General features: G+C 67.0%; 64 protein-coding genes (2 of these 64 running past the window's edge). 28 read left to right on the top strand and 36 right to left on the bottom strand.

From position 1 onward, the window contains the following. From IB268_RS07665 to IB268_RS07635, 7 genes are all read right to left on the bottom strand, one after another. Positions 1-804: the 5' portion of an acetolactate synthase large subunit gene (locus IB268_RS07665; protein ID WP_054451445.1), read on the bottom strand. It extends 753 nt beyond the left edge of the window; the window shows 804 of its 1,557 coding nt (coding positions 1-804); it begins with the start codon at positions 802-804; its stop codon lies beyond the left edge, outside the window. Between the two features lie 159 nt (positions 805-963). Next, complete coding sequence (locus IB268_RS07660) at positions 964-1,716, bottom strand: amino acid ABC transporter ATP-binding protein (protein WP_054451448.1); 753 nt, start codon at positions 1,714-1,716, stop codon at positions 964-966. Positions 1,717-1,720: 4 nt separating this feature from the next. Beyond that, complete coding sequence (locus IB268_RS07655) at positions 1,721-2,413, bottom strand: amino acid ABC transporter permease (RefSeq protein ID WP_054451450.1); 693 nt, start codon at positions 2,411-2,413, stop codon at positions 1,721-1,723. 30 nt (positions 2,414-2,443) lie between these two features. After that, positions 2,444-3,232: an ABC transporter substrate-binding protein gene (locus IB268_RS07650; protein WP_054451452.1), complete on the bottom strand. Its 789-nt coding sequence runs from the start codon at positions 3,230-3,232 to the stop codon at positions 2,444-2,446. A 42-nt stretch (positions 3,233-3,274) separates the two neighbouring features. Next, positions 3,275-4,183 (bottom strand): arginase family protein, encoded by a 909-nt coding sequence (locus tag IB268_RS07645; protein ID WP_054452208.1) that lies wholly within the window; start codon positions 4,181-4,183, stop codon positions 3,275-3,277. A 269-nt stretch (positions 4,184-4,452) separates the two neighbouring features. Then, positions 4,453-5,319 carry an IclR family transcriptional regulator gene (locus tag IB268_RS07640; RefSeq protein ID WP_175181927.1) on the bottom strand — a complete coding sequence of 289 codons (867 nt, stop codon included), beginning with the start codon at positions 5,317-5,319 and terminating at the stop codon, positions 4,453-4,455. A gap of 119 nt (positions 5,320-5,438) precedes the next feature. Continuing rightward, the gene (locus IB268_RS07635) at positions 5,439-6,461 is read right to left on the bottom strand and encodes an amino acid ABC transporter substrate-binding protein (protein ID WP_054451454.1); all 1,023 of its coding nucleotides are present in this window, start codon (positions 6,459-6,461) and stop codon (positions 5,439-5,441) included. 337 nt (positions 6,462-6,798) lie between these two features. Here IB268_RS07635 and IB268_RS07630 point away from each other — a divergent pair, with 337 nt between their 5' ends. Genes IB268_RS07630 through IB268_RS07615 form a run of 4 tightly spaced genes read left to right on the top strand, consistent with a single transcriptional unit; the run spans position 6,799 to position 9,994 of the window. Continuing rightward, a complete protein-coding gene (locus tag IB268_RS07630) occupies positions 6,799-7,800 on the top strand; it encodes a tripartite tricarboxylate transporter substrate binding protein (RefSeq protein ID WP_054451456.1) in 1,002 nt (333 codons plus the stop codon). A gap of 17 nt (positions 7,801-7,817) precedes the next feature. Next, positions 7,818-8,498, top strand: a complete 681-nt coding sequence (locus tag IB268_RS07625; protein WP_175181926.1) for a 3-oxoacid CoA-transferase subunit A — start codon at positions 7,818-7,820, stop codon at positions 8,496-8,498. A gap of 27 nt (positions 8,499-8,525) precedes the next feature. Further along, a complete protein-coding gene (locus IB268_RS07620; RefSeq protein ID WP_054451459.1) occupies positions 8,526-9,167 on the top strand; it encodes a 3-oxoacid CoA-transferase subunit B in 642 nt (213 codons plus the stop codon). Next, positions 9,167-9,994 carry an IclR family transcriptional regulator C-terminal domain-containing protein gene (locus tag IB268_RS07615; RefSeq protein ID WP_054451462.1) on the top strand — a complete coding sequence of 276 codons (828 nt, stop codon included), beginning with the start codon at positions 9,167-9,169 and terminating at the stop codon, positions 9,992-9,994. Before IB268_RS07620 ends, IB268_RS07615 begins: the two co-directional genes overlap by 1 nt. A gap of 10 nt (positions 9,995-10,004) precedes the next feature. Here IB268_RS07615 and IB268_RS07610 read toward each other — a convergent pair whose 3' ends face one another. From IB268_RS07610 to IB268_RS07585, 6 genes are all read right to left on the bottom strand, one after another. Then, positions 10,005-11,057, bottom strand: coding sequence for an L-threonylcarbamoyladenylate synthase (locus IB268_RS07610; RefSeq protein WP_192354039.1), 1,053 nt, complete (start codon positions 11,055-11,057; stop codon positions 10,005-10,007). Between the two features lie 12 nt (positions 11,058-11,069). After that, positions 11,070-12,260 (bottom strand): 5-(carboxyamino)imidazole ribonucleotide synthase, encoded by a 1,191-nt coding sequence (locus IB268_RS07605; protein ID WP_054451466.1) that lies wholly within the window; start codon positions 12,258-12,260, stop codon positions 11,070-11,072. A 5-nt stretch (positions 12,261-12,265) separates the two neighbouring features. Then, positions 12,266-12,787, bottom strand: a complete 522-nt coding sequence (gene purE / locus IB268_RS07600) for a 5-(carboxyamino)imidazole ribonucleotide mutase (RefSeq protein WP_054451468.1) — start codon at positions 12,785-12,787, stop codon at positions 12,266-12,268. A gap of 103 nt (positions 12,788-12,890) precedes the next feature. Then, entirely contained in the window at positions 12,891-13,463 is a 573-nt protein-coding gene (locus IB268_RS07595) for a disulfide bond formation protein B (RefSeq protein WP_192354038.1), read from the bottom strand. A 10-nt stretch (positions 13,464-13,473) separates the two neighbouring features. Continuing rightward, on the bottom strand, positions 13,474-13,632 hold the full coding sequence (locus IB268_RS07590; protein WP_013395673.1) for a DUF5993 family protein: 159 nt from the start codon (positions 13,630-13,632) through the stop codon (positions 13,474-13,476). A gap of 803 nt (positions 13,633-14,435) precedes the next feature. Continuing rightward, entirely contained in the window at positions 14,436-15,317 is an 882-nt protein-coding gene (locus tag IB268_RS07585; RefSeq protein WP_049075485.1) for a phosphoribosylaminoimidazolesuccinocarboxamide synthase, read from the bottom strand. Positions 15,318-15,580: 263 nt separating this feature from the next. Here IB268_RS07585 and IB268_RS07580 point away from each other — a divergent pair, with 263 nt between their 5' ends. Beyond that, a complete protein-coding gene (locus IB268_RS07580) occupies positions 15,581-16,036 on the top strand; it encodes a GFA family protein (protein WP_054451472.1) in 456 nt (151 codons plus the stop codon). Positions 16,037-16,139: 103 nt separating this feature from the next. Here the strand turns inward: IB268_RS07580 and fba are convergent, their stop codons facing one another. Beyond that, positions 16,140-17,204, bottom strand: coding sequence for a class II fructose-bisphosphate aldolase (fba, locus tag IB268_RS07575; RefSeq protein WP_013395676.1), 1,065 nt, complete (start codon positions 17,202-17,204; stop codon positions 16,140-16,142). Positions 17,205-17,406: 202 nt separating this feature from the next. Next, positions 17,407-18,306 carry an SMP-30/gluconolactonase/LRE family protein gene (locus IB268_RS07570; RefSeq protein WP_175181922.1) on the bottom strand — a complete coding sequence of 300 codons (900 nt, stop codon included), beginning with the start codon at positions 18,304-18,306 and terminating at the stop codon, positions 17,407-17,409. Between the two features lie 356 nt (positions 18,307-18,662). Between IB268_RS07570 and IB268_RS07565 the strand changes: the two genes are divergently transcribed. Further along, entirely contained in the window at positions 18,663-19,961 is a 1,299-nt protein-coding gene (locus tag IB268_RS07565; protein WP_225591305.1) for a dicarboxylate/amino acid:cation symporter, read from the top strand. Between the two features lie 149 nt (positions 19,962-20,110). Beyond that, on the top strand, positions 20,111-20,491 hold the full coding sequence (locus IB268_RS07560; RefSeq protein ID WP_125470418.1) for a hypothetical protein: 381 nt from the start codon (positions 20,111-20,113) through the stop codon (positions 20,489-20,491). A gap of 12 nt (positions 20,492-20,503) precedes the next feature. On the opposite strand, the gene IB268_RS07555 is transcribed toward IB268_RS07560, so the two are convergent. From IB268_RS07555 to phnG, 9 genes are all read right to left on the bottom strand, one after another. After that, positions 20,504-20,938 carry a hypothetical protein gene (locus IB268_RS07555; RefSeq protein WP_054451475.1) on the bottom strand — a complete coding sequence of 145 codons (435 nt, stop codon included), beginning with the start codon at positions 20,936-20,938 and terminating at the stop codon, positions 20,504-20,506. Positions 20,939-21,075: 137 nt separating this feature from the next. Beyond that, complete coding sequence (locus IB268_RS07550; RefSeq protein WP_175213128.1) at positions 21,076-21,618, bottom strand: MOSC domain-containing protein; 543 nt, start codon at positions 21,616-21,618, stop codon at positions 21,076-21,078. A gap of 23 nt (positions 21,619-21,641) precedes the next feature. Further along, positions 21,642-22,841 carry an alpha-D-ribose 1-methylphosphonate 5-triphosphate diphosphatase gene (locus IB268_RS07545; protein ID WP_192354037.1) on the bottom strand — a complete coding sequence of 400 codons (1,200 nt, stop codon included), beginning with the start codon at positions 22,839-22,841 and terminating at the stop codon, positions 21,642-21,644. Further along, entirely contained in the window at positions 22,841-23,563 is a 723-nt protein-coding gene (gene phnL / locus IB268_RS07540; protein ID WP_054451479.1) for a phosphonate C-P lyase system protein PhnL, read from the bottom strand. Before phnL ends, IB268_RS07545 begins: the two co-directional genes overlap by 1 nt. Positions 23,564-23,565: 2 nt before the next feature. Continuing rightward, positions 23,566-24,342, bottom strand: a complete 777-nt coding sequence (phnK, locus tag IB268_RS07535) for a phosphonate C-P lyase system protein PhnK (protein ID WP_192354036.1) — start codon at positions 24,340-24,342, stop codon at positions 23,566-23,568. Then, on the bottom strand, positions 24,339-25,223 hold the full coding sequence (locus IB268_RS07530; protein ID WP_175181919.1) for an alpha-D-ribose 1-methylphosphonate 5-phosphate C-P-lyase PhnJ: 885 nt from the start codon (positions 25,221-25,223) through the stop codon (positions 24,339-24,341). Before IB268_RS07530 ends, phnK begins: the two co-directional genes overlap by 4 nt. Continuing rightward, the gene (locus tag IB268_RS07525) at positions 25,220-26,335 is read right to left on the bottom strand and encodes a carbon-phosphorus lyase complex subunit PhnI (protein WP_119451064.1); all 1,116 of its coding nucleotides are present in this window, start codon (positions 26,333-26,335) and stop codon (positions 25,220-25,222) included. Before IB268_RS07525 ends, IB268_RS07530 begins: the two co-directional genes overlap by 4 nt. Position 26,336: 1 nt before the next feature. Further along, positions 26,337-26,954, bottom strand: a complete 618-nt coding sequence (gene phnH / locus IB268_RS07520; protein WP_192354035.1) for a phosphonate C-P lyase system protein PhnH — start codon at positions 26,952-26,954, stop codon at positions 26,337-26,339. A 1-nt stretch (position 26,955) separates the two neighbouring features. Further along, the gene (gene phnG / locus IB268_RS07515; protein WP_125470414.1) at positions 26,956-27,426 is read right to left on the bottom strand and encodes a phosphonate C-P lyase system protein PhnG; all 471 of its coding nucleotides are present in this window, start codon (positions 27,424-27,426) and stop codon (positions 26,956-26,958) included. A 185-nt stretch (positions 27,427-27,611) separates the two neighbouring features. On the opposite strand from phnG, the gene phnF reads away from it, so the two are divergent. The 4 genes from phnF (at position 27,612) to phnN (ending at position 30,958) form a co-directional block, all read left to right on the top strand. After that, a complete protein-coding gene (phnF, locus tag IB268_RS07510) occupies positions 27,612-28,334 on the top strand; it encodes a phosphonate metabolism transcriptional regulator PhnF (RefSeq protein ID WP_054451488.1) in 723 nt (240 codons plus the stop codon). Positions 28,335-28,437: 103 nt separating this feature from the next. Beyond that, positions 28,438-29,637, top strand: coding sequence for an alpha-D-ribose 1-methylphosphonate 5-triphosphate diphosphatase (locus IB268_RS07505; RefSeq protein WP_192354034.1), 1,200 nt, complete (start codon positions 28,438-28,440; stop codon positions 29,635-29,637). 2 nt (positions 29,638-29,639) lie between these two features. After that, positions 29,640-30,383, top strand: a complete 744-nt coding sequence (locus IB268_RS07500) for a DUF1045 domain-containing protein (RefSeq protein ID WP_192329103.1) — start codon at positions 29,640-29,642, stop codon at positions 30,381-30,383. Next, a complete protein-coding gene (gene phnN, locus IB268_RS07495) occupies positions 30,380-30,958 on the top strand; it encodes a phosphonate metabolism protein/1,5-bisphosphokinase (PRPP-forming) PhnN (RefSeq protein ID WP_192329104.1) in 579 nt (192 codons plus the stop codon). Before IB268_RS07500 ends, phnN begins: the two co-directional genes overlap by 4 nt. 9 nt (positions 30,959-30,967) lie before the next feature. Here the strand turns inward: phnN and IB268_RS07490 are convergent, their stop codons facing one another. Continuing rightward, a complete protein-coding gene (locus IB268_RS07490) occupies positions 30,968-31,933 on the bottom strand; it encodes a LysR family transcriptional regulator (protein ID WP_175181917.1) in 966 nt (321 codons plus the stop codon). Between the two features lie 105 nt (positions 31,934-32,038). Between IB268_RS07490 and IB268_RS07485 the strand changes: the two genes are divergently transcribed. The 3 genes from IB268_RS07485 to IB268_RS07475 are packed head-to-tail and all read left to right on the top strand — an operon-like array spanning position 32,039 to position 35,413. Continuing rightward, complete coding sequence (locus IB268_RS07485; RefSeq protein WP_192354033.1) at positions 32,039-33,874, top strand: gamma-glutamyltransferase family protein; 1,836 nt, start codon at positions 32,039-32,041, stop codon at positions 33,872-33,874. Positions 33,875-33,929: 55 nt separating this feature from the next. Further along, positions 33,930-34,904, top strand: a complete 975-nt coding sequence (locus tag IB268_RS07480; RefSeq protein WP_054451502.1) for a tripartite tricarboxylate transporter substrate binding protein — start codon at positions 33,930-33,932, stop codon at positions 34,902-34,904. Beyond that, positions 34,901-35,413, top strand: coding sequence for a GAF domain-containing protein (locus IB268_RS07475; RefSeq protein WP_192354032.1), 513 nt, complete (start codon positions 34,901-34,903; stop codon positions 35,411-35,413). Before IB268_RS07480 ends, IB268_RS07475 begins: the two co-directional genes overlap by 4 nt. 32 nt (positions 35,414-35,445) lie before the next feature. On the opposite strand, the gene phnE is transcribed toward IB268_RS07475, so the two are convergent. The 3 genes from phnE to phnC form a co-directional block, all read right to left on the bottom strand. Next, positions 35,446-36,240 (bottom strand): phosphonate ABC transporter, permease protein PhnE, encoded by a 795-nt coding sequence (gene phnE / locus IB268_RS07470; RefSeq protein ID WP_054451506.1) that lies wholly within the window; start codon positions 36,238-36,240, stop codon positions 35,446-35,448. A gap of 81 nt (positions 36,241-36,321) precedes the next feature. Continuing rightward, positions 36,322-37,302, bottom strand: a complete 981-nt coding sequence (gene phnD / locus IB268_RS07465; protein ID WP_054451508.1) for a phosphonate ABC transporter substrate-binding protein — start codon at positions 37,300-37,302, stop codon at positions 36,322-36,324. Between the two features lie 31 nt (positions 37,303-37,333). Continuing rightward, positions 37,334-38,170 (bottom strand): phosphonate ABC transporter ATP-binding protein, encoded by an 837-nt coding sequence (gene phnC, locus IB268_RS07460; protein ID WP_175162104.1) that lies wholly within the window; start codon positions 38,168-38,170, stop codon positions 37,334-37,336. Positions 38,171-38,365: 195 nt separating this feature from the next. Here phnC and IB268_RS07455 point away from each other — a divergent pair, with 195 nt between their 5' ends. The 5 genes from IB268_RS07455 (at position 38,366) to IB268_RS07435 (ending at position 40,952) form a co-directional block, all read left to right on the top strand. Beyond that, positions 38,366-38,797, top strand: coding sequence for a GFA family protein (locus IB268_RS07455; RefSeq protein WP_054452219.1), 432 nt, complete (start codon positions 38,366-38,368; stop codon positions 38,795-38,797). 53 nt (positions 38,798-38,850) lie between these two features. Beyond that, positions 38,851-39,216 carry a helix-turn-helix transcriptional regulator gene (locus tag IB268_RS07450; protein WP_054451512.1) on the top strand — a complete coding sequence of 122 codons (366 nt, stop codon included), beginning with the start codon at positions 38,851-38,853 and terminating at the stop codon, positions 39,214-39,216. Beyond that, positions 39,209-39,748 (top strand): SRPBCC family protein, encoded by a 540-nt coding sequence (locus IB268_RS07445; protein ID WP_054451513.1) that lies wholly within the window; start codon positions 39,209-39,211, stop codon positions 39,746-39,748. The genes IB268_RS07450 and IB268_RS07445 overlap by 8 nt, the downstream gene beginning before the upstream one ends. A gap of 500 nt (positions 39,749-40,248) precedes the next feature. Further along, a complete protein-coding gene (infA, locus tag IB268_RS07440) occupies positions 40,249-40,512 on the top strand; it encodes a translation initiation factor IF-1 (protein ID WP_013395703.1) in 264 nt (87 codons plus the stop codon). 152 nt (positions 40,513-40,664) lie between these two features. Beyond that, complete coding sequence (locus IB268_RS07435; RefSeq protein WP_054451514.1) at positions 40,665-40,952, top strand: hypothetical protein; 288 nt, start codon at positions 40,665-40,667, stop codon at positions 40,950-40,952. Positions 40,953-40,986: 34 nt separating this feature from the next. On the opposite strand, the gene IB268_RS07430 is transcribed toward IB268_RS07435, so the two are convergent. The 3 genes from IB268_RS07430 to mog all read right to left on the bottom strand — a co-directional run bounded on the left by IB268_RS07430 (position 40,987) and on the right by mog (position 42,894). Further along, positions 40,987-41,856 (bottom strand): peptidoglycan DD-metalloendopeptidase family protein, encoded by an 870-nt coding sequence (locus IB268_RS07430; RefSeq protein ID WP_054452221.1) that lies wholly within the window; start codon positions 41,854-41,856, stop codon positions 40,987-40,989. A 5-nt stretch (positions 41,857-41,861) separates the two neighbouring features. After that, on the bottom strand, positions 41,862-42,200 hold the full coding sequence (locus IB268_RS07425) for a hypothetical protein (protein ID WP_192354031.1): 339 nt from the start codon (positions 42,198-42,200) through the stop codon (positions 41,862-41,864). 61 nt (positions 42,201-42,261) lie between these two features. Continuing rightward, positions 42,262-42,894 carry a molybdopterin adenylyltransferase gene (gene mog, locus IB268_RS07420; protein WP_054452223.1) on the bottom strand — a complete coding sequence of 211 codons (633 nt, stop codon included), beginning with the start codon at positions 42,892-42,894 and terminating at the stop codon, positions 42,262-42,264. Between the two features lie 280 nt (positions 42,895-43,174). Between mog and IB268_RS07415 the strand changes: the two genes are divergently transcribed. The 4 genes from IB268_RS07415 to IB268_RS07405 all read left to right on the top strand — a co-directional run bounded on the left by IB268_RS07415 (position 43,175) and on the right by IB268_RS07405 (position 46,769). Continuing rightward, positions 43,175-44,299 carry a D-alanyl-lipoteichoic acid biosynthesis protein DltD gene (locus IB268_RS07415; RefSeq protein ID WP_175162107.1) on the top strand — a complete coding sequence of 375 codons (1,125 nt, stop codon included), beginning with the start codon at positions 43,175-43,177 and terminating at the stop codon, positions 44,297-44,299. A 13-nt stretch (positions 44,300-44,312) separates the two neighbouring features. Further along, entirely contained in the window at positions 44,313-44,438 is a 126-nt protein-coding gene (locus IB268_RS31175; protein WP_008162923.1) for a hypothetical protein, read from the top strand. 104 nt (positions 44,439-44,542) lie between these two features. Then, positions 44,543-46,018, top strand: coding sequence for an inorganic phosphate transporter (locus tag IB268_RS07410; RefSeq protein WP_054451517.1), 1,476 nt, complete (start codon positions 44,543-44,545; stop codon positions 46,016-46,018). A gap of 97 nt (positions 46,019-46,115) precedes the next feature. Next, positions 46,116-46,769, top strand: coding sequence for a DsbA family protein (locus IB268_RS07405; protein ID WP_119451067.1), 654 nt, complete (start codon positions 46,116-46,118; stop codon positions 46,767-46,769). A gap of 16 nt (positions 46,770-46,785) precedes the next feature. On the opposite strand, the gene IB268_RS07400 is transcribed toward IB268_RS07405, so the two are convergent. Genes IB268_RS07400 through IB268_RS07380 form a run of 5 tightly spaced genes read right to left on the bottom strand, consistent with a single transcriptional unit; the run spans position 46,786 to position 49,818 of the window. After that, the gene (locus IB268_RS07400) at positions 46,786-47,400 is read right to left on the bottom strand and encodes a glutathione S-transferase family protein (RefSeq protein ID WP_054451518.1); all 615 of its coding nucleotides are present in this window, start codon (positions 47,398-47,400) and stop codon (positions 46,786-46,788) included. Between the two features lie 42 nt (positions 47,401-47,442). Beyond that, positions 47,443-47,790: an AzlD domain-containing protein gene (locus IB268_RS07395; RefSeq protein ID WP_119451055.1), complete on the bottom strand. Its 348-nt coding sequence runs from the start codon at positions 47,788-47,790 to the stop codon at positions 47,443-47,445. Beyond that, positions 47,787-48,500 (bottom strand): AzlC family ABC transporter permease, encoded by a 714-nt coding sequence (locus tag IB268_RS07390; protein ID WP_192354030.1) that lies wholly within the window; start codon positions 48,498-48,500, stop codon positions 47,787-47,789. Before IB268_RS07390 ends, IB268_RS07395 begins: the two co-directional genes overlap by 4 nt. A 53-nt stretch (positions 48,501-48,553) precedes the next feature. After that, positions 48,554-48,871 (bottom strand): chaperone modulator CbpM, encoded by a 318-nt coding sequence (locus tag IB268_RS07385; RefSeq protein WP_054452227.1) that lies wholly within the window; start codon positions 48,869-48,871, stop codon positions 48,554-48,556. A gap of 2 nt (positions 48,872-48,873) precedes the next feature. Then, positions 48,874-49,818, bottom strand: a complete 945-nt coding sequence (locus IB268_RS07380; RefSeq protein ID WP_119451053.1) for a DnaJ C-terminal domain-containing protein — start codon at positions 49,816-49,818, stop codon at positions 48,874-48,876. Positions 49,819-50,004: 186 nt separating this feature from the next. Here IB268_RS07380 and IB268_RS07375 point away from each other — a divergent pair, with 186 nt between their 5' ends. The 5 genes from IB268_RS07375 to IB268_RS07355 form a co-directional block, all read left to right on the top strand. Next, positions 50,005-50,496 (top strand): GNAT family N-acetyltransferase, encoded by a 492-nt coding sequence (locus IB268_RS07375; protein ID WP_054451522.1) that lies wholly within the window; start codon positions 50,005-50,007, stop codon positions 50,494-50,496. A 53-nt stretch (positions 50,497-50,549) separates the two neighbouring features. Beyond that, positions 50,550-50,879, top strand: a complete 330-nt coding sequence (locus tag IB268_RS07370; protein WP_054451523.1) for a DHCW motif cupin fold protein — start codon at positions 50,550-50,552, stop codon at positions 50,877-50,879. Between the two features lie 105 nt (positions 50,880-50,984). After that, positions 50,985-51,620, top strand: a complete 636-nt coding sequence (gene yfcF / locus IB268_RS07365; protein ID WP_192354029.1) for a glutathione transferase — start codon at positions 50,985-50,987, stop codon at positions 51,618-51,620. A 17-nt stretch (positions 51,621-51,637) separates the two neighbouring features. Further along, entirely contained in the window at positions 51,638-52,033 is a 396-nt protein-coding gene (locus IB268_RS07360; RefSeq protein ID WP_119451051.1) for a VOC family protein, read from the top strand. 182 nt (positions 52,034-52,215) lie between these two features. Next, positions 52,216-52,520: the start of a DUF3141 domain-containing protein gene (locus IB268_RS07355; RefSeq protein WP_192353366.1), read on the top strand. The gene runs 2,083 nt beyond the window's last position; the window shows 305 of its 2,388 coding nt (coding positions 1-305); the start codon lies at positions 52,216-52,218; its stop codon lies off the right edge, out of view.

Below are 52,520 nucleotides of genomic sequence, written 5' to 3'. Positions count from 1 at the left end.
CAGATGGCGCACGTCCTTCAGCTTGGCCACCGCCAGGTCGATCGGATACGGCAGGCGGTCCACCGGCGTGCGCGAGCCGCCGCGCTCGATGCGGCGGTTGGAGGTTTCCGACACCAGCCGCACGCCGGTGGCGCGCGCGATACGGCCGGCGGCGTTCAGCGCGCGTTCACGCAGCGCGGAACCGCCCAGCATCAGCGTCGTGACTTCGCCCGAGCGGATCGCGGCAACCGCCGCGCGCACCGCGTCGGCCGAGGTCTGGGCCAAGGCCTCGCTCTTGGCCAGCACCGGCGCGGTGTTTTCCGGCAAGTCCGTCCAGGCCGCGTCGGCGGGCAGGATCAGCGTGGCGATGTTGCCCGGCGAGCGGCGCGCCACGCCCACGGCCTCAGCGGCGTCGGCGGACAGGTCGGCGGCCTTGGTGGTGCGCTTGACCCAATGCGACATCGGGCGCGCGACGCCTTCGACGTCGCTGGTCAGCGGCGCGTCGTACTGGACGTGATAGGTGGCGTGGTCGCCCACGATGTTGACCATGGGCGTGCGGGCGCGCTTGGCGTTGTGCAGGTTGGCCAGGCCGTTGCCCAGGCCTGGGCCCAGGTGCAGCAGCGTCGCGGCAGGCTTGTCGGCCATGCGCGCGTAGCCGTCGGCCGCGCCGGTCACCACGCCTTCGAACAGGCCCAGCACGCAGCGCATCTTCGGCTTGCGATCCAATGCCGCGACAAAGTGCATTTCGGATGTGCCGGGGTTCGCGAAGCAAACATCCACGTCGTTGGCCAGCAAGGTATCGCAAAGACTATCAGCGCCGTTCATCGTTTTTCCCTGATCATTTTCCATTGGCGGTGCATGGGCGCATGCGCGCCCGCGTGACATGCATGATAGGTAGCGTAGCCGAAACCGGCTAGAGCCATTTCAGGCCGCCGTCATGGAACCATTCCGCAGGTTCCGCCAAACGGAATTTGAAAGGCCCCATCAGCCCAGTATCTGCCCCAGGAAGGCCTGCGCGCGTTCGGTGCGCGGCGCGCGGAAGAAATTGTCCGGCGTGTCGGCCTCGACGATGGCGCCCTGGTCCATGAAGACCACGCGGTCGCCGACCTCGCGCGCGAAACCCATTTCATGCGTCACGCACACCATGGTCATGCCGTCGCGCGCCAGCGCCACCATCGTGTCCAGCACTTCCTTGACCATCTCGGGGTCCAGCGCGGATGTGGGCTCGTCGAACAGCATGATCTTGGGCCGCATGCACAGCGCCCGCGCAATCGCCACGCGCTGCTTCTGGCCGCCGGACAGCTGGCCCGGGTACTTGGAGGCGTGCTGCGGAATCTTGACGCGCTCCAGGTATTCCATGGCGCGGGCCTCGGCTTCCTCGCGCGGCACGCCCTTCACCAGCATCGGCGCCAGCGTGCAATTGTCCAGCACGGTCAGGTGCGGAAACAGGTTGAAGTGCTGGAACACCATGCCGACCTCGGCGCGGATGCGCTCGATGTTCTTCAGGTCGTCGTTCAGCTCGATGCCGTCGACGACGATGCGGCCTTGCTGGTGTTCCTCGAGCCGGTTCAAGAGCCGGATGGTGGTGGACTTGCCGGAGCCGGACGGCCCGCACAGGATCAGCTTTTCGCCTGGCAACACCTCCAGCGCCAGCTCGTCCAGCACCTTGAAGTCGCCATACCATTTGCATACGCCCTGCATCGTGATGATAGGGGCGGCGTAGTTCAATCCATCCATCGCATCAGGCCTTGGAAATGTCATGGTTTTCGCCCGCGCCGCTCCAGTAGCCCGGCACGGTCAAGCGTTTTTCGGAACGGCGGAACACGTAGGACAGCACGCTGCACATGGCGAAGTAGATGACGCCCACCATGGTGTAGACGGTCAGCGCCTGGAAGGTGGCGCCCGCCAGCATTTCGCCCGCGCGCATCAATTCGTAAACGCTGATGACGGCCACCAGCGAGGTTTCCTTGATCAGCACCAGCGCGTAGTTGCCCAGCGCCGGGAACACCGTGCGCAAGGCCTGCGGCAGCACGATGCGGCGCAGCCGCTGCACCTTGCCCAGGCCCAGCGCGCGCGCCGCCTCGTACTGGCCGCTGTCCACCGACTGGATGCCGCTGCGGAAGAGTTCGGCCAGATAGGCGCCGAAGTTCAGCGTCAGGCCCAACACGCCGGCAACGAAGCCGTTGATGACCACGCCCATCTCAGGCAGGCCGTAGTAGATGTAGAACAGCTGCAGCAGCAGCGGCGTGCCGCGTATCACGTCGATGTAGAAACGCGCGCCGCGGCTGAGCAGCCGCGACGGCGACAGGCGGCACAGACAGACGACCAGGCCCAGGGCCACCGCCAGGAATGCCGAAGAGAAAAACAGCGCCAGGGTCCAGACCGTGCCCTCGGCGAGGGGGGTCAGGTACATGCGCAGGGTCGCGAGATCCAAGTCGTACTCCTTATCCGTGCCGGTACGGCGTCACTTGCTCATCAGGTCGGCCACGCCCCACTTCTGCCCGATGGCGGCGAGCTCGCCGTTCTGTTTCATCTGTGCCAGCGCGCCGTTGACCGCCTCCAGCAGCGCGGCGTTGCCCTTCTGCACCGCCATGCCCACCTGCCACTTGCGCTGCGGCTGATAGCCCGTGTCCAGCTTCACGCCGGGGATGTTCTTGGTCTTGATCTGGTAGATGATGCTTGGCGGATCCACGATGCCCAGGTCGATGCGGCCGGCGCGCACGTCGGCCAGCAGCGTGGAATAGTCCTGGTACGTCGAAACCTTGGTGCCGGGCATGTCCTTGATCATGTTGAACTGCACCGAGTCCACCAGCACGCCGACGCGCTGGCCCTTCATGTCTTCGAACTTGGCGTACTTCTTGTCCGCCTTGTCGCTGACCACGATGCCCTCGCCCCATTCATAGACCGGCGCCGAGAAGTCGATGGCGCGGGCGCGTTCCTCGGTGATGAAGAGCGGCGCGGACATCACGTCGGCGCGGCCCGAGGTCAGCGTGGGAATCAGGCCGGAGAACGGCACGTCGGACAGCTTGTCCGACACCTTCAGGTGCTTGGCCACGGCCGCGGCCACGTCCACCATGATGCCCTCCAGCTGGTTCGACTTCGGATTCTTGAAGCCGTGCGGCGGCGCGGACGCCGTGGTGACGACGTTCAGGCTCTGGTCCGCGCGGATCTCGTCCAGCGTGCGCGCCTGCGCGCCGCCCTGGGCCAGCAGGCCGGCTACAGCCAGGCCCAGCAGAATGGATTTGAGTTTCATCGTTTTCCCCTTGGATGAATTGGTTGGCGTGGCGCTGCCGGCTCAGGCCGGACGCCCCTGCGGATACTGCTGCACCGCTACCGCCGCCAGCGCGCAGAATTCCTGCATGACGGTGGCTGCCAGGAAGGCCGTGGCCCCCTGCACGTCTTGCGGCGGCGACACGGTGTTCACGTCGAACGCCACGAAGTTCAGGCCCGCGAGCTGGCGCAACAGCGCCAGCCCTTCCTTGGCCGTAAGTCCGCCCCACTCCGGCGTGCACACGCCCGGCGCGCAGGAAGGATCGAAGATGTCCATGTCGAAGCACAGGTACACGGGCCGCTGGCCGATGCGCTGCTTGATGTTGGCCAGCGCGCCCTTCTGGTCCTGGTCGAAGTCGTCATAAGGCAGGATCGTGTAGCCGACCTCGCGCCCGAACTCCAACACGCCCGGCATGAAGGAACTGCCTCGCGTGCCGATGTGAAAGCTGGAGGCCACGTCCAGCAGCCCCTCTTCAGCGGCGCGTGTGAACGTAGTGGCCGTGTTGTAGCCAGGGATGGGATAGGTGTCGGTGTGCGAATCGAAATGCAGCACCACGAAATCCGGATGGCGGCGCGCCACGGCGCGCAGCTGCGGCAAGGTGACCGCGCCATCGCCTCCCATGGAAATCGGTATGGCGCCCGAATCCAGGATGGCGCCTATGCCGGCCTCGATCAGCGGATAGGAGGCGTCCGGATCGCCCGGATGGCAGGCCACATTGCCCACATCGATGGCGCGCAGGAACTCCGGCGGGTTGTCGATGCCGTGGCGCCGGAAGATATCCACCGGCCGCAGCAGCCTGGACTGCTCGCGGATCGCGTCCGGCCCCTGGCGCGATCCGACGCGGAACGGATGCGTGCCGCAATCGAAGGGAATGCCGACCACGCAGGCGCGCGCCGCGCCCATGCCCGCGGCGCGGACGGCAGGCAGGCCCATGAACCCGGCGACGGGATGAAAACAGACTTCGGCTGGCTGCTGCACAACTCGGCTCCTGGGTGACGACCGCTGCCCTGATAAGGCTGGGATCAATATTTAGATTCAATCAAATCGCTGTGCGATATGATCGTGTCGAAATAAGAGTATCGTGCGTACAAGCATCCGGCCAATTAGGGAGTTTCCCCTAATCAGCAGTTTTATATCCGACTAAATTAGTATGAATAACGAACGCACGTGGTCGGCGCTCCCGGGACCCGGGCCCCCTGGAATCAGGCCTCGTCGCCCGCGAACGGCATCGCGTCGCGCAGGGCGCCGCCCGGCGGCTCCATTTCATAGAAGGGGCGCGACCGCCCCAGCGTGCGCGACGCGCTGATGGCGTGCGCCGTTTCCACCACTTGCGGACCGAACACAGCCTGCGCCTGCTCGAACGACCAGCGGCTGGACGGCACCGATACGTTGACCGCGCCTACCGGCGTGCCACCGGCATCCAGCACCGCGGCGCTGACCGTGATGTCGCCCGGATAGAACTCGCCGTTGGAGCGCGCATAGCCGTGCCTGCGGGCAAACTCCAGCTCGGCCAGGAGCACGTCCATGCTTGTGATGGTGGCGGCCGTGTAGGCCTTGCGGTCGCACCGTTCCAGGAGACCGCGCGCGACCGCGGGATCCAGCCTGGCCAGCACCGCCCGGCCCGCCGCCGTGCAGTACAGCGGCAGGCGCATGCCCACCGGCATGTTCACGAACATTTCCTTGTGGGTGGCAAAGCGCGCCACGTACACCATGTCCAGACCGTCGGGCTCGGCCAGGCTGCAGGTTTCCTGGCTGTTGCGGTTGAGCGTGTGCAGGAAAGGATTGCCGCCCAGCACCAGCGGGCTGGTCTGCACGTACTTCATGCCCAGCTCCAGCGACCAGGGCCCCAGCGAGAACTTCTTGCTCAAGGGGTCCTTGCGCAGATAGCCCAGCGTCCACAGCGTGTGGGTGAAGCGCTGCACCGAACTCTTGCTCAGTCCGGTCGCTTCGGCCAGCTCCGGCAAGGTCATGGCGGGCTGCCCCTCGCTGAAGGCCCGCAGGACGGAGACGCCGCGCGCCAGCGCGGCGATGAACAGTGGGGAATCCTCGGCGTTTCGGGTCTGCGTCATGGCGCGTGGGCCGTCCAGTGGAAAGCGCATAGCGTACCGCAATACGGTGCAGACGTATCGCGTGGCGATGCCATAAAAAAACGGCCCGGAAATCCGGGCCGTCCTGGCTGGCGCGAACCTTAGCGGATCGGCCAGGGATACATGGCGCCGCCCTTGTTCCACAACGCATTGGTGCCGCGTTGCAGGCCGAGCTTGCTGTCCTTGCCCACGTTGCGCTCGAACACTTCGCTGTAGTTGCCCACTGCCTTGATGGCGTTGTAGGCCCACTTCTCATCCAGCCCCATGTTCTTGCCCGCCCCCGGCGTCACGCCCAGGATGCGGGCGATGTTGGGGTTGTTGCTCTTCAACATTTCGTCGACGTTCTTCTGGGTGATGCCGTATTCCTCGGCCTCCATCAGCGCGAACAGCGTCCAACGCACGATGCCCAGCCAGTTCTCGTCGCCCTGGCGCACCATGGGACCCAGCGGCTCCTTGGAGAAGCGTTCCGGCAGGATCTCGTAGTCGTCCGGCTTGGCGACCTGGGTGGCGCGCACCGCGGCCAGTTGCGAGGCGTCGTCGGTGAAGGCGTCGCAGCGGCCCGATTCGAAGGCGCGCACGACCTCGGTCACCTTGTCGATCACCACCGGCTTGAATTCGATGTTGTTGGTGCGGAACCAGTCGGCCAGGTTGAGCTCGGTGGTGGTGCCGGGCTGCACGCAGACCGTGGCGCCGTTGAGTTCCTTGGCGCTCTTGACGCCCAGCTTCTTGCTCACCAGGATGCCCTGGCCGTCGTAGAAGCTGGCCGCCACGGCCGCCAGGCCCAGCGACGTGTCGCGGGTCTGCGTCAGCGTGACGGTGCGCAGCAGCACGTCCACCTCGCCCGATTGCAGCGCCGTGAAGCGTTGCTGGGTGGACAGCGGCGTGCCCTTGAATTTGGTCGGATCACCGAACACCGCCGCCGCGACCGCGCGGCAGATGTCCACGTCCATGCCTTCCCATTCGCCCTTGCTGTTGGTCGCCGAAAAGCCGGATACGCCGTCGGTCAGGCCGCACTGCACGAATCCTTTTTTCTTCACGGCATCGAGGGTGGGCCCCGCCACCGCCGCCTGGGATGCGCAAGCCAGGGCCAAGGCGCCGGCTGCAAACAAGATGGACCGCTTCATGATCACTTCTCCTGAGTATGGATGCCGCGCCGGCTTGTAAGCCGACTGCGGTTGAAACCGAGCCCTGCCTTACTGGGCCGGCCGCCAGATTAAGCCATGTCCACGGCGTGAACAACGCGAAGGCGCCTAGTGGAAACCCGGAGGACGGGGCGCGATTCCTGAAGGTTGCAGACCTGTCCGGTGAACGAACTTTATCCGCCCGCCAGACCGCGATGGCCGCTTGCCTTGGTGCCATACTTTTTTCGCGTCCCGGGCCCGCCGCTGCCGGCGCCGCGATCTCTCAAAAAATAACGGCCGCGACTACGCGAGCGGCCGATTCATGGAGGAGACCCAACCCATGACCCATGCAAGCCACTTGCAGTCCCGCCGCAGCACCCTCAAATCCCTGCTGGGCACGGCCCTGGCGGCCGCCGGCCTGGCCGCCGGCGCTGGCGTTCACGCCGCAGACGACTGGCCCAGCAAGCCGATCAAAGTCATCGTGCCGTACACGCCGGGTGGCTCGACCGATATCGTCACGCGCATCGTGATGGACAAGCTCGGCCCGCGCCTGAAGCAGACCATCATCATCGAGAACCGCCCCGGCGCCAACAGCAGCGTGGGGGCCGCCATCGCCGCGAAGGCGGAGCCGGACGGCTACACCTTTCTTTCCATCCTGCCCGCCTACATCATCAATTTCCATCTATACAAACTGGGCTACAAGCCCGCCGACCTGACGCCCGTGGTGCAGATGGCGGACCTGCCCCTGTTCCTGTTCGTGGCCGAAGACATTCCCGTGAAGACGGTGGCCGAACTGGTCGACTATGCCCGCAAGAATCCGGACAAGCTCACCTATGCCTCCAGCGGCAACGGTTCCAGCGCGCACCTGACCGGCGCGGACTTCGCGCTGCAAAGCAAGATCACCATGACGCACGTGGCCTACAAAGGCAGCGCCCCCATCCTGGCGGACCTGCTGGGCGGCCGCGTGTCCATGGTCTTCGATCCGATCCTCGTGCCCATGCAGTACGTCAAGCAGAACCGGCTGAAGGCGCTGGCGTTCACCGGCAAGCAGCGCTGGCCGACCGAGCCCTCGATCCCGACCATGGAAGAAGCCGGCCTGCCCGGCTTCGTCACCGGTTCGTGGGCGGGCCTGATGGCGCCGGCCGGCACGCCCACGCCGGTCATCGACCGCATGGCGCGCGAGATCAGCGAGATCGTCAAGGAGCCCGACGTCAGGCAGAAATTCCTGGACGCGGGCTTCCTGCCGGTCAGCGGCACCACCGCGCAATTCGCCGACCTGATGAAGACGGACTCGACGCGCTACGCCGGGATCATCAAGCAGGCGCGTATCACCGTGGACTGAAAGCGCAGGAGCCCCGCATGATCGACAAGTTCTACGACACTCCCGAGACCGCCGTTGCGGACGTGCACGACGGCGCCACCGTGCTGATCAGCGGTTTCGGCGGCGCCGGCATGCCCACCGAGCTGATCCACGCGCTGATCGCGCAGGGCGCGCGCGAGCTCACCGTGGTCAGCAACAACGCCGGCAACCACGAAACCGGCCTGGCGGCGTTGATCAAGGCCGGGCGCGTGCGCAAGGTGATCTGCTCGTTTCCCAAGGCCTCGCACTCCTGGGTCTTCGACGAGTTCTACCGCCAGGGCCGCATCGAACTGGAATGCGTGCCGCAAGGCACCATCGCCGAACGCCTGCGGGCGGCCGGCGCCGGCCTGGGCGGGTTCTACACGCCCACAGCCTACGGCACCGAACTGGCGCGCGGCAAGGAAACGCGCATGATCGACGGCCGTGGCCACGTCTTCGAACAGCCCCTGCATGGCGACTTCGCGTTGGTAAAGGCCGACCTGGCCGACCGCTGGGGCAACCTCACCTACAACAAGAGCGCGCGCAACTTCGGCCCGGTCATGTGCATGGCGGCCAAGACCGCCATCGTGCAGGTGCGCGCCAAGGTCGCGCTGGGCGAGCTGTCGCCCGAGGCCGTGGTGACGCCGGGCATCTTCGTCAAGCGCGTCACCCAGGTCGCCAACGCCGCCTTTTCCAGCTAGGGCTGGCCGAACCGCAAAGGAATCCGCATGTTCCAACCCCTGACCCGCGAGGCCATGGCGCGCCGCCTGGCCCAGGACATTCCCGACGGCAGCTATGTCAACCTGGGCATCGGCATGCCGGTGCTGGTGGCCGCCCACCTGCCCGCCGGCCGCGAGATCGTGCTGCACAGCGAAAACGGCATCCTGGGCATGGGCCCGCCACCCGCCGAGGCCGACATCAACCTGGACCTGATCAACGCCGGCAAGCAGCCCGTGACCCTGCTGGAAGGCGGCGCGTATTTCCATCACGCCGATTCGTTCGCGATGATGCGCGGCGGCCACCTGGACATCTGCGTCATGGGCGGCATGCAGGTCGCCGCCAACGGCGACCTGGCCAACTGGTCGCTGGCCAAGCCGGGAGAAGCGCCGGCCGTGGGCGGCGCGATGGACCTGGCCGTGGGCGCGCGCAGCGTCTACATCATGATGGAACACAACAGCAAAAGCGGCGAACCCAAGATCGTCGAGCGCTGCACCTATCCGCTGACAGGCGCCGGCGTGGTGGACCGCATCTATACCGACCTGGCCGTCATCGAGGTCACGCCGGACGGGCTGGTGGTTCGGGATATGATCGACGGCATGACCCTCTCAGCCCTCCAGGCGCGCACCGGCGCGCCATTGCGCGCAGCCTGATGCGGCCCAATCTTCCGCCGCCCGGCTACGCCGCGCCGCTCGCGGCGGAAGACCATCCCGACCAGCTGCGCGGCGATCCGGATTACATGCTGACGCTGGCGCGCGGGCTGCATGTGATCCGCGCCTTCGGCACCCGCCGCCATCCGCAGACCGCGGCCGAACTGAGCCGCCGCGCCGGCTTGCCGCGCGCCGTGGTACAGCGCTGCCTGCACACGCTGATCCTGTTGGGCATCGCCGAACAGCACGGCAGGCTCTATGTACTGACCCCGCGCATCCTGGGCCTGGGCTACGCCTATTTCTCGTCCACGCCCTTTGTGTCGCTGGCGCAGCCGGTGCTGGAAGAACTCAGCGCCACGATCAACGAGACCTGCGCGCTGGCCATCATGGAAGGCCACGAGATGCTGTACCTGGCGCGTTCCGAGGTGACCCGCCTGCTGGCGACCTCGATGGGGCTGGGCAGCAGGCTGCCGGCGTACTGCACCTCGATCGGCCGGGTGCTGCTGGCGCAATTGCCCGAACCCGCGCTGGCCCGCTACTTCGCCGCGACCGAGCTTCAGCCGTACACGGAATTCACGCTGGTCACCGAGGACAAGCTGCGCGCCGAACTCGCGCGCATCCGCGAGCAGGACTACGCCGTCGTCGACCAGGAACTGGAACTGAACGTGCGCGCCATCTCCGTGGCGGTGCGCTCGGCCAGCGGCAAGGCCTGCGGCGCGGTCAACGTCAGTGTCAAGGCGGCGCGGGTGCCGCTGAACCGGCTGACGGAGGAGTTCCTGCCGCCGTTGCGGCAGGCGGTGGAGCGGATCGGGGAGTTCCTGGCGGCCTGAGGCGCAAGGCCTACAGGTCCGTCGTATCCAGCGTGAAGGCAGCGGCGGCGCGGCCGATGCGGTCGTTGACCGCGTGCCAGTCATCGGTGGCAGGCGGCGCCTGCACGATGATGCGCGCATAACCCTGCTTGTCCAGGTCGCGCAGCAGGCCGTAAAGGGCCTGCGCATAACGCGCCGGATCGGCTGGCACGCCCTGCCACTGCACCCGCCCGTCAAGCGCATCGGGGCGATCGCCGTAGGCGACCACCACGACCTTGCCTTCGGGCAGGCCCTGCCCCTGCACCACGTCCCGCAGGCGTGCGTCGGAAGCCAGTTCCAGCGCCGTGCGCGGCGCGTAGTGCGCCTTCAGCGTGCCCGATGCCCTGGGCGCGGCGGCGTCGGGCGCGAAGACCTGCACGCCCAGCACGGCCTCGATCTGCGCGGCGCTGATGTGGCCGGGACGCAGCAGCACGGGGCCGGCGCCGCGGTCCAGACGCGACAGGTCAAGGATGGTGGACTCGATGCCCACTTCCGAGGCGCCCCCTTCCAGCACCGGCATGCCGGCCGCGACTTCCTCGGGGAACTCGCTGCGCACGTGCTCGGCGCGCGTCGGCGACACCTGGCCGAACTTGTTGGCAGATGGCGCCGCGACGCCGCCCTGCCCGTTGGGCTTGCCCGCGGCAAAAGCCTCCAGCAGCGCCTGCGCCACCGGATGCGAGGGGCAGCGGATGCCGATGCTGTCCTGGCCGCCGCTGACCGTGTCGACGATGTGCGGCGCGCGCTTGAGAATCAACGTGAGCGGACCGGGCCAGAAAGCGTCGATCAGCAGGCGCGCCTCTTGCGGCACTTCCGCCGCCCAGTACGACAGATCGCCTTGCGGCGCGATGTGCACAATGACGGGATGGTTGGAAGGCCGGCCCTTGGCGGCGTAGATCTTGGCGACCGCTTGCGGGTTTTCCGCGTCCGCGCCCAGGCCGTAGACGGTCTCGGTGGGAAATGCGGCCAGCTCGCCGTCCAGCATGCGCTGGGCGGCGTGGGCGATCTCCGCGGTGGTGGCGGACGCTGACGGGGACAAGGAAGTCATGGAATCCGCGCTTTACTCGGGAGCCTGCATGCCCAGCGCCGCCGCCACGCGGGCGGCGTCGTCGCGAGCCTGCTGCAGGGTGGGCGCCACGATCGTGATGTGGCCCATCTTGCGGCCACGGCGCGCTTCGCGCTTGCCGTACAGGTGCAGCTTGGCGGTTGGCACGGCCAGCGCGGCGGCCCAATCGGGTTCGCGCTGCGCCGTGGCGGTGGCCGACGGATACCAGATGTCGCCCAGGATGTTCAGCATGACGGCGGGCGCCAGCAGGTCGGAGCCGCCCAGCGGCAGGCCGGCCATGGCGCGCGCCTGCTGCTCGAACTGGCTGCTGAGGCAGGCATCCATGGTGTAGTGGCCGCTGTTGTGCGGGCGCGGCGCGATCTCGTTGACGATCAGGCTGCCGTCCTTGAGCACGAAGAATTCCACGCACAGCACGCCGTGGTAGCCCAACCCCTGCGCGATGGCTTGCGCGGCCTGCGTGGCGCGGGCCTGCCTTTCGGCATGGGCTGCGTCCTGCTGCACCGGCGCCGCGGTCGACACCGCCAGGATGCCGTCGCGGTGCACGTTACGCGCCACCGGGAACACCACGCTCGCGCCATCGAAGCCGCGCGCCAGCACCACGGAAATTTCGTAGTCCAGCGGCATCAGCGCTTCCAGCACGCAGGCCACGCCGCCGAATTCGGCGAAGGCCGCCAGCGCTTCCTCGCGCGTGTTGATGCGGGCCTGGCCCTTGCCGTCGTAACCCAGGCGCGCGACTTTCAGGATGCCCGGAAACAGCCCTTGGGGCGCTGCGCGCAGGTCGGCTTCGCTGCGGATCGCGGCGTGCGGCGCGACAGCAATGCCTTGCGAGGCAATGAACGTCTTTTCGGCGATGCGGTCCTGCACGATGGCCACGGCGTCTCCGGCCGGGCTGACGCGGCAGCGCGTGGCCAGCGTGCGCAGGCTGTCCGCGGGCACGTTCTCGAACTCGGTGGTGACGGCCTGACAGGTCTGGGCCAGGCGCTCGAGGCCGGCCTCGTCGTCATAGGCGGCCTGGATGTGCAGGTCGGCCACCATGCCCGCCGGGCATTCGGCGGCCGGATCCAGCACCGCGACCTTGTAGCCCAGGCTCTGGGCCGCGTGGCAGAACATGCGGCCCAGTTGGCCGCCGCCCAGCAATCCCAGCCAGCCGCCGGGAGCAATCATGAAAGCAGTCGATTGAGTCATTCTGATCAGGCCTCGGGCGGAACCTTCATGTCGCGCGCGGCTTGCGTCTGGCGGGCGCGGAACGCCACCAGCTTCTTGTGCAAGCCCGCGTCCGTGCCGGCCAGGGTAGCGATCAGGTGCAGCGCGGCATTGGCCGCGCCGGCTTCGCCGATCGCGAAAGTGGCCACCGGCACGCCCTTGGGCATTTGCACGATGGACAGCAGCGAATCCTCGCCGCGCAGGTATTTGGACGGCACCGGCACGCCGAACACCGGCACTTCGGTCAGGGCGGCCATCATGCCCGGCAGGTGCGCCGCGCCGCCGGCGCCGGCGATGATGCCGCGCAGGCCGCGGGCATGCGCCGCCGCGCCGTACTCGGCCATGTCCTGCGGCATGCGGTGCGCGGAGATCACGCGCGCCTCATGGGGAACGCCAAAATCCTCCAGCATCGTGACCGCGTGCTTCATGACCTCCCAATCGCTGGAAGAACCCATAATCACGCCCACCACGGGGGTGGCCTCTGCCGCTGCGGAAGTCTTGGCTGTCATAACCGGTGTCGTAGAGTTGAGACCGCGGCGCAGGGCCGCGGAAAGTCAAAGGACCGCGGACGGATGCCGCGAAACCCGGTATTTTACCCGGCGCCGGCAAGGGCTATGTCGCGGAGGCGGAATCCAGCCATTGGTAGCTGGCGGGGTTGTCCGGACAAGGCCCGAAACCGCACTCCAGCGTGGTGCTGCCCACATTGGCCAGCGCCGCCAGGAAAAACAGGGCCATGACCAGCACGCCCAGCACCGACACCGGCTTGCGCAGCATGTTGTCGCCCCATTTGCGGTCGACGGCCAGCATCACGGCGCAGAACACGATGATGGCGGCAAAGGCGATGAACGCCCAGGTGTAGAAGTGCAGGCCCAGGAAGGGCGAGCCGTAGCCCGGATCGCCCGGCGCGATGTGCAGCAGCACTTGCCGGCCGGCGGCCAGCATGCCGCCCAATGCGGCCGCGATGCTCATCGCATAGTGCATGGGCGAAGGCCCCAACCGCATGTTCAGCAAGAAGCCCACGCCCGCAAGCAGCAGCGCCACGCGCTGCAACAGGCACAGCGGACAAGGCAGCTCGTCGTAGGCGATCTGCCAGAAGAAGGCCATGCCCAGGGCGCTGGTGACGCCCAGCAGCGCCAGGCCATTGAGGACGCGCGAGCCGCGCGCGGGATTGCGGGAGAAGATCATTGCCCCGCCCTCAGAACGACAAGGCCAGAGGGCTGGTCATGTGGTACTGGCACCAGGCGGCGAACAGCGCCAGCGTCAGCAGCCAGAAGGTCACGCAGGGGCGGCGCCTGCCTAGCATGCCGAACCACACCGCGATCAGGCCAGTCAGGAAAGGCAACATCATTACCATGCTGGGAGCTCCTTTCTGGGGAACGTCCCCATGCAAGCAGCCGGGAATTATAACGTCACAATTCGCAATAAATCCTATCGAAAGCCCTGATAACACTTGCAGGGCAAGCGCCTTTCGGGTCGAAAAAACCCGCTCCATCTGGACCGCCCGCGGTAAGTTGGACGTAAATCCAACTTGCTGGGGGCGAAGCGGTAGGGCTTCGAGCTTGCGGGCGTCAGGGTTCTTTAGCCGCCGAGGCTGCCCTGCGCCCCTCCGATGCTCGCCCCGGTGGGGCTGCGCTTCGGATGGCTTCGGGGTCCTCGGCTGGCAGTCGCCTAATGCGCTGGCTTCAGACCCGTTCATGGGTAGATGCTGTAAGCCGGCGGCCGGGCGGAGGGATCCGAAGCGCAGCCCCACCGGGGCGAGCATCGGAATCCCGCAGTCCGGACGCTGGCGACTCAAGAACCCCGCCTCACAACACCGAAGCGGCAGGGCTTCGCGCTTGCGGATGTCGGAGTTCTTTAGCCGCCGAGGCTGCCCTGCGCCATTCCGATGCTCGCCCCAATGGGGCTGCGCTTCGGATGGCTCCGGGCCGCCTCGGCTACAGTCGCCTAATGCGTTGGTTTTGGACCCCGTTCAGGGGCAGATGCCGTGAGCCGGCGGCCGGGCGGAGGGATCCGAAGCGCAGCCCCACCGGGGCGAGCATCGGAATCCCGCAGTCCGGACGCTGGCGACTCAAGAACCCCGCCCCACAAAACCGAAGTGCGATCCGGATTTTCTTCATCCAGACGCCTTGGGAGCGGGCTTTCCTTACCCGGCAGCGTTCAGGCGACCAGGCGGTCCAAGGCTTCGCGGTACTTGGCGGCGGTCTTTTCCAGCACGTCCTGCGGCAGGCGCGGCGCGGGCGGGGTCTTGTCCCAGGTCTGGGTTTCCAGCCAGTCACGCACGAATTGCTTGTCGAACGACGGGGGGCTGATGCCCACGCGGTAGCCGTCGGCAGGCCAGAAGCGCGAGGAATCCGGCGTCAGCACTTCGTCCATCAGATATAGCGTGCCGTCGTCGTCCAGCCCGAATTCGAACTTGGTGTCGGCGATGATGATGCCCTTGGTGGCCGCGAACTTGGCGGCTTCGGCATACAGTTTGAGGGTCACGTCGCGGATGCGCTCGGCCATTTCCTGGCCGACTTCCTTGACCACGTGGGCAAAGTCCACGTTCTCGTCGTGCATGCCGAACTCGGCCTTGGCGGCGGGCGTGAAGATCGGTTCGGGCAGCTGGCTTGCCTGTTGCAGGCCGGCGGGCAGCTTGATGCCGCAGACGGCGCCGGTGGCCTGGTAGTCCTTCCAGCCCGAGCCGATCAGGTAGCCGCGGGCGACCGCTTCCACCAGGATGGGCTTCAAGCGCTTGACCACCACGGCGCGGCCGCGCACCTGGTCGACTTCGTCCGGCGCGACCACGTCTTCGGGCTTGATGCCGGTGGAGTGGTTCGGCAGGATGTGGGCCAGCTTCTGCAGCCAGAACTCGGTCAGTTCGGTCAGCACCTGTCCCTTGCCGGGGATGGGGTCGTCAAGAATCACGTCAAACGCGGAGATGCGATCCGATGCGACGATCAGCAACTTGTCGTCGCCCACCGCGTACATGTCGCGCACCTTACCGCGGCCCAGCAGCGGCAAGGACTTGATGCTGGATTGATGCAAAGCAGAAGTCACGGGAATGGCCTATGGCAATAATGAAGATTCCCGCCTCGGGCAAGCGCCAGGGCGGGAAGTAGAACGGAATCCGGGAACTGCGGGCAAGGCCGGCGCGGCGCGCGCGGGTCCTGCGAAGCGCATAGGTTACTGCAAATGGGCAGGTTTTGCCGGCCCTCCCCTCGACGCCGCCCGGCGGCCGGGTTAGGCTCTTGCCTCCCCTATGATGCGCGCCGGCCGCCTCTCGCGTCACGGCGCTGACCCCAAGCCGGAGACAAAGCCGTATGCAGGATGCTTCCCTAAAACGCAGCGCCCACGCCGACGCGCAGGTACACCTGACCGGCGGTTGCCAGTGCGGCGCTGTCCGCTACGCCATCACCGATGAACCAATCATGGCGGCAACCTGTCATTGCCGGGACTGCCAATACTCCAGCGGCGGCGCCCCAGCCCATGCCCTGATCTTCCCGACCGGCTCCATCACGCTGTTGCGCGGTAGCCCCAAAGAGCACCGCTACCGCGGCGAATCCGGCCATACCGTGATGCGTAGCTTCTGTGCGGACTGCGGCACTCCGCTGTTCGGCAATTCGGCGGGCATGGGCTATGACATCGTGCGGGCCGGTTCGCTGGACGATCCGGAAGCCTTCCGCGCCCGCGCCACCCTCTGGACCGAGTCGGCCCCGTCCTGGCACCACGTGGACCGTACCGTGCCGCACTTTCCCCGCAACTCGCCGGCGCCCTAGCGGCGGCGCAGACAAAAAAAGGGCGGTCCGCCTGGGTGGACCGCCCTTTTTTTTGCGCTTTGGCGCCGGACGCCTTTTGGCGTCACACGCCTGCGGCAGATACTTACTGCACCACTTGAGCCAGCTTGCCCGACGCGTATTGCGCGGCGATTTCGGTCAGCGGCAGGGCCTTGATCTTGCTGGCGTTGCCGGCGGTGCCGAATTCAGTGTAGCGAGCCACACAGATCGCCTTGGCGGCGGCGCGGGCCGGCTTCAGGTACTCGCGCGGGTCGAACTTTTCCGGGTTTTCAGCGAAGAAGCGGCGGATCGCGCCGGTCATGGCCAGACGGATATCGGTGTCGATATTGATCTTGCGCACGCCGTACTTGATGGCTTCCTGGATTTCCTCGACGGGCACGCCGTAGGTTTCCTTCATGTTGCCGCCGAATTCGCGGATCTCGGCCAGCAGTTCCTGCGGCACGCTGGAGCTGCCGTGCATCACCAGGTGGGTGTTGGGCAGGCGGGCGTGGATTTCCTTGATGCGGGAGATCGACAGGATGTCGCCGGTGGGCTTGCGCGTGAACTTGTAGGCGCCATGGCTGGTGCCGATGGCGATGGCCAGGGCGTCCAGCTGCGTGCGGCGCACGAAGTCGGCGGCTTGTTCCGGGTCGGTCAGCAGCTGATCCATGGTCAGCTTGCCGTCGGCGCCGTGGCCGTCTTCCTTGTCGCCTTCCATGGTTTCCAGGGAACCCAGGCAGCCCAGTTCGCCTTCGACCGTCACGCCCAGCTTGTGGGCGGTGTCCACGACCTTCTTGGTCACTTCGACGTTGTAGTCGTAGTCGGCGATGGTCTTGCCGTCTTCCTTGAGCGAGCCGTCCATCATGACGCTGGAGAAGCCCAGGTCGATGGCGCCTTGGCAGATCTTGGGCGACTGGCCGTGATCCTGGTGCATGACCACGGGGATGTGGGGATAGGTTTCCACGGCGGCCTGGATCAGGTACTTCAGGAAGCCTTCGCCCGCGTATTTGCGCGCGCCGGCCGAGGCCTGCATGATCACCGGGCTGTCGGTCTCCGCAGCGGCTTCCATGATGGCCTGGACCTGCTCCAGGTTGTTGACGTTGAAAGCGGGAATGCCGTAGCCGTGCTCGGCGGCGTGGTCGAGCAACTGGCGCATGGAGACTAGGGCCATGAGTGGTCCTCCTTAGGTACTGTCTATTGAAAGATGATTGAAGACTTGCTGAATGGGGTGATTTTACGGGGGATTCGACGAAAGGTCTTGCAACCGCCCGTATCCGGTCCATTCAGATGAGCACGAAAGGCTCAGGCCAGCCTTCGGCTCCCCCGAAGGACCGATGGCGCGGCGGCTTGCGCCGCGCCAGAAACCGCAGCGCCTACGGTCGACCGGCGTGCGGCACGTCCACCCGGGTCATCAGGATGCAGCCTTCGTGCCTGGCCCGGCGGTTGGCCTCGATGAAGTCGGGCGCGGCCGCCATGAACAGGGTCCGGCCGTCCGGCCCGCCCAGGGCGGCGGCGAAGATGCCGAATTCGCCGGTGTCGATCTGCTCCAGGATCTTGCCGCCGCGCGCCACGCGCACGATGCGCTTGCCGATGGCGTCAGCCACCCACAAGGCCCCTTCCGCGTCCAGCGCGCCGCCGTCCGGTCCGATGGCGGAGGCGGCGATCAACACGCCCAGGTCGTCGCTGGCCGGCAAGGGGCCGAAATCGGCCCAGTCGCGGCGCGGCCCCAGCCCGCCATCGGCCAGGATGTCGAACTCGGAAATGCGGTTGCCGAAGGTTTCGTTGACGATCATGGTCTTGCCGTCCGGCGTGATGAACGAACCGTTGGGAAAGCACAGTCCGTCGGCCACCTGGCGCGCCGAGCCGTCGGGATCGACGCGCACGATGCCGGTATTGCGGACCGGCTCGCCCGCCATCAGGTCGAAACCGAAATTGCCCACATAGGCCCGACCCTGCGCATCCACCACCATGTCGTTGACCGGGCCTCCGGTGTACGCCGACAGGTCGGCGTGCACGGCCAGCGTGCCGTCCGTCTCGCGCCGCAAGAGCTTGCGGTCCTTCATGGACGCGATCAGCAGGCGGCCGTCCGGCAGCCAGCCCAGCCCGGACGGCTGCTGCGGCACCTTGCAGATCTGCTCGACCGTGCCATCCAGGTCCACGGCGATGACCTGCTCGGTATAGAAGTCCGACGCCCACAAGCGGTTTTCGTGCCAGCGCAGCCCCTCCAGATAGGTGTATCCGGACGCCAGCACGGACAATTCGCGTTTCGGCATTGCCTGGTCTCCTTGTGCGGCCCCGCGCAGGGGCCTGTTGTTCGTGTTGCCCTGCGCCGCTGCCGCGCACGCCGGGATCGGCCCATTCTGGCATGAGCGCGAGCGATAGCGCAGCAGTTCCAAATTGATACAACTTCGACATCGCCGGTCCCGAAGCCGCTCCCGGGTAAGCCGCCTTATCCGTCCCCGATCTGACAACTACGTGTCAGGTGCGCGGCGTTAAGATCGCGCCCCAAGGGTAAACCCGGGCCTCTCGGCCTACCCTGGCATTCCCTCTCCGGATCCTCTTGCCCGCCTCTTGCCGGCGCGCCCGCCCTGCCGGGCCAGGCAAACGATCCCTGTTTTCCGTTTTGATCATGAACACTAAGAAGCTGACGCGTTACATCGGCATCGCCATGGTGCTGGGCATCGTGGTGGGCTATTTCTGCCACAACTACGCGCAGAACGAGAAAGAGGCCTTGCAGATCGCCTCGTACTTCAGTCTCGTCACCGACATCTTCCTGCGCATGATCAAGATGATCATCGCGCCGCTGGTCTTCGCCACCCTGGTGACCGGCCTGGCCAGCATGAGCGACGCCAGCGCCGTGGGCCGCATCGGCATGCGCGCCATGGTCTGGTTCATCGCCGCCTCGGCCCTGTCGCTGCTGCTGGGCCTGGCGCTGGTCAACATCTTCCAGCCCGGCGCGCACATGAACCTGGCGCTGCCGGACGCGAACCTGACCTCAGGCCTGAAGACGGGCGACTTCACGCTCAAGGCCTTCATCACGCATGTATTCCCGCGCAGCATCGCCGAGGCCATGGCCAACAACGAGATCCTGCAGATCCTGGTGTTCTCGCTGTTCTTCGGCGCCGCCCTGTCCTTCATCCGCGGCAAGGGCCACAACACCATCTACAACCTGATCGACGAGCTGGCCAAGATCATGTTCCGGGTGACGGACTACGTGATGCGCTTTGCGCCCCTGGGCGTGTTCGCCGCCATGGCCGCCGCCATCACCACCGAGGGCCTGGGCGTGCTGGTGAGCTACGGCAAGCTGATAGGCGAGTTCTATCTGGGCCTGGCGCTGCTGTGGGCCATTCTGTTCGCCGTGGGCTATCTGTTCCTGGGCAAGTCGACCTTCCGCCTGGGCGGTTTGATCAAAGAGCCCACGCTGCTGGCGTTTTCCACGGCCAGCAGCGAATCGGCCTACCCCAAGACCATCGAGGCGCTGACGCGTTTCGGCGTGCCCAAGCGCATCTCGGGCTTCGTGCTGCCGCTGGGCTACTCCTTCAACCTGGACGGCTCGATGATGTACCAGTCCTTCGCGGTACTGTTCATCGCCCAGGCCTACAACATCCAGATGAGCTTTACGCAGCAGCTGACCCTGCTGCTGGTGCTGATGGTGACCAGCAAAGGCATGGCCGGCGTGGCGCGCGCCTCGCTCGTGGTGGTGGCCGCGACCCTGCCGATGTTCCATCTGCCGGAAGCGGGCCTGCTGCTGATCATGGGCATCGACCAGTTCTTCGACATGGGCCGCACCGCCACCAACGTGGTCGGCAACAGCCTGGCCACCGCCGTGATCTCCAAGCTGGAAGGCAATCGCGAAGACACGGCCGATACCGAGTCCGCCGCAGCCGGGGAAGCCCCCGCGGGCCAGGCCGCACGCCAGAACGCCTGACGCAGCGGGCAATGAAAAACGGGCCGCATGGCCCGTTTTTTTCATGGCTAGCGCCAGCTTGACCGGCGCCATGGCGGGGAGCAACATATAAGCCCTTCGCTTCCCATCCCGGCGCGGCGCGCATGGGCGCCACGCTCAGTCCTCATGCCATGAAACGCCTTAGCCTGCGCTGCGCCCTGGCAGCCGCGGCCCTGATGTCCGCCGCGCCCGCCTCCCACGCCTGGACCCGCATTTCCTGCGAGCTGGGCGGCACCGTGGCCAACCTGCCCGTGGTGATGCGCCAGTACCGCACCGACGGTACGGAACTGACGCAACTGATGTTTCGCTTGAAGGTCAGGAACGCGGACATCCCCGATGGCGCCCGCGCCGATACCGACTGCACCGAATTCGTCGGCCGCGAGATCGACGTGGTGCTGGAGAACACCGCCGCCAACACGGTCCGCAAGGGCAAGACCCTGAAGATGCTGTACCGCTACGACGATTCGCTGGGCCAGAGCCAGGCGACGAAGTTCGAGCTGGACCGGCCCTAGGCGCTGTACGCCCTAGTCGTTGACCGAGCACGAGACGGGCGCGCCGTCCTCGAATTCCACGTCGTAGGTGTGCACCGGATCCCAGGGCAGCGTGAACCACAGTTCATAGCCGTCGCCGTCTTCGTCGAACAGCCACAGCGCGCGCAGCACGGCATGCTGGGCCATGGCTTCGGGGGTTTCTTCCTGCAGCAGCTGGTTGTCGTCCAGGCCGAGCTTCTTGTAGTGCTCGTAGGAGTAGTTTTCCAGCAGGAATTCGGCCGCGGCCAGGATCTGGTCATCGAGGTCGTCGATGATGGCCTTGACCACCTTGGACGCGCTGCTGTCGGGTTCTTCGCCGTCAGTCTGGATCATCACGTGGATGGGCGGACGGCCCTTGCCGGCGGCGACGTTCTCCGCGGCCCACAGATCGGGTTCCTCGGGATCCTGGGTGAAATTGAATCGTGCCATCGCAAACTCCGGAAAAAGGGCCGGCGCGCCGCGGAAATCGCGGCCGCGCCTTTCCCGTCATTTAACCAGATGCACGGCCTCCCGGCTGCGCATATCGGCGATGTTTTTGCGACAGGCCGGCCTTGCGCGGACAGCGTTCAGACACGCTCCAGCGGCAGGTGCGGCAGGTCGGGGAGCGCCACGAGGATGGGATCGCCGGCGCTCACCGTGCCGCCTTCGATCACGATGCCCATGATGCCGGCGCGGCGCATCAGGCTGCCGTCCGGATGGCGGCCCAGCACAGCGGCGGTCAGGCCCTGCTGGTAGTTGTCGAGCTGGGAGCAGGGATTGCGCAGACCGGTGATCTCGACCACCGCATCCGCGCCGATATGCAGGCGCGCCCCGCGCGGCAGGCCCAGCAGGTCGATGCCGCGGGTGGTGATGTTCTCGCCCATGGTGCCTTCGGCCACGTTGAAACCGGCAAGCTGCAGCTCGTCGTGCAGCTCGCCGTGGATCAGGTGGACCTGCCGCAGATTGGGCTGGGTGGGATCCGCCTTGACGCGGGAGCGGTGCTTGACCGTAACGCCCATGTGGGCGTCGCCTTCCACGCCCAGCCCTTTCAGCAACATGATGGCCGGCACCACCGGCTTGCTGAACCCGTGCGTCGGGCTGCAGGCCACGGCTGTCACGATGGGATGCAACACATCTCTCTCCAGGAACCGGTTCAGGCCGCCACGGCCTGCTTTTCGGACGCCCGCTGCTCGCTCGCGCGCACGGGCGGATAGTGCGCCGAGAATACCAGCCGCCCCGCCGACCAGGTATGGCTGATCAACGGCTGCGTGCCCACTTGCGCCACCGCCACCAGGTCCGCGCGCAGCCCCGGCGCGATGCGCCCGCGGTCGGACAGGCCGCAAGCCTGCGCCGGATTCAGCGTCACCAGCGCGACCGCCTGTGGCAGCGTCAGGTCGGTCTGAGCCGCCACCGTGTAGGCGGCGGCGATCAAAGCCGACGGCTGGTAGTCCGAACACAGGCAGCTGGCCACGCCCGCGCGTATGGCATCGATGGCGCGCATGGAACCGCTCTGGCTCTGGCCGCGCAGCACGTTGGGCGCGCCCAGTATGGTGGGCAGTCCGCAGGACACCGCGGCGCGCGCAGTATCCAGGGTGATCGGGAATTCGCTCATCGCGACGCCCAGGTTGCGCATGGTGGCGATGCGCTGGATCGAATCGTCGTCGTGGCTGGCGGTGGGGATGCCCAGTCCCTGCGCATGCGACAGCAGCGCCTCCACCCGCGCTACCGCGCCATCCTTGGCGCGCGTCTTGGCCTGCGCGGCCTCCTCGGCCTGCTCGCGGCTCATGGCATGGTTGCCCATCATGTACTGCAGATAGGACTCCAGCGTCTTGAACTGGCCCTGCCCCGGAGAATGGTCCATCACCGACAGCAGGTCCACCGCGCCCTCGTCCATCAGCGCGCGCAGCACGTCCACCGAGGACGCGTCGGTGACTTCGTAGCGGCAGTGGACGCGGTTGTCGACCAGGCTGTGCTGGCCGAAGGCGCGCACCGTGCGCACCACTTCCGCCGCCGTCTGGTTGTTGCGCACGCCCCACTCGCTATTGGCGAAGGACAGCGCGTGATACGGCGTGGTGATGCCGGCCGCGGCATTGCGGCGGTCCACCTGGGCCACGGCAAAATCCAGCGGAAACAACACGCGCGAACGCGGCTCGGCTTCCTTTTCGATGGCATCGCAATGCAGGTCGATCAAACCAGGCAGCAAGGTCTGGCCACGGAGATCGATCTCGCGGTCCGCGCGCGCGCCGGCGGGTTCGATGGCGACGATGCGGTCATCGTCGATCAGCACGGCGCTGTCCTCCAGGATGCGGTCCTGCAGTACCACGCGGGCATGGGTGAGATAGGTGCTCTGCATCATTGCTCCAGGTCGGCCAGGGCGGGTTGGGCGGGACGCAAGGCCAGCGTCTGCGTGGCGACTGCATCGCGCACTTCGGCGTCGTGGAAGATGCCCAGCAGGCAGCGGCCTTCTGCCATGGCCTCGCGGATCAGCGCGATCACGACCTGGCGGTTGTCCGCGTCCAGCGACGCGGTGGGTTCATCCAGCAGCAGGATGGGATGGCGCGCGATGAAACCGCGTGCGATATTCACGCGCTGCTGCTCGCCGCCCGAGAACGTGGCGGGCGCCAGTCCCCACAGGCGCGGCGGCACGTTCAAGCGTTGCAGCAGGGCTGCTGCGCGGGAGCGGGCTTCGTCGGCCTCCACGCCCGCTGCGCGCAGGGGTTCGGCCACCACGTCCAGCGCCGACACGCGCGGAATCACGCGCAGGAACTGGCTGACGTAGCCGATCACCTCGCGCCGCAAGGCCAGAATGCGTTGTTCGGGGGCGCCGGCCAGCTCCACCCATTCGTCGTTCCAGCGCACCCGGATGCTGCCTTCGGTCGCCAGATAATTGCCGTACAGGCAGCGTAGCAGGGTGCTCTTGCCGGTGCCGGACGGTCCCGCCAGCACCAGGCAGTCGCCCGCCGCCGCGTCGAAGTCGACCGACTCCAGCACGGGCAGGCGCATGCCCCCTTGGTTATGCAGGGTGAACATCTTTCCGAGGCCCCGCACCTCGATCATGGGAGTCTTTTCAGGCATGGTCAGCTCTGCAAAATGGAGGACACCAGCAACTGGGTGTAGGGATGCTGCGGATCGTCGAGGATCTGATCGGTCAGGCCGCTTTCGACCACTTCGCCGCCGCGCATCACCAGGGTCCGATGCGCCAGCAGGCGCGCCACGGCCAGGTCGTGGGTCACGACGATCGCAGCCAAACCCAGATCGGCCACCAGCTGACGCAGCAGGTCCAGCAAGCGCGCCTGCACCGACACGTCCAGCGAAGCCGTGGGTTCGTCCATGAACACCAGGCGCGGGTGCGTCACGAGGTTGCGGGCGATCTGCAGGCGCTGCTGCATGCCGCCCGAAAACGAGGTGGGCCTGTCATCCAGCCGTCCCGCGTCGATCTCCATTTTCTGAAGCCAGTTGCCAGCGGCCTGACGCAAGTCGCCGTAATGCCTGTCGCCCACGGCCATCAACCGCTCCGCGATGTTGGCGCCCGCGCTGACCTGCATGCGCAGGCCGTCGCGGGCGTTCTGCCGCACGAAGCCCCAGTCGGTGCGCGACAGCAGGCGCAGGCGTGCGCCGGGCAGCGCGGCCAGGTCGGTAAAGCCCTGGTCGCGGGTGTCGTACCAGACGCTGCCCGCGTCCGGCCTGGTCTGGTACGACACGGCCGACAGCAGCGTGCTCTTGCCGGAACCGGACTCGCCGACCACGCACAGGACTTCGCCCGGATACAGATCGAAGTTGACGTTGCGGCAGCCGTGCACGCCGTCCCAGGTGCGCGTCATGCTGCGCACTGAAAGCAAAGGTTGGGCGTTCATGCCGCGGTCTCCTGGTTGGCTTGCTGTTGCGCCTGCCGGTCGTTGCAGTACTCGGTGTCGGAGCAGACGAAACGGCGCGTGCCGGCGTCGTCCAGGATGATTTCATCCAGATAGCTCTCGCGCGATCCGCACAGGTCGCAGCATTCGTTCCAGGTCTCGACCCTGAACGGGTGGTCCTCGAAGTCCAGGCTCTTCACCTGCGTGTAGGGCGGCACCGCGTAAACGCGCTTTTCGCGGCCCGCGCCGAACAGCATCAGCGCAGGACTGCGGTCCAGCTTGGGGTTGTCGAACTTGGGGATGGGCGAAGGCCGCATCATGTAGCGTCCGTTCACGATGACAGGATAGTCATAGGTGGTGGCGATATGGCCGTGCTGCGCGATGTCCTCGTACAGCTTGACGTGCATGCCGCCATATTCGGCCAGCGCGTGCATGGTGCGCGTCTCGGTTTCGGAAGGCTCCAGCCAGCGCAGCGGTTCAGGAATGGGCACCTGGAACACCATGATCTGCCCTTCCGCCAGCGGCGTCTCGGGGATGCGGTGGCGGGTCTGGACGATGGTGGCGGCAGAAGTGGATTCCGTCGTCGCCACGCCCGTGACACGGCCGAAGAAGCGGCGGATGTTGATCGCGTTGGTGGTGTCGTCCGAACCCTGGTCGATCACCTTCAGCACGTCGTTTGCGCCAATGATGGACGCCGTGACCTGGATGCCGCCAGTGCCCCAGCCATAGGGCAGCGGCATTTCGCGGCTGCCGAAAGGCACCTGGTAGCCGGGGATGGCGACGGCCTTGAGCAAGGCGCGGCGCAGCATGCGCTTGGTGGATTCATCCAGATAGGCGAAGTTGTAGTGGTCGTCGCGTTCGACCGTTGCGTGTTGCGTAGTCATGGGGAAACCGCCTCGTCCATCAGATCGCTGCGCGCGGCCTCGGGCGCGGCGCGTTCGGCGCGCATGCGCCGCAATAGTTCAAGATTGGCCTGGAAGTCCACGTAGTGCGGCAGTTTCAAGTGCTGCACGAAACCGGAGGCTTCGACGTTGTCGCTGTGATAGAGCACGAACTCGTGATCATTGGCAGGCGAATCGGCGCGTTCGCCCAGGTCGCGCGCCTTCAGCGCGCGGTCCACCAGCGCCATCGACATGGACTTGCGTTCGCCATAGCCAAAGGTCAGCCCATAGCCCCGGGTGAACTTCGGGCCTTCCTCGGCGCTGCCCGCGAACTGGCTGACCATCTGGCATTCGGTGATCTCGATCTCGCCCACGGTGACGGCGAATCCCAATTCCTCGATGTGCATTTCCACCTCGAGCGCGCCGTAGCGGATCTCGGCGGCGAAGGGGTGGGTATTGCCGTAGCCGCGCTGGGTCGAATAGCCCATGGACAGCAGGAAACCTTCGTCTGCGCGCGCCAGGTTCTGCAGGCGGGCCGCGCGCGAGGCCGGGAAATCCAGCGGCTGCCGGGTCAGGTCGAAGGGTTCGGGATCGCCTTCGGGCACGGCTTCCGCGTCGATCAGGTCGTCGTGCGCCAGCAGGTCGGTGACGCGCGGCATCGCGCTATCCAGCGCCTCGCCGCCCGGCGGCAAGGCGTCGGCTTCGCGCTGCGCTTCGAGCGAGAAGTCCAGCAGACGCTGGGTGTAGTCGTAGGTCGGTCCCAGGATCTGGCCGCCAGGCACGTCCTTGAAGGTGGACGAGATGCGGCGCTGCAGGCGCATGCGGCCGGTGTCGATGGGCTGGGTATAGCCAAAGCGCGACAAGGTGGTGCGGTAGGCGCGCAGCAGGAACACCGCTTCGATCAGGTCGCCCGCGGCCTGCTTGATGGCCAGCGCCGCCAGTTGCGGATCGTAGAGCGAGCCCTCCGCCATGACCCGCGATACCGCCAGCGGCATCTGTTCGCGGATCTGGTCCAGGCTCAGCTCGGGCACTTCGCGGTCGCCGCGCCGGTAGTCGTCCAGCATGCGGTAGGAATTGAGGATGGCGCGTTCGCCTCCTTTTACGGCTACGTACATGTCAGTTCTCCTTGCGCGTGCTGCGCGGCAGTGCGCAGATCCGACGCTCGTGCGTCAGGAACACGTCGACACCGAGCGGAAACCGTTGATGATTGAGACGCCACTCGCGCCAGAAACCCTCGGGCAGCCCTGCCGCATGCAGCAGCTGCTGGCTCTTGATACCCGGGCCGCTGAGGATCGCGGGTTCCCCGCCCGACAGGGATTCGACCTCGATCAGCAAGGTGGTAGACAGATCGGGATAGGCCGGATCGCCCTGGTGGCAAGCCGAAAGCGCCGGCGCCTTGCTGCCAGCCGGCACCGCGGCGAAACGCGCGAGCGAGGGCGACGGCACGATGGGGCAGGCGCAATGAAATCGCAGAAACGCGATCGCGTCCGCGCTGACGGTTTCAGGCAGCCACAGCGGCGTGTCCACGTCCACCAACGTCAGCAGCAGCGCGGTCATGGCAGGCGACAGGCCCGCCGGCACGCCGGTTTCGATCAGGATTTCATGGATGCGGCCCGGGTGGGCCATGGCTTCCAGCGCGGCGCGGAACGTGGCCTGCGCGTCGCCGACGGGATCCGCGAATCCGGGGAGCAGCGCCCGGCCGGAGGCCGCGGCGGCTTGTATCTGTTGCTGCATGTCAGTCCTCGCCTCGTACCATCGTGAAGAATTCCACCTTGGTCTGCGCTGCCACGCGGGCCTGGCGCTCGACCCGTTCGGCATGCAGGCGGGCCAGCGGCTGGATCAGCTGTGCCTGCACCGTGTCATGCCATTCCGGCAGTTGCAGCAAGGCGTCGGCCACGGCGGCCTGCTCGGCATGGCGCTGCGAGCGGCCCTGCACATAAGCCACGCCCACCACGCCATCGCCCATCGTCACCGCGCAACGTGTCACGCTCATTTCGCCCAGGTTGAAGCGGGCCCCAGTGCCGCCGCTGCGGGCGCGCACCATGGCCATGCCGGTTTGCGCGGGGCGCAACGTCTGGTGTTCCGGCTTGCCCGCCAGCGCGCAAAAAGCGCCATCCAGCGCGGCCGGATCGGCCAGCGCCAGCACGCGCATCCAGGCGGCGCGTTGCGCGCCCGCCGCATCCTGCCCTGTCTTGGGGTGATCCATCTTTTTCCTCTAAACGTCTAGACGACCGGATGGAGTATGATCGCTCCGAAATGGAAGTTCAACAGCCTGGCGTGAATTTTTGATGACAGTTGCAGCGCATCCGCAGCGCCTTTGCGGCCGCCGCCGCATGGTGCACAATCACTGCCATTCTTCATGAAGCTGATGTGACAGCACGAGCACACCCTATGGTCGAAAGAGGTTCCGGCATCGCCGTCTGGCGGCAAATCGGCGAAGCGCTGGCGGACGATATCCGCAACAAGCTCTATGCGGCAGGCGAACAGCTGCCGTCCGAGCCCGAGCTGGCCGCCAAGTTTTCCGTCAACCGCCACACCATCCGCCGCGCGATGGGCGAACTCGAACAAGGCGGCCTGGTCCGCATCGAACAAGGCCGCGGCACCTTCGTCCAGGAACACGCGATCGACTACGCCATCGGCAAGCGCACGCGCTTTTCCGAGAACCTGCGCAGCCAGGGCATGCTGGGCCACCAGGAAGTCCTGGGCAGCCAGAGCCTGCGCGCCGGCGACATCGCCAAGCACCTGGGCCTGACGCGTACCGCGCCGCTGTTGCGCGTGCAGATCGTAGGCAAAGCCGAGAACCGCCCGATCAGCGTCTCGGAACATTTCTTCGACGAAAAGCGCTTCCCCGACTTCGCCGACCGCCTGGCGTCGCTGCGCTCGATCTCCAAGGTCTATGCCCACTATGGCATCGGCGACTACACGCGCAAGTGGTCGCGCATCACCGCCGCCCTGCCCACGCCCGAAATCGCCCGCCTGCTGGGCCAGCCCAAGACCCGCCCCATTCTTCAGGTGGAGGCCTTGAATGTGGACCAGGAAGGCTCGCCGCTGCAATATAGCGTGGCGCGCTTCGTGGGCGACATGGTCCAGCTGATGGTGACGGACGACAGCTGACGCAAGGCCGCCGCCTGCGCGCGCAGGCGGCGCGGAAGACTCCGGCCAACGGATTAACTCATCTAGACATCTGGTTGTAATGCAATCCCGCTAACGTCACGCCATGAACACACACACGCACGCCCCCTCGCCCTTGGCCGGTGTCACAGGCCAACGCATCCTGACGCCGCGCGGCGTCGAACAGGCCAGCCTGCGGTTCCATGGCGGAGTGATCGAAGGCTCCGCCTCCGCGGCGCCGCGGGGCGCGCCCTGGTTCGACGCCGGCGATCTGCTGGTGTTGCCCGGCATCGTGGACCTGCACGGCGACGCCTTCGAGCGCGCAGTCATGCCGCGGCCCAGCGTGACCTTTCCGTACGACAGCGCCCTGTTCGACGTGGACCGCCAGCTGCTGGCCAACGGCATCACCACCGAGTTCCATGGCGTGACCCTGTCCTGGGAAGGCGGGCTGCGCGGCGAGGCTTACGCCGAACGCATGTTCGACGCGCTGGAAAGAATGCGCTATCTCATGGGCGCGCGGCACTATGTGCACCTGCGCTTCGAAACCCATCACGTGGGCGGCCTGGATATTGCCCAGCAATGGATACGCGACGGCCGCGTGCGCTTCCTGGCGCTGAACGACCACCTGCCCAGCATGGCGCGCCGCCTGGGCGACGAGCGCAAACTGATGCAGTACGCCAACCGCGCCGAGTGCGACCTCGACGTCTTCCAGGACCGGATCCGCGCCGCCATGGCCGCCGCCGATTCGGTGGCGGACGCCATGCGCGAGCTGACCGGCTGCGCGCAGGAAGCGGGCTTGAAGGTGGCCTCGCACGACGATCCGGACGCCGCCACCCGCCGCTACTACCACCAGCTGGGCTGCGGCGTGGCGGAGTTTCCGCTGACCCGCGAGGTCGCCGGCGTGGCCCGCGACCTGGGCGATTCCGTGGTCTTCGGCGCGCCCAACGTCGTGCGCGGGGGCAGCCACACCGGCGCGCCCAGCGCCACCGAAATGGTCCGCGCGGGCCTGTGCGACATCCTGACGTCCGACTATTACTACCCCGCCCCGCTGGCCGCGGTGATGAAGCTGGCCAACGACGGCGTGCTGCCGCTGGCGCAAGCCTGGGATCTGGTGTCCTTGAATCCGGCCCGCGCCGCCGGCCTGAAGGATCGCGGCGCGCTCGCGCCCGGACTGATCGCCGACGCCATCGTGGTGGATGACCAGGTGCCGGGGCTGCCCCGCGTCTGCGCCGCGATCGTGGGCGGCGAACTGCGTTACGCCACGCGCGCCTTCGACGACAGCCACAGCCAGCGCATGGCGGCCTGACCATGCCCCTCGCCCATCGCTACGCCCTGTACCTGGCGCCCACCGGCCCCTGGCGCGAACACGGCAGCCGCTGGCTGGGCCGTTGCGCCGACACCGGCCTGGCGCTGCCGCCGCGGCCGGGCCAGAACGCGGAAGCGCGCAACTGGACCGAAGCGCCGCGCCACTATGGCTTGCACGCCACGCTGAAGCCGCCCTTCCGCCTGAACCCGGGCGCAAGCCCCGAACAGGTCGACGCGGCCGCCCGCCAGTTGGCCGCAGGCGGCACGCCGTTCTCGTTGGAACTGGAATGCGAACCGCTGCGCGGCTTCCTGGCCTGGCGCATCGCTGCGTCCGACACGCAGGGACGCGTGCGGATCCAGGCCCTGGCCGAAGCCGCCGTGCGCGACCTGGATCCCTTGCGCGCGCCGCCCACGCCCGAGGAAACCGCGCGCCGCCAACCGCAATCGCTCAGTCCGGCGCAGCAAACCATGCTGGCGCGCTGGGGCTATCCGTACGTATTCGATACCTACGTCTTCCACATTACGTTGACCGGCAAGCTGCAAGGCGAGGCGCTGTCGCAAGCGCAGGCCGAAATCGCCGCGTTCGCCGATCCCTTGCGCGGGCAGCCCATGGCCGTGCCCGGAGTCAGCGTCTACGTGCAGCCCGCGCCGGGCGCGGACTTCGTCGCGGCGAGGCACTACGGTTTTGATGGTTCCAGCATCGATGCGGCTGGAGCCGGCTATCTGCAAGGACCGGCGGCGGCATGAGCGCCTCGGTTCCCGCCGACGGCGCCAGGCTGATCTACCTGATGGGCGCTTCGGGCAGCGGCAAGGACACCTTGCTGCGCCTGCTGCGCGCCGAGCTGCGCGGCGATGAGCCCGTGCTGGTCGCGCATCGCTACATCACCCGCGACAGCGGCGCCACCGAAGACGCGCTAAGCCTGACCGAAGACGAGTTCGGACGCCGCGCCGCCCTGGGCTGCTTTGCCCTGCGCTGGGCCAGCCACGGCCTGCACTACGGCATCGGCATCGAAATAGACGCCTGGCTGTCCTGCGGCGCCGCGGTCATCATCAACGGCTCGCGCGCGCACCTGGAACAGGCGCACTCGCGCTACCCGGCCTTGACCGCCGTGGAAGTCACGGTTGATCCCGGCCAGCTCGTCAGTCGCCTGGCGGGACGCGGGCGGGAAAGCGCGGAACAGATCGCGCAGCGCCTGGCGCGGGCGACGCAGGCATTCCCCGTACCGCCACAATGCCGCTTGCTGCGCGTCAGCAACGATGCCGCCCCGGAAACCGCTGCCGCCGCACTGTTGAACATCGCCCGCGACAAGCTCAACGCCTAGCGCCGCCGTTCAACGCGGGTCGCCCTGGCCCCAGGGCGCCGCGGCGTCTCCGCACAGATCCAGCAGGATCTCGGAAAAGCATTCCTCCGCTGCGAGCGGCTGTTCGCGCTTGCGCCGTATCAGGTTGATCGGCGGCAACTCCCAGCCGAAGTCCCAAGGCACCATGCCCAGCTTGCCGCGCTGGCAGAGTTCGCGCGCGATGTCTTCCGGCACCACGGAGATAAGGGTCTCGTTCATCGTCAGCATGCCTTCGATCACGTCGGTGGAGTACGCCTCCAACACGGGGGATGGCGGCTGCAATTCGGCGCGGATGAAGTGCTCCACGATCAGTTGGCGCGTGGGAGTGTTGGCTGCTGGCAGCACCCAGTCCATCGCCGCCACCGCGGCCCAGTCCGGCTTGCGCCGCGCCAGCCGCTGCGCAAGCCGGCCATGCGCGATCAGGCGCGGCCGCTGGCGGTACAGCACGCGGTGGATCAGATCCTCCGGCGCCACGGTCGAGGTGGCGCGGCTGATGATGCAGTCCAGTTCGTGCCGGCGCAGCATGGGCACCAGATGGTCGGTGGTGGCGCGGTGCAGGCTGAGCGTCACGCCGTGGCGCTGGTGCAGGCGGCTGATGGCCGCCGTCAGCAAGGCGCTGGACACGTAGGGCACCACGCCCACCTGCAGATGCGCGGAACGGCCGGCGTGCAGGGCCTCGACCTCGCGCGCCCACAGGTCCAGGTCGCTGAGCATGTGGCGCGCGCGCACCAGGGCCAGGTCGCCCAGCGGCGTGGGTTGCAGGCCGCGACCGGTGCGCGTGAACAGCGGCGCGCCGAAGATGTCCTCGATCTCCGTGAGCGCCTTGGTGACGGCGGGCTGGCTGATGCCGGCCGCGGCGGCCACGCGCGTGAGCGAGCCGTGCCTGGCGATTTCGATCAGCAGCGCCAGGTGGCGATGCTTGAGACGGTTGGCGAGACGGGCGGCATCCCAGGTCACGATCTTTCCTATAACCAATTGGTTATTCAATTATGCCAACAAAGGAAAAATCAGTTATTTCATGACCCTATACTGCAAGCATCCCCTGCTGCCCGGACCGGCCTCATGAGCGCATCCTTCACCACCCGCCCCGAAATACGCGGCACTTTCGGCGTGGTCTCTTCCACCCATTGGCTGGCCTCGCAAGTGGCCATGAGCGTGCTGGAGCGCGGCGGCAATGCCTATGACGCGGCGGTCGCGGGCGGCTTCACCCTGCAGATCGTGGAACCGCACCTGAACGGTCCGGGCGGCGAAGTGCCCATCCTGCTCTGGAGCGAACGGGAACAGCGCATGCGCGCGCTCTGCGGCCAGGGCCCCGCGCCCGCGCTGGCCACGCCCGCCTATTTCCGCGGCCTGGGCCTGGACCTGGTGCCCGGCATCGGCCTGCTGCCCGCCACGGTGCCCGGCGCCTTCGGCGCCTGGCTGACCCTGCTGCGCGACTACGGCACCTGGGAACTGGCCGATGTGCTGCGCCCCGCGATCGACTATGCGCGCAACGGCTTTCCGCTGGTGCCGCGCATCTCGCAGGCCATTCTGGCGGTGCAGGCGCTGTTCCGCGACGAATGGACCAGTTCGCGCGAGGTCTGGCTGCCGGACGGCCGCGTACCTGCGCCCGACGCGCTGTTCCGCACGCCCGCCATCGCCGCCACCTATACCCGCATCCTGGACGAGGCGCACGCCCGCAGCACCGACCGGCGCGGCCGCATCGACGCTGCGCTGGAGGTCTGGTACCGCGGTTTCGTGGCCGACGCGATCGACGACTATTACACGCAGGCCGAGGTACGCGATACCACGGGCCAGCGCAACCGCGGCCTGCTGCGCAAATCCGATCTGGCCGATTGGCGCGCCACCTACGACGAGCCTCTGACTGTCCAATACGGCCGCTACACCGTGGCCAAGTGCGGGGTCTGGTCGCAAGGCCCGGTCCACCTGCAGCAACTGGCGATACTGCGGCACCTGGGCCTGGACGGGCTGGAGCCGACCTCGCCGCAATTCGTGCACTACGTGGCCGAGGCGGCCAAGCTGGCCTTCGCCGACCGCACCGCCTGGTACGGCGACCCTGCCTGCACGCAGGCGCCGCTGGCCGCTTTGCTCAGCGATGAGTACGCCCGCTCCCGCGCGGCAGGCATCGGCGCGCACGCTTCGTCCGAGTTCCTGCCGGGCAGCCCTGGCGGCCAGACACCGCGCCTGCCCGACCTGGACGCAGCCGTGCGCACCCTGGCTGCCTCCGACACCCGCTTCGGCGTGGGCGAACCGACCTTCGCCGCACTGCCGCCGGTAGCCGAATGGGCGGCGCGCGAGATCTTCGTGGGCGATACCTGCCAGATCGACGTCATCGACCGCGACGGCAATATGGTGGCCGCCACGCCGTCGGGCGGCTGGCTGTCGTCCAGCCCCGTCGTGCCCGGCCTGGGCTTCCCGCTGACCACGCGCCTGCAGATGACCTGGCTGGACGAAGGCGTGCCGGGCCAACTGCAACCGGGCAAGCGTCCCTGCACCACGCTGTCGCCCGGCCTCGCGCTGCGCGACGGGCAGCCTTACATGGCATTCGGCACGCCGGGCGGCGACCAGCAGGACCAATGGACGGTGGCATTCTTCCTGCGCCATGTCATGGGCATGAATCTGCAGGAGGCGATCGAAGCGCCCTCCTGGCATATCGATCACTTCCCGGGCTCGTTCTGGCCGCGCAGCCTTACCTTGAACCGGCTGACCGTGGAATCGCGCATGCCGGCCGCCACGCTGGAGGCGCTGCGCGCGGCGGGCCACGAGGTCAAGGTGGGGCCGGACTGGTCCGAAGGCCGCATCAGCGCCTGCACCCGCGAGCCTGCCGCGGGCGGCGGCCTGCTGCTGCGCGCCGGCGCCAACCCGCGCGGCATGCAGGGCTATGCCGCCGGCCGCTGAACCTGTTTCATTCAACCGGCATGCAGACCGGATATCAAGCAAAGGGGTAAACACCATGAAACTGCAATTCAAACGACTGCTGCGCTCGTTCGCGCTGGGGTTGGCGCTGGCCGCGCCCGCGCTCACCCACGCCGCGTGGCCCGAAAAACCCATCACGCTGATCGTGCCGTGGGCTGCGGGCGGCTCCACCGACATCCTGGCGCGCGTGCTGTCCGAAGGTTTGACCCAGTCGCTGGGCCAGCCCGTCATCGTGGAAAACCGCTCGGGCGCGTCCGGCAACATCGGCACCACCTTCGTGGCGCGCGCCAAGCCGGACGGCTACACCTTGCTGGTGGGCTCGATGAGCACGCACACGATGAACCAGGCGCTCTACTCCAGCATGCCGTTCGACGGTGTGAAGGACTTCACGCCCATCGCCGAGCTCGCGCTGGTCACCAACACCCTGGTGGTGAACCCGTCGGTCCCCGCGTCCAACGTGAAGGAGTTCATCGCCTACCTGAAGGCCAATCCCGGCACCGTGGCCTATGCCTCCGCCGGCCAGGGCTCCACCAACCATCTGAGCGCCGCGCTGTTCGAGAAGGCCGCCGGCGTGAAGATGATGCACATCCCCTATCGCGGCGGCGCGCCCGCGGTGCTGGACACCGTGGCCGGCCGCACGCAGGTGCTGTTCAGCGCCGGCACGCAGACCCTGCCGCATGTGCAGAACAACAAGCTGAAGCTGCTGGCCGTCACCGAGGAAGCGCGTTCGCCGCTGTTGCCCGAGGTGCCCACGGTAGCCGAGACCTTGCCGGGCTACGAGCTGTCGGTCTGGTACGGCGCCTTCGGCCCGGCAGGCATGCCGCCCGAACTGACCGCACGCCTGAACCGCGAGATCAACCTGATCCTCAAGCGTCCCGAAGTCATCAAGAAAATGGGCGACATGGGCGTGCTGCTGACCGAGACCACGCCGGAGCAATTCGGCCAGATCCTGGCGCGCGACGCCGACAAGTACGGCAAGCTGATCAAAGAACTGGGAATCACCGCCGAATGACCGTGAGCATCCAATCCACCGCGCCGACGCAGGCCGGCGTGGCCGCCATCGCCCGGGCCTACGCGGCCGCCGATCCGGTCGCGGCCTTGCGCGCCATCGACGCCCATGCGCACGCCGCGCTGGCGCACACGCTGTGCACGGTCAACCGCTATGACGCGCAGGCCATGCGGGTGCTGCGGCTGTATAGCTCCAACCCCGAGGCCTATCCGCCCGGCGGCAGCAAGGACAAGAGCGGCACCGCCTGGGGCCGCCACGTCCTGCTGGAGCAAAAGCTGTTCGTCGGCGAAGGCGAGGACGCGATCCGCGAATTCTTCGACGACCATGACGCGATCCAGCGTCTGGGCCTGCGCTCGGTCATCAATGTGCCGGTGGTGTACGGCGGGGTCTGCCTGGGCACCGTCAACTTCCTGATGCCGCGCGCGGCGGTTTCGGATGCCGATGTGCAGGCCGCGCAGCTGGCGGGCCTGCTGGCGCTGCCTGCGTTCCAGGCGCTGCTCCCGCAGGCCTGAGGCCGCGGGGCCCGCCCGGGCCCCGCGCATGCTCAGATGAGCGCGCGCCGGATGCGCGCCGACGCCATGTCGATGATGACCACGAAAGCCACGATGATGATCATCACGGCGCAGGTTTCGGCGTAGCGGAAGCTGCGGATAATCTCCCACAGCACGGTGCCGATGCCGCCCGCGCCGACGATGCCGACCACCGAGGCCGAACGCACGTTGGATTCGAAGCGGTACAGCGAATACGAGATCCACAGCGGCAGCACCTGCGGAATCACGCCGTAGACGATTTCCTCCAGCGCGTTCGCGCCGGTGGCGCGCACGCCTTCCACCGGACGCGGATCGATGGCCTCGACGGCTTCCGAGAACAGCTTGGCCAGCACGCCGGTGGTGTGCACCCACAGCGCCAGCACGCCGGCGAACGGGCCCAGTCCGACCGCCACGATGAACAGCATGGCGAACACCATTTCGTTGATGGCGCGGCACGCGTCCATCAGGCGTCGCATGGGCTGGTACACCCAGGCCGGCACCATGTTCGACGAGCACAACAGCCCCAGCGGCACGGCGACCACGATGGCCAGGAAGGTGCCCCAGACCGCGATCTGCACGGTGACGATCATCTCGTCCAGGTACATGCGCCAGTCGCGGAAATTGGGCGGAAAGAAGTCGGCGGCGAACTGGGCCATATTGCCCGAATCGCGCAGCAGGTCCAGGGGCCGCATGTCGGCGCCCTTCCACGACATGACCAGCAACGCCAGCACGACGGCCCATACGAGCAGGACTGGCAGCGAGGAGCGCGGCGCGGCGGAAAGGCGGGAGGTCTGCATGGCTACGTTCATAGAAAAGGCGATCCGCTAGTTGGGTTTCAGTTGCGGGCAAGCCGGCGCGCCCCGCGGCGCGCCGGCTTGCCGCTTGCAGGCTTATTGCTTGGCGGCTGGCTGGCCCAGGCTGGCCAGCTTGCTGTCCAGCTCGGCCAGCTGTTTCTGCTTTTCGGCCTGGCCCAGCGTGGCGTCGGCTTCGACCTTGGCCTTCTCGCGCGCCAGTTCGATCTGGCGGATCGGCACCAGCTGCTGGTTGTCGGAGGCGCGGAAGCCCTGGTAGGTCAGCGCCTTCAGGTTGGCCAATTCGCGCTCGGCGTCCTTGCCCTTGCCATAGTTGACGAAGAAGTCGCGGATGCGGACCTTCAGGTCTGCCGGCAGGTCGGTGCGCATGACCAGCGGATCGGCGGGGATCAGCGGCGACTTCCACAGCACGCGCACGCTGTCGTTTGCATCCTTGCCCGTGTTCAGGCGATAGCGCTCCAGCGCCTCGGTGTTGTTGACGGCCACGTCGACCTGCTTGTTGATGACCGACAGCAGATTGGTTTCGTGGTTGCTGGCGCGCACCGTCTTGAAGAAGGTCTTGGGTTCGATCTTGTTGGCGGCCCACAGGTAGTAGCCGGGCACAGCCGTACCCGAGGTCGAATTGGGATCGCCCGCGCCGTAGCTCAGCGTGCCGCCGCGCTTGAGCACGTCGTCCAGGGTCTTCAGGTTGCTGTCCTTGTTGACGATCAGCAGCGACCAGTAGCCGGGGTTGCCGTCCTTGTCGATGACGGAGGCGAACACCTCGCCCTTGGCGCGGTCCACCGCCTCGATTGCGGACTTGTTGCCGAACCAGCCCATCTGCACCTTGTTGAAGCGCATGCCTTCGATGATGCCGGCATAGTCGGACGCGAAGAAGGGCTTGACCGGTACGCCGATCGCGCGGCTCAGGTCGTCGATGACCGGCTGCCATACGGACTTCAGGTTGGTCGACGATTCCGTCGAGATGATGCCGAAGTTCAGGGTCTTGGCGTCTTGCGCGTAGGCCTGCGCGGACAGGGCCGCGGCGGCGATCAGGGTGACAAAGGTTCTGCGTAGCATGGAAGGCTCCGGGGGGAAATGGGTCGGGATATCAGGCGGCTTGCGCCAGGCGGGACAGCGGCGCCATGCCGGGCATGGCCGGCGCTTGCGGCGCATATTCGGGAAGGAGTTCGCTCAATTCGGAGCCATACAGGTCGCTCAGCATCGAAGGCGTGAGCGCGGCGGAGGGGCCGTCATAGACGACCTTGCCATGGCGCAGCGCCACCACCCGCGGGCAGTAGCGCAGGGCCACGTCCACCTGGTGCAGCGACACCACTACGGCCACCTTGCGGCCGCGGTTGATCTGGGCCAGCGTGTCCATCACGCGGCGCGAGGATTCCGGATCCAGCGAGGCGATGGGTTCGTCGGCCAGGATGACGCGGGCGTTCTGCACCAGCGTGCGGGCGATGGCCGCGCGCTGCTGCTGGCCGCCGGACAGCGTCGAGGCGCGCTGAAATGCGTAGTCGTCTATACCAACCTGGGCAAGCGCTTCGAGGCCTTGCTGCACTTCGCCGCGCAGGAACCAGCGCGTCAGGCTGCGCCACAACGGCACGCGCGGCAGCAGCCCGGTCAGCACGTTGGTGATGACCGGCAGGCGACCGACCAGATTGAATTGCTGGAACACGAAACCGATGCCGGCGCGCGCGGAGCGCACATCGCGGCTCAGGCGGCCATCGCGCTGGATCATGCGGCCGTTTACGGCCACGCTGCCCGAGTCGCCGGCCACGAAACCCGACAGATGGCGCAGCAGCGTCGACTTGCCCGAACCCGAGGCGCCGAGCAAGGCCACCATCTCGCCGTCGGCCACTTGCAGGTTCACGCCGTCCAGCGCCTTGGCGCCGGCGTGGAAGCTCTTGCTGAGCCCTTGTACTTCGATGGCGTAGGTCATCGTTGAATCCCCTTGGATGTGTTCATGGCGGCATTCTGTTTTCGCGGCATGACAGCACGATGACCTGGGAATCGATTCATTTGGCTGAAAATAGGGACACTGGAACGATCTGAAAGACGTTCGTCACAAAGGCCGTCTCCAGCCCGGCGCGCCGCAGGTATATTGGGGATATTCCCCACCAGCCTGGCGTTCATCATGATCAAAGGTTCCTGCCTGTGCAGCCGCGTCGCCTACGAGATCACGGGTCCGCTCACCGACGCCCTCAACTGCCATTGCACGATCTGCCGCAAGGCGCATGGCGCGGCATTCCGCAGCCGGGCGACGGTCCAGGTCAAGGACTTCGCCTGGACCCGCGGAGAAAACCACGTCACCTGGTACTGCTCGTCCCCGGGCAGCTACCGCGGCTTTTGCGAAGCCTGCGGCACGCCCCTCCTGACCCGCTTCGACCAGACGCCGGACGTCTACGGCCTGCCTCTAGGTCCGCTGGACGACGACCCGGGCATCAAGCCAGCAGCCCACTGCCACGTGGCCAGCAAGGCGCCCTGGTTCGACATCACCGACGGCCTGCCGCAGTACCCCGATGCGTATGGGGCGATGGAAGAAGACCATCCGCAGGCGGTTACATAAAAATTCAACCGAGTAGTTGAATTTTTTGGCGAGGCCAGACTATATTCAACCTCATGGTTGAATCTATTCCCTCCCCCGTCCTCGATGCCGTCTTTCGCGCGCTGGCCGACCCCACGCGCCGCGACATGCTGCGCAGCCTGGCCGGTGGCGAGCAGACCATCGGCGAACTGGCGGCGCCCCACAGCATGAGTTTCGCGGGCGCCTCCAAGCATGTGCAGGCCCTGGAACGCGCCGGTCTGGTGCGGCGCTCCATCCGCGGCCGCACGCACGTATGCAGCCTCAATCCCGAACCCATGGCCGAGGCCATGCAGTGGCTGCGCTTCTATGAGCAATTCTGGTCGGGCAAGCTGGGCGCGCTGGAAGCCGCGCTCGCCGCCAGCCGGTCCCCGGCCGCGTCTTCTGGAGAACCACATGAGTGATCACGGCGTCGTTCTGGACCCCACCTCCATCCGCTTCACGCGGATACTGCCCGCCAGCGTCGACGAGGTCTGGGCTTTTCTCACCGAATCCGAAAAACGCGGGCGCTGGCTGGCATCCGGCGACATGGAACTGCGCGAAGGCGGCGGCGTGACGCTGCGCTTCGTGCATGCGGACCTGTCCTCGGTGGCCGAACCGGTGCCTGACGCCTACAAGCCGTACGAAGGCGGCGTCACCACGCAAGGCGTCATCACCCGCTGCGAACCGCCGCATTTGCTGGCTTTCACCTGGGGCGGCTCCCCCGGCCATCCTTCCGAGGTCACCTTCGAGCTGTCGCCTCAGGGCGAGGAAACGCGCCTGGTGCTGACCCACCGCAAGCTGTCCTCGCGGGACGGCATGGTGGACGTGGCTGGCGGCTGGCATGTGCACCTGGGCGTGCTCGAAGCTCGCCTGGCCGGCCGTGCCCCCGGTCCGTTCTGGTCCGTGCTTAACCGGGTGGAAGCCGAATACCGTGAACGGATCCCGGCTCGCTAGAGTCGTTGAACAGCAACTATCGCAGCGCGGCTACAGATAAATACTGGCTAAATATTGCGCTTTGCAGTACCATAAGTCCGTGATTTTTCCGCAAAAACCGGGCTTCGGTCACTCTGCGTGCCAACCTGTACCGCCTGCGGGCAATGCTCCGGGGCAACCCAGGACGTGCCTGATTTTTCCGGAAAAACCCCTCCGCCACCGGGCGCGCCTCCACCTCCATAGTTGCGCGGCCTGGCAGCACAAGCTCCACCCCGCTTCTTCCGGCGATTTGCGCAAAACGCGCCGCCGCGACCAAGCCGCGCACCGCGCGCACACTGCCCACGCGGCGCGAGTATCCGTCATTTCAGACATCCGCTTCGGATGCCGTGGCCCTTACCCGCGCTTGCCCGGACGTTTTACGTTCAAACCGCTGGACCCGTCGGTTCGGGTCCGACGCGCTTGCCGCCTCGCGCGGCGCGCCATGCCGTCGGTATGGCTGCGCGTTTTGATAGGAGAAAAGAATGGCTAAAGAAGAACTCATCGAACTGGACGGCATCGTTGACGAAGTGCTGCCCGATAGCCGCTACCGTGTGAAGCTGGACAACGGCATCGAAGTCGGCGCCTACGCCTCCGGCCGCATCCGCAAGCACCGCATCCGCATCCTGGCCGGCGACCGCGTCACCCTGGAAATGTCGCCGTATGACCTGACCAAGGGCCGCATCAACTTCCGCCACAAGGACGAGCGCGGTCCCGCGCCGCAGCGTCCCCAGCAATTCCGCCGCTAAGCCAGGGCGACAGGGCCGGCCCTGCGCCGGCTCCCTTTTCGCGCCAGCCTTAAACCTGGGCCGCGCGATGCCGTAATGCGTGGAGCGCCCGTTCATGAAAGAATGGCGCCCTCTGCCCGGCGCGACGCCCGGCAGGATGAGCATGAAGCAAGATGGACCTGACACAAGATCTGCAAGCCGCCGCTGACCAGCTTGCCCTGGCGCGAAGAAAATTCGTCAAGGGCGAGGAAGGCCTGCGCCTGCTGCATCAGTCGCGCGAGGCCTTCATCAACAGCCTGCGCAATACCGGCCTGACCTACGCCGAGGCCAAGACCAAGTACGACAACTGCCTGGACGAGCAGGAAGCCGAGCAGCTCGAAGTGCGGCAGCAGATGGACTATGCCGAGCGCGTGCATCAGCACGTGCTGCAACTGATCGCGCAGCAGGCCGCAACGGCCTGAGGGCGCGGGTCCGCGCCCCCATCCCGGGACAGGATCAGGGCTTGAACGCCCCGATGAAGATGGCCGGATCGACGCGCGCGTCGTTCAGGCTGACGTTCCAGTGCAGGTGCGGGCCAGTGGCGCGGCCGGTGGCGCCCACCTTGCCCACCAATCCGCCGCGCGGCACTTCGTCGCCGACCTTCACGTCGATCGCCGACATGTGGCAGAACATGCTGACGAAGCCCTGGCCATGGTCCAGGAACACCGTCTTGCCATTGAAGAAGTAATCCCCCACCAGCACGACCACGCCAGCGGCCGGCGCCTTGATCGGCGTGCCCGAGGGCACGGCGAAATCCAGGCCCGAATGCGGATTGCGCTCTTCGCCATTGAAGAAGCGGCGCAGGCCGAAGGGACTGGACAGGCGGCCGCCGTTCACCGGGCGATCCAGCAGCAGGTTGCTGGGCGTGATGCCAGCGCGGTAGGCGCGGTTGGCGGCGGCCTGCTCGGCCTGCTCGCGTTCGATGCGCTTCATGTCGTCCGGATCCGGATTGACCTGGCGCGGATTCTTCAGCGTGATGTGCTGGGCCTTGTATTCCTTGGCGCCGACCTTGAAGGACACTGAACGCTTGCCTTGCGCGTCCTTGATATCCACCTGCTGCTCGCCCGGCTTCACGCTGAGCGGGATGCCGACCACGGCGATCCACTGCTTGCCTTCTTCACGCACGACCAGCACGCGCCGGCCCAGGAAGCTGACCTCGGGCGCGCGTTCGGCATTGCCCAGGCCCAGGACGGCGACGCCGCCAGGCACGGGAACGTTGAGCTTGCGGCTGATGAAACCGCTCTGCTGCTGCGCGCGGGCCGGCAGGCCCAGGCAGAGGGCGGCCGCGGCCAGGCCCAGCCGCAGGACGTCGCGACGATGCTGCATGGCGTTCACAGGCACAGGTTGGCGGGCTCGATGATGCTTTGGTCGCGGCGGGCGATGCGCGTGGACAGGCGCGCTTCGGTCTTGCCCTTCCAGTGCGTGGTCGTCAGCACGGCTTCGACACCCAGGCTGTCCTCCTGGATCAATTCAAAGCCGTTGCGCACCGCCTTCTGCTGGAAATTGATGCCCAGGTTCTTCCAGGATTCGGCGACGCAAGCCGTGTAGTCCTCGGGCGTATGTTGGGTGGAACCGTAGAAGACCGGATCGCGGTCGCGCACGTCTTTGACGTTGGCGCAGGCCGACAAGGCTGCCAGGACAGTAAGGGACAAAGCGGTGCGGACCTTCATGGCGATGGAACTCTCGAGCGGTTGGAGGTGGATGGGGCGGCCAATATAACGCAGCGCCAGGTCAAGCCTGCGGCGCGCGCCGGGCCGATTTGGGACGGAAGGCCGCGATGACTTCCGGCCGGGTTTCGGCGTATGGGCCGCCGATAAGATCGATGCAATAGGGAATGGCGGCGAAAATCCCCGGCACCAGCACGGCGCCGTCCTCGCCCTTCAGTCCTTCCAGCGTTTCGCGGATGGATTTCGGCTGGCCGGGCAGGTTCACGATAAGGGCGGCGTGCGCGGGCGTTTCCCGGATGACCGCCACCTGGCGCGACAGGATGGCCGTGGGCACGAAGCGCAGGCTGATCTGGCGCATCTGTTCGCCGAAGCCGGGCATTTCCTTGGTGCCGACGGCGAGCGTGGCCTCGGGCGTGACGTCGCGGCGCGCCGGACCGGTGCCGCCGGTGGTCAGGACCAGGTCGCAGCCGCAGCCGTCCACCAGTTCGATCAGCGTCTGGGAAATGCGTGCGGGTTCGTCGGGAATCAGGCGGTCCACCGCCTGCCAGGGCGAGGCCAGGGCGCCGCCCAGCCATTCGCGCAGCGCGGGCAGCCCCAGGTCCTGATAGGTGCCGCTGGAGGCGCGATCGGAAACGGACACCAGGCCCACGATCAGTTCGTCGGGGTGCTTGCGGGCGATACGGGTAGTGGCGGTCATGGGCTGCGCAATCTTGGTAAGAAACTGTCGGGCGGCGCGGATGCGGCCGTGGGCGAGGTCAATCATGGAAATCCAGAAGAGGCCCGCCAGAGCGATGCTATCGCATTCCTTCCCCGCGGGAATCGCGTCAGCAGGCAGCGCGCCGGCGGCGGCCCCTGTCGCAAAAAGGCGAATCGGCTTTGGCCCCGCTTTCCCGCGCTTGTTCCGGACATGTTCGCTCGATAACATCCGCTAACAAACCTATCCCAATAAAGAGGGCCCCGCGCGGCATTGGTTCCCCATGTTCAAACGCACACTACGGCAGCATGCGCTGGCGGCGGCGCTGGCCCTGGCCGCGGCGGCGGCCGCCGGATGGGGCGCCCTGCACTCCCTGGCGCTGAAGACGGAAACCGTGCCGGCGGCCGCTCCGGGCATCTACATCCCCAACCTGGGCAATACGCTGGAGGAACAGACGCGCAACCTGTCCCGCATGAGCCAGGCCTTGCGCACGGGCGACAGGCTGGTGATCCTGGGTTCGTCGGAGTTGACCAGCAACGACCTGCGCTTCGTGCCGTACCGCTACCTGGCCGACGAATTGCAGATGCCGGTGCTGGCCTATGGCCATTCGGGATTCCAGTCTCTGGGCATGCAGCTGGTGCTGGCGGCGATGGCCGAGGACCTGTCGCCGGCCTCGCGCGTGGTGGTGATGCTGTCGCCGGGCTGGTTCGACGGCGACGGCGGGCTGGGTCCGGACGAATTCAAGGAACACGCCAATCCGCTGCTGCCCCGCCTGCTGCGGCAGCCCGAGGGCCGGGCGGAGGTGGTCCGCTGGCTGCAGGCCAAGGGCGACGCGGGTGTCGCCTGGTCCATGGCGGCCGAGCAGGCCTACGTCTTCCGCCAGCGGCTGGTCAACCTGTGGGCGCCCGTCCACGCAGCGCCTGTCCCCGAGCGCGAGCGCGAGGGGCCGCCCGCGGCCGCCCGGGTGGTGGACTGGGAGGCGCTGGCTGCCGAAGCCCAGGGCGCAGAACAGGCCCTGATGGGCGGCAACCGCTACGCCGTGCGCGATGAATTCTTCAATAAATACCTGCGCAGCATTCCCGAGGGCGGCAAGACCGCCTATCTGCCCCAGCCGCTGACCGGCCGGGACGAGCTGCGCGAACTGGACGCGCTGATGGCGCTGCTGCGGCAGCGCGGCGTCAATGCCCTCTTCGTCATGCAGCCGCTGCATCCGCTGGTGTTCAAGGACCTGGACCGCTTCGGGCCGGTGCAGCGGGAAGTCGCGGCGCTGTGCCAGCGCTATGCCATGCGCTGCATGGACATGTACAGCGCCCCCTTCGAGGTGGGGATGCTGCGGGACGTACAGCACCTGGGGGAACTGGGCTGGCTGCGCGTGAACCAGAAGATCGCTGAAGTGTTCTACCCATGAAGGATGGCCGGCAATGAAACGAACCCTGTGGCTGTGCCTGCTCTACCTGGGCGTCCTGGCGGTGATGGTGATCCAGGCGGATACCTCGGCGAACCTGGGCAAACCGATGGAAATCGAGTTCCAGTATTCGAAATTCTGACCCCGGGCGGGGTCGGTTGGCCGCACTTGGTAGCCGCAAGCAACCAGTGACAGGTCACAAATCTGCAATAATCGGCTCCTCTCGCCGGAACCTCCCCCGCCTCCATGTTCGACCTCTTCCACGGCCTAGACCTCTGGGTCGGCCTCAGCCTTGCGCTGGCCCTGACATTCGTCCTGGCCTTCGAATTCATCAACGGATTCCATGACACGGCGAACGCCGTGGCCACGGTCATCTACACCAAGGCCATGCCGCCGCATCTGGCGGTGGTGCTTTCCGGCATATTCAACTTCCTGGGCGTGCTGCTGGGCGGGGTGGGCGTGGCCTATGCCATCGTGCACCTGCTGCCGGTGGAGCTGCTGATCAACGTGGACACGGGCCGCGGGCTGGCCATGGTGTTCGCCATGCTGGCCGCGGCCATCGCCTGGAACCTGGGCACTTGGTACTTCGGCATTCCGGCGTCCAGCTCGCACACGCTGATCGGCTCGATCCTGGGCGTGGGCCTGGCCAACGCGCTGATCACCGACCTGCCGCTGGCGGACGGCGTCAACTGGGGCAAGGCCATCGACATCGGCCTGTCGCTGGTGGTGTCGCCGGTGGCCGGCTTTCTGGTGGCGGGCGGCCTGCTGCTGGCGCTCAAGCGCTGGCTGCCGCTGTCCAAGATGCACAAGACGCCGGAACAGCGCCGCGCCATCGACAATAAAAAGCATCCGCCCTTCTGGAACCGCCTGGTGCTGGTGCTGTCCGCCATGGGCGTGAGCTTCGTGCACGGCTCCAACGACGGACAGAAAGGGATTGGCCTGATCATGCTGGTGCTGATCGGCATCGTGCCCGCCAACTTCGTGCTGGACACCAACAGCACCACCTACCAGATCGAGCGCACCCGCGACGCCGCCAACCACCTGAACGTGTTCTACCAGCGCAATGAAGCCATGCTGGGCGAATACCTGGCGCTCAAGCGCGTGGACGCGACCACCGAACTGCCGCGCAACTTCCGCTGCGACCCCGAACTGACCATGCCGACCATCGCCGCGCTGCAGGCCGATCTGCACGGCGTGTCCAACTACGCCGACCTGTCGGCCGAGAAGCGCATCTCCGTGCGCCGCTACCTGCTCTGTCTGGACGACACGGCCAAGAAGGTCGCGCGCATCGAAGGGCTGCCGGCCCGCGAACGCGCCGACCTGCAACGCCTGCGCGCCGACCTGACAGCCACCACCGAATACGCCCCCTTCTGGGTGATCGTGGCAGTCGCCCTGGCGCTGGGCGCGGGCACCATGGTCGGCTGGCGCCGCGTGGTGCTGACGGTGGGCGAGAAGATCGGCAAGCAGGGCATGACCTATGCGCAGGGCATGTCCGCACAAGTCACCGCCATGGGCGCCATCGGCATCGCCAACGTCTTCAGCCTGCCTGTTTCCACCACCCACGTGCTGTCCTCGGGCGTGGCCGGGACCATGATCGCCAACAAGAGCGGCCTGCAAGGCAGCACCGTACGCAACATCCTGATGGCCTGGGTGCTGACCCTGCCCGCCTCGATGCTGCTGGCCGCCGGCCTGTTCTGGATCGGCGTGCAGATCGCTGGCTGATGATTCGCGGCCGTGCAGGCAATCTGCACGGCCGATGCAACACTCTGGCTATCCCGCCAGGCTTCCTGCCAGCCGTGCCCGCGTCTACCATGGCGCCATGGCTACCTCAAATCCCACCCTGCATTACATTTTCGACCCGCTCTGCGGCTGGTGCTATGGCGCCGCGCCGCTGGTGGAGGCGGCTCGAGCCGTCTCCGGGCTGGACATCGCGCTGCATGGCGGCGGCATGATGACGGGCGGCAACCGCCAGCCGGTCACCGACAGACTGCGCCGCTACGTCATGCCGCATGACGAGCGCATCGCCGGCCTGACCGGCCAGCCCTTCGGCGAAGACTATTTCAACGGCCTGTTGCGCGATGAGGGCGCGGTGTTCGATTCCGAGCCGCCCACCACTGCCATCCTGGCCGCGCAGACGCTGGCCGGTCGAGGCCTCGACCTGCTCAAGCGCATCCAGCGCGCCCACTACGTACAGGGGCTGCGCATCGCCGATCCGGCCGTACTGGCCTCCCTGGCGGCCGACATCGGCCTGGACCCGGCAGCCTTCCGCGCAGCCTATGACGCAGCCCAGGGCGCCGAAACCGCCACGCACATCGCCGCCAGCCGCAGGCTGCTGGCGCAGGTCGGCGGCAGCGGTTTTCCCACCCTGGCACTGGAGCGCGATGGCGTCTACGAGATGCTGGAGCCCAGCCGCTACCTGGGCCGTCCGCAAGAATGGCAGGCGGACCTCGGCGCGCGCATCGGCCGCGCTTGAAGGCGGGAGCCCCGCGTCAGGCTTCCTCGATGTCCCCGTCGCGCTGCAAGGCGCGGTGCATGGCCGGACGGTCGCCCAGCCGCTCCGCGTAGGCGGTGAACACAGGGGTCTCGGGCAGAACCTTCACCTGCATCATGTATTGCAGGGTGCCGCCCAGCACGATGTCCGCGGCCGAGAACTTGTCGCCCAGGAAGAACGGCCGCGCCTGCAAGACCCGGGTCAGCACCTGCTCGACCTCCTCGGCCGAACCCCAGCCCAGCGCGCCGCCCGGATGCGGCGTCTTGAAGGCGCGCTCGGCCATGGCCGGTTCGAACACGCCGGTGGAATAGGCCAGCCAGGTCAGGTAGGGCCCGCGCAGCGGGTCGCCCACCACCGGACCCAGCCCCGCTTGGGGGAACAGGTCGGTCAGGTAAAGGGCGATTGCCGGCGTCTCGAACACGGGCACGCCGTCGTGCACCAGGGCCGGCACCTTGCGATGCGGGTGGATGTCGATGTAGTCCGAGGGCATGTGGCCCGCGCTGTCGGTGCCGCGGATGGACACCATTTCGGTGTCGTAAGGCACGCCTAGTTCCTCGAGCAGCCAAAGTATCCGGAACGAGCGCGAACGCGGCGCATGATAAAGCGTAAGCATGGTCGATCTCCGTGGAAGTCCGACCATTTTGCCCCGCGGGTCTTACGCCGCCAAGGCCAGCAACACCCCGTATCCCGCCATGCCCAGCAGCACCGCGACGCCGGCATTGCTGACCAGGCGGGCCGCCACCGCGGTCACGACCAGGCCGCCTGCGTAGGGGCCGAGGTTCGCCGTCTGGTCGCCGGCGGCCAGCAGGTCGGGCACGATCACCGCCGCGGCGATCCCAGCCAGCAGCGACGGCCCCAGGGCGGCCAGCGCCGAGCCTTCGCGCGACAGGTGGCGCAGCAGGCGGCTGCGCTCGGACAGCATGAAGGGCAAGGCGCGCGTCAGATAGGTGATGGCCGCCATGGCGATCACCGCGCCCCAGAAACCCAGTCCGTCGGTGTTCATGCGAGCCTCCTCATTCGATACGCCACGCAGCCGATGATCGCGCCGGCCAGGATGGCCAGGCTGGTATGGCCCAGCGCGGCCACGGCCCCGGCTCCGGCCACCGCCGCAACGATGGGCAGGCCCATGCCGCGCTTCGCGCTCTGGCACACCAGGGCCATGAACAGCGCCGGCAGCGCAAAGCGCATCACCTGTGACAGCATGGGGTAGTGGCGCTCCAGGCCGTCTCCCGCATAGACGCCGACGGCCGTGCCGGCGATCCAGGTCAGCCAAGCGCCCAGCCCCAGCGCGATCATCCAGCGCTGGCGGCCCGCGGGCTCCACGGTCTGCAAACGATTGAAAGCCGTGGCGAAGACTTCATCGGTGAGCAGGAAGGCGACCTTCAGGCGCTCATTCAGTCCCGCCGGCAGGAACCGCGACAACAGCGGGCCGTACAGCAGATGGCGAGCGTTGAGCAGCGAGCACAGCGCCACCACCCACAGCCACGGGGTGCCGGCCTTGATGGAAGCGAGCAGCAGGAACTGGCTGGCGCCGGCATAGACCAGCACGGAAATCAGCACCACCTGCAGCGGAGACAGGCCCGCGGCCACGCCCGCGATGCCGAAGGTCACGGCCACCGGGAAGTAGCCGATCATGACGGGCAGGCAGGATTTCAGGCCGTCGATGCGGGCGCTGCCCGCCAGAGCGGGCGCATGGGCTGGAGGGGTCTGCAAGGTGTTCCGCTGGTCTCTTCAACAACCAGCTAGTTTACCCACCCGCGCACAGCCTACTTGTCCTCCAGGCCCAGCGCGCGCAGTTGCGCCTTCAGGCGACGGACTTCCTGGCTCAGGTCCAGGATCAGCGCCGCAGCGTCCAGGCCGGCGCCGTAATCCCGCACCAGGCGGCGGGCGTCCAGCGCGCGTTGCAGGTCGGCGCTGTAGAAGCGCCATTCGGCGGGCCTGGGACCGCTGGCATTGACGATGCCGACTTCGACCAGCCTGACGACCCATTCGACTTCCTCGCCGCAGGCGCGGGCCAGGTCGTCGGCGGAAAGCGGCCGGGACTTGCCCACGACCGTGGCGGTGGTGACGACTATTTTTTTCATGGTCATACCCCCAGGTGGCGCCGCGGATTGAAGGGCAGGTCCTGCTGCAGCTTGCGGTAGGCCTCCTTGGCCGCTTCGCTATCGGCGGGCGGCAACACCAGGTCCAGCACCAGGTAGAGGTCTCCGGGCGGATCGCCCGGAATGCCGCGGCCGCGCAGGCGCAGCTTGCGGCCGTTGGCGGACCCCGCGGGGATCGACACTTCGACCGTGCCGCCCGGCGTGGGCGCATGCACGCTGGCGCCGAGTGCCGCTTCCCACGGCGCCACCGGCAGCGTCATGTAGAGGTCGCGGCCGTCGGCGCGGTAGCGCGGATGCGGCTTGAAGCGGACTTCCAGATAGAGATCGCCGTTCTCGCCGCCGCCGTAGCCGGGCATGCCCTGCCCGGCCAGCCGGATGTACTGGCCTTCGCGCACGCCGGCGGGGATGCGCACGCTGAGCGTGCGGGTCTGCATGTGGGGGCGGCCCTGCTCGTCCATCTGCATGGAACGCAGGCTGATGTCGCGCGTGGCGCCCTTGAGCGCGTCTTCGAGGTCCACCTCGATCGCGGCGTGGTGGTCCTCGCCGCGCGCGCGGAATTCCTGTTGCTGCTGCGCCCCGCCGCGCCGGTTGCGGCCGCCGAACAGCGAAGAGAAGAACTCGCTGAACTGGGCCTCGTCGCCGGGCGCGGCGCCGCGGTGGAACTCGAAGCCTTCGTCCCAGCCGGGCGGCGGCTGGAAGCTGCCCTCGGGCGAGACGCCTGCGGCCAGATTGTCGTAGGCCTGGCGCTTTTCCTTGTCGCGCAGCACGTCATAGGCTTCGTTGACGTCGCGCATGCGCGTTTCGGCGTCGCTTTCCTTGCTGACGTCGGGATGGTATTTGCGGGCGAGCTTGCGGTAGGCGCGCCGGATGTCGTCTTCGGAGGCGTCCCGCTCCACGCCCAGCATGCTGTAGTAGTCCTTGAACTCCATGTGCAGCCCTTGGCAAAGCGTTGCGGCCGCTTCCGGTTGCGCCGGGTCCGGCCTGGGATATCAAGAAGATAGGGGTTATGGGGCGATTTTTCAATGCGCCTTGTCAGGCGTCGGGCATCGCGCATAATGTCCGGTTGGCGCCCGGATGCGCCAGCCCCGACCACGACAGGCCCACAGGAACAGATCGTGCTGGAAATCATCGACGCAGACTTCAACAATCCCGAGCACGGCCGCCAGGTGCTGGCCATGCTGAACGAGTACGCCAGCGGCCCCATGGGGGGCAACGCTCCCCTGCCCGCCTACGCACAGCAGAACCTGATCGCCGAACTGGCCCGCCGCCCGACGGCGCGGGCGCTGCTGGCCCGCATCGACGGCGAAGCCGCCGGCGTCGCGGTCTATCTCGAAGGCTTCTCCACCTTCGCCTGTCGCCCGCTGCTCAATCTGCACGACCTGGGCGTCGCGGAAAAATTCCAGGGCCGCGGCGTGGGCAAGGCCCTGCTGTCGGCGCTGGAAGAGCGGGCGCGTGACCTGGGCTGCTGCAAGATCACCCTGGAAGTGCTGGAAGGCAACGCGGTCGCCCAGGGGCTGTACCGCAAGCTCGGTTTCGAAGGCTATGCCCTGGACGATACCACCGGCCGCGCGATGTTCTGGCACAAGAAACTGCCCGCGCTGGCGTAGTCTCCATTCTTTGGCGGACGCCATTGCGTCCGCGTCACAACGCAGGAATCACCATGAAGATGAGCAACATCCCCTTCGGCACCACCGACTGGTCCGAGGTCGAGCGCACCGAACACGCTGGCGAGACCGGCATGGCCTATTGGCGCACCCGGCAGTTCGGCGACCTGCGCGTGCGCATGGTCGAGTACACGGCCGGCTACCTGGCCGACCACTGGTGCAGCAAGGGCCACATCCTGTTCTGTCTGGAAGGCGAACTGCACACCGAGCTGGAAGACGGCCGGCAATTCGTGCTGACGCCGGGCATGAGCTACCAGGTCGCCGACCAGGCCGAACCGCACCGCTCATCCACCGCGACCGGCGCCAAGCTCTTCATCGTCGACTGAAGCCCCCCCGGCGCGACAGCCCGGCCGCAGATGCGTTACGCTTTGACGTATCCGCGGCCCGCCGCCGCGGCACATGCCGTTACCCGTCAAACCGGAGACTAGATTTTGGGCGCCCCGCTTACGCTATTCGTCGATTCCCTGTTCCTCAGCCCCTACGCCATGTCGGCCTATGTGGCGCTGACTGAAAAACAGCTGCCGTTCGAGGTGCGCCCCATCGATCTGGAAGCGGGCGAGCAGCGCATGCAGCCCTACCAAAGCCGCGCGCTGACCTCGCGGGTGCCGGCCTTGACCCACGCGGATTTCAGCCTGACCGAATCCAGCGCCATCACCGAATACCTGGAAGACGCCTTCCCCGCCCCCGAGCACCCGGCGCTGTATCCGCGCGACCTGCGCCAGCGCGCCCGCGCCCGCCAACTGCAGGCCTGGCTGCGCAGCGACCTGGGAGCGCTGCGTCAGGAACGCCCCACGGAAACCGTGTTCCACGGCGCCGCCGGCCTGCCGTTGTCGGACGCCGCCCATGCCGCCGCGGCCAAGCTCATCCACGTGGGCGCCCATCTGCTGGGCGCGGACCGGACCTCGCTGTTCGATGAATGGTGCATCGCCGATACCGACCTCGCGGTCATGATCAAGCGCTTGTTCCAGGACGACCTGCCCGACGCCCTGCGCGCCTACGCCGACGCCCAGTGGCAGCGCCCCTCCGTCCAGAAATGGCTGGAGCACAACGCCGCCGCGCGCGCCTGAACCGCCCGGGAGCCGCGATGCAACTGCTGGATCACGTCTCCATCACCGTTTCCCGCCTGGACGCCGCCCGCCCCTTCTATGACGCCGTCATGCAGGCCTTGGGCGCGGCCAAGGTCTATGACCGCCCCGACGCGCTAGGCTACGGCGAGCGCTGCCGGGCAGGCAGCAGCCAGCACAGCTATCTCTCCGTGTTCGCCGATGACGCAGCCGCCCCCGCGGCGCGCCGGCACTGGTGCTTCAAGGCGCCCAGCCGCGCCGCGGTCGACGCTTTCCATGCCGCCGGCATGGCCCACGGCGGGCGCGACGACGGCGCCCCGGGCTTGCGCGAGCACTACCACCCGCAGTATTACGCGGCCTTCCTGCTGGACCCTTCCGGCAACCGCATCGAAGCGGTGTGCCACGACCCTGACTGAACCGCTGCCCGGCTGACCAGTCCTAAAGGGGACGGATATATCGGCCACTGCTTGACCTGCATCAAGACACTTGATGTTGCACCGCAACATCAGTTGCGGTGTAATGGGGAGGTCAACTCGGCCGGTTCCACTCTGAATCGGCGCGGCGGCCCGCCGCCGCAAGCAACCTACAGGAGATCGCCATGGCCGGATCTGGCAACGATCGCGTACCCGCCCCGCCCTTCAACCCCTGGACTGCCGCCTACGAATACGCGGTGGACGCCTGGCAGCGCGGCGTGCTGTACGCCGATGTGATGCGCCAGCGTGGCAACCAGTACCACGAGCACATGGCCAAGCGCGCGCCCAACGTGCTGAGCATGGAGTCCGAACTGGTCATGGACGGCCGCTGTCTGCCGCGCCCCGTCAATTACGGCCTGCTGCGCATCAAACCGCCGGACGGCGTGGAAACCGACCCCATCAAACGGCCCTTCCTGGTGGTCGATCCGCG

Origin of the sequence: Achromobacter sp. ACM01 (assembly GCF_014851745.1) — a bacterium.
Taxonomy (GTDB): Bacteria; Pseudomonadota; Gammaproteobacteria; order Burkholderiales; family Burkholderiaceae_B; genus Achromobacter; species Achromobacter aegrifaciens.
The sequence above is the reverse complement of the archived record's forward strand: the minus strand, read 5'-3'. Positions and strand labels throughout refer to the sequence as shown.

What these genes read in the sequence shown, in the direction of transcription:
- IB268_RS07660 (WP_054451448.1), bottom strand. Translation starts at nt 1,716, where the DNA reads ATGGATGGATTGAACTACGCCGCCCCTATCATCACGATGCAGGGCGTA.
- IB268_RS07650 (WP_054451452.1), bottom strand. Translation starts at nt 3,232, where the DNA reads ATGAAACTCAAATCCATTCTGCTGGGCCTGGCTGTAGCCGGCCTGCTG.
- IB268_RS07645 (WP_054452208.1), bottom strand. Translation starts at nt 4,183, where the DNA reads ATGGGCCTGCCTGCCGTCCGCGCCGCGGGCATGGGCGCGGCGCGCGCC.
- IB268_RS07640 (WP_175181927.1), bottom strand. Translation starts at nt 5,319, where the DNA reads ATGACGCAGACCCGAAACGCCGAGGATTCCCCACTGTTCATCGCCGCG.
- IB268_RS07635 (WP_054451454.1), bottom strand. Translation starts at nt 6,461, where the DNA reads ATGAAGCGGTCCATCTTGTTTGCAGCCGGCGCCTTGGCCCTGGCTTGC.
- IB268_RS07630 (WP_054451456.1), top strand. Translation starts at nt 6,799, where the DNA reads ATGACCCATGCAAGCCACTTGCAGTCCCGCCGCAGCACCCTCAAATCC.
- IB268_RS07625 (WP_175181926.1), top strand. Translation starts at nt 7,818, where the DNA reads ATGATCGACAAGTTCTACGACACTCCCGAGACCGCCGTTGCGGACGTG.
- IB268_RS07620 (WP_054451459.1), top strand. Translation starts at nt 8,526, where the DNA reads ATGTTCCAACCCCTGACCCGCGAGGCCATGGCGCGCCGCCTGGCCCAG.
- IB268_RS07615 (WP_054451462.1), top strand. Translation starts at nt 9,167, where the DNA reads ATGCGGCCCAATCTTCCGCCGCCCGGCTACGCCGCGCCGCTCGCGGCG.
- IB268_RS07610 (WP_192354039.1), bottom strand. Translation starts at nt 11,057, where the DNA reads ATGACTTCCTTGTCCCCGTCAGCGTCCGCCACCACCGCGGAGATCGCC.
- IB268_RS07605 (WP_054451466.1), bottom strand. Translation starts at nt 12,260, where the DNA reads ATGACTCAATCGACTGCTTTCATGATTGCTCCCGGCGGCTGGCTGGGA.
- purE (WP_054451468.1), bottom strand. Translation starts at nt 12,787, where the DNA reads ATGACAGCCAAGACTTCCGCAGCGGCAGAGGCCACCCCCGTGGTGGGC.
- IB268_RS07595 (WP_192354038.1), bottom strand. Translation starts at nt 13,463, where the DNA reads ATGATCTTCTCCCGCAATCCCGCGCGCGGCTCGCGCGTCCTCAATGGC.
- IB268_RS07590 (WP_013395673.1), bottom strand. Translation starts at nt 13,632, where the DNA reads ATGGTAATGATGTTGCCTTTCCTGACTGGCCTGATCGCGGTGTGGTTC.
- IB268_RS07580 (WP_054451472.1), top strand. Translation starts at nt 15,581, where the DNA reads ATGCAGGATGCTTCCCTAAAACGCAGCGCCCACGCCGACGCGCAGGTA.
- fba (WP_013395676.1), bottom strand. Translation starts at nt 17,204, where the DNA reads ATGGCCCTAGTCTCCATGCGCCAGTTGCTCGACCACGCCGCCGAGCAC.
- IB268_RS07570 (WP_175181922.1), bottom strand. Translation starts at nt 18,306, where the DNA reads ATGCCGAAACGCGAATTGTCCGTGCTGGCGTCCGGATACACCTATCTG.
- IB268_RS07565 (WP_225591305.1), top strand. Translation starts at nt 18,663, where the DNA reads ATGAACACTAAGAAGCTGACGCGTTACATCGGCATCGCCATGGTGCTG.
- IB268_RS07560 (WP_125470418.1), top strand. Translation starts at nt 20,111, where the DNA reads ATGAAACGCCTTAGCCTGCGCTGCGCCCTGGCAGCCGCGGCCCTGATG.
- IB268_RS07555 (WP_054451475.1), bottom strand. Translation starts at nt 20,938, where the DNA reads ATGGCACGATTCAATTTCACCCAGGATCCCGAGGAACCCGATCTGTGG.
- IB268_RS07545 (WP_192354037.1), bottom strand. Translation starts at nt 22,841, where the DNA reads ATGCAGAGCACCTATCTCACCCATGCCCGCGTGGTACTGCAGGACCGC.
- phnL (WP_054451479.1), bottom strand. Translation starts at nt 23,563, where the DNA reads ATGCCTGAAAAGACTCCCATGATCGAGGTGCGGGGCCTCGGAAAGATG.
- phnK (WP_192354036.1), bottom strand. Translation starts at nt 24,342, where the DNA reads ATGAACGCCCAACCTTTGCTTTCAGTGCGCAGCATGACGCGCACCTGG.
- IB268_RS07530 (WP_175181919.1), bottom strand. Translation starts at nt 25,223, where the DNA reads ATGACTACGCAACACGCAACGGTCGAACGCGACGACCACTACAACTTC.
- IB268_RS07525 (WP_119451064.1), bottom strand. Translation starts at nt 26,335, where the DNA reads ATGTACGTAGCCGTAAAAGGAGGCGAACGCGCCATCCTCAATTCCTAC.
- phnH (WP_192354035.1), bottom strand. Translation starts at nt 26,954, where the DNA reads ATGCAGCAACAGATACAAGCCGCCGCGGCCTCCGGCCGGGCGCTGCTC.
- phnG (WP_125470414.1), bottom strand. Translation starts at nt 27,426, where the DNA reads ATGGATCACCCCAAGACAGGGCAGGATGCGGCGGGCGCGCAACGCGCC.
- phnF (WP_054451488.1), top strand. Translation starts at nt 27,612, where the DNA reads ATGGTCGAAAGAGGTTCCGGCATCGCCGTCTGGCGGCAAATCGGCGAA.
- IB268_RS07505 (WP_192354034.1), top strand. Translation starts at nt 28,438, where the DNA reads ATGAACACACACACGCACGCCCCCTCGCCCTTGGCCGGTGTCACAGGC.
- IB268_RS07500 (WP_192329103.1), top strand. Translation starts at nt 29,640, where the DNA reads ATGCCCCTCGCCCATCGCTACGCCCTGTACCTGGCGCCCACCGGCCCC.
- phnN (WP_192329104.1), top strand. Translation starts at nt 30,380, where the DNA reads ATGAGCGCCTCGGTTCCCGCCGACGGCGCCAGGCTGATCTACCTGATG.
- IB268_RS07485 (WP_192354033.1), top strand. Translation starts at nt 32,039, where the DNA reads ATGAGCGCATCCTTCACCACCCGCCCCGAAATACGCGGCACTTTCGGC.
- IB268_RS07480 (WP_054451502.1), top strand. Translation starts at nt 33,930, where the DNA reads ATGAAACTGCAATTCAAACGACTGCTGCGCTCGTTCGCGCTGGGGTTG.
- IB268_RS07475 (WP_192354032.1), top strand. Translation starts at nt 34,901, where the DNA reads ATGACCGTGAGCATCCAATCCACCGCGCCGACGCAGGCCGGCGTGGCC.
- phnE (WP_054451506.1), bottom strand. Translation starts at nt 36,240, where the DNA reads ATGAACGTAGCCATGCAGACCTCCCGCCTTTCCGCCGCGCCGCGCTCC.
- phnD (WP_054451508.1), bottom strand. Translation starts at nt 37,302, where the DNA reads ATGCTACGCAGAACCTTTGTCACCCTGATCGCCGCCGCGGCCCTGTCC.
- phnC (WP_175162104.1), bottom strand. Translation starts at nt 38,170, where the DNA reads ATGACCTACGCCATCGAAGTACAAGGGCTCAGCAAGAGCTTCCACGCC.
- IB268_RS07455 (WP_054452219.1), top strand. Translation starts at nt 38,366, where the DNA reads ATGATCAAAGGTTCCTGCCTGTGCAGCCGCGTCGCCTACGAGATCACG.
- IB268_RS07450 (WP_054451512.1), top strand. Translation starts at nt 38,851, where the DNA reads ATGGTTGAATCTATTCCCTCCCCCGTCCTCGATGCCGTCTTTCGCGCG.
- IB268_RS07445 (WP_054451513.1), top strand. Translation starts at nt 39,209, where the DNA reads ATGAGTGATCACGGCGTCGTTCTGGACCCCACCTCCATCCGCTTCACG.
- infA (WP_013395703.1), top strand. Translation starts at nt 40,249, where the DNA reads ATGGCTAAAGAAGAACTCATCGAACTGGACGGCATCGTTGACGAAGTG.
- IB268_RS07435 (WP_054451514.1), top strand. Translation starts at nt 40,665, where the DNA reads ATGGACCTGACACAAGATCTGCAAGCCGCCGCTGACCAGCTTGCCCTG.
- IB268_RS07430 (WP_054452221.1), bottom strand. Translation starts at nt 41,856, where the DNA reads ATGCAGCATCGTCGCGACGTCCTGCGGCTGGGCCTGGCCGCGGCCGCC.
- IB268_RS07425 (WP_192354031.1), bottom strand. Translation starts at nt 42,200, where the DNA reads ATGAAGGTCCGCACCGCTTTGTCCCTTACTGTCCTGGCAGCCTTGTCG.
- mog (WP_054452223.1), bottom strand. Translation starts at nt 42,894, where the DNA reads ATGACCGCCACTACCCGTATCGCCCGCAAGCACCCCGACGAACTGATC.
- IB268_RS07415 (WP_175162107.1), top strand. Translation starts at nt 43,175, where the DNA reads ATGTTCAAACGCACACTACGGCAGCATGCGCTGGCGGCGGCGCTGGCC.
- IB268_RS31175 (WP_008162923.1), top strand. Translation starts at nt 44,313, where the DNA reads ATGAAACGAACCCTGTGGCTGTGCCTGCTCTACCTGGGCGTCCTGGCG.
- IB268_RS07410 (WP_054451517.1), top strand. Translation starts at nt 44,543, where the DNA reads ATGTTCGACCTCTTCCACGGCCTAGACCTCTGGGTCGGCCTCAGCCTT.
- IB268_RS07405 (WP_119451067.1), top strand. Translation starts at nt 46,116, where the DNA reads ATGGCTACCTCAAATCCCACCCTGCATTACATTTTCGACCCGCTCTGC.
- IB268_RS07400 (WP_054451518.1), bottom strand. Translation starts at nt 47,400, where the DNA reads ATGCTTACGCTTTATCATGCGCCGCGTTCGCGCTCGTTCCGGATACTT.
- IB268_RS07395 (WP_119451055.1), bottom strand. Translation starts at nt 47,790, where the DNA reads ATGAACACCGACGGACTGGGTTTCTGGGGCGCGGTGATCGCCATGGCG.
- IB268_RS07385 (WP_054452227.1), bottom strand. Translation starts at nt 48,871, where the DNA reads ATGAAAAAAATAGTCGTCACCACCGCCACGGTCGTGGGCAAGTCCCGG.
- IB268_RS07380 (WP_119451053.1), bottom strand. Translation starts at nt 49,818, where the DNA reads ATGGAGTTCAAGGACTACTACAGCATGCTGGGCGTGGAGCGGGACGCC.
- IB268_RS07370 (WP_054451523.1), top strand. Translation starts at nt 50,550, where the DNA reads ATGAAGATGAGCAACATCCCCTTCGGCACCACCGACTGGTCCGAGGTC.
- IB268_RS07360 (WP_119451051.1), top strand. Translation starts at nt 51,638, where the DNA reads ATGCAACTGCTGGATCACGTCTCCATCACCGTTTCCCGCCTGGACGCC.